The sequence below is a fragment of the Streptomyces nodosus genome (assembly GCF_008704995.1).
GTDB classification, from domain to species: Bacteria; Actinomycetota; Actinomycetes; order Streptomycetales; family Streptomycetaceae; genus Streptomyces; species Streptomyces nodosus.
Genome location: NZ_CP023747.1, coordinates 968,961 through 1,026,631, shown reverse-complemented (window position 1 = coordinate 1,026,631; position 57,671 = coordinate 968,961). Strand labels below are relative to the sequence as shown.

47 protein-coding genes (2 of these 47 cut by a window edge) are annotated in these 57,671 nt (G+C 71.7%); 29 read left to right on the top strand and 18 right to left on the bottom strand.

The window, feature by feature from the left end; genetic code table 11:
* The 5 genes from CP978_RS04565 to CP978_RS04545 all read left to right on the top strand — a co-directional run.
* Positions 1-1,730: the 3' portion of an alpha-1,4-glucan--maltose-1-phosphate maltosyltransferase gene (locus CP978_RS04565; RefSeq protein ID WP_079162004.1), read on the top strand. It extends 310 nt beyond the left edge of the window; the window shows 1,730 of its 2,040 coding nt (coding positions 311-2,040); the start codon falls outside the window, past its left edge; the stop codon is at positions 1,728-1,730.
* Complete coding sequence (treS, locus tag CP978_RS04560; protein WP_043437727.1) at positions 1,727-3,460, top strand: maltose alpha-D-glucosyltransferase; 1,734 nt, start codon at positions 1,727-1,729, stop codon at positions 3,458-3,460. The genes CP978_RS04565 and treS overlap by 4 nt, the downstream gene beginning before the upstream one ends.
* 49 nt (positions 3,461-3,509) lie before the next feature.
* Positions 3,510-4,910 (top strand): maltokinase N-terminal cap-like domain-containing protein, encoded by a 1,401-nt coding sequence (locus tag CP978_RS04555; protein ID WP_043437726.1) that lies wholly within the window; start codon positions 3,510-3,512, stop codon positions 4,908-4,910.
* 26 nt (positions 4,911-4,936) lie between these two features.
* Positions 4,937-7,132, top strand: coding sequence for a 1,4-alpha-glucan branching enzyme (glgB, locus tag CP978_RS04550; protein WP_242647158.1), 2,196 nt, complete (start codon positions 4,937-4,939; stop codon positions 7,130-7,132).
* 303 nt (positions 7,133-7,435) lie between these two features.
* Complete coding sequence (locus CP978_RS04545; protein ID WP_043437719.1) at positions 7,436-8,251, top strand: SigB/SigF/SigG family RNA polymerase sigma factor; 816 nt, start codon at positions 7,436-7,438, stop codon at positions 8,249-8,251.
* A gap of 261 nt (positions 8,252-8,512) precedes the next feature.
* Here CP978_RS04545 and CP978_RS04540 read toward each other — a convergent pair whose 3' ends face one another.
* The gene (locus CP978_RS04540; RefSeq protein WP_052454017.1) at positions 8,513-8,869 is read right to left on the bottom strand and encodes an ANTAR domain-containing protein; all 357 of its coding nucleotides are present in this window, start codon (positions 8,867-8,869) and stop codon (positions 8,513-8,515) included.
* Positions 8,870-9,079: 210 nt separating this feature from the next.
* Between CP978_RS04540 and CP978_RS04535 the strand changes: the two genes are divergently transcribed.
* The 3 genes from CP978_RS04535 to CP978_RS04525 are packed head-to-tail and all read left to right on the top strand — an operon-like array spanning position 9,080 to position 11,360.
* Positions 9,080-9,760 carry an ABC transporter permease gene (locus tag CP978_RS04535; protein ID WP_043437717.1) on the top strand — a complete coding sequence of 227 codons (681 nt, stop codon included), beginning with the start codon at positions 9,080-9,082 and terminating at the stop codon, positions 9,758-9,760.
* Positions 9,757-10,428: an ABC transporter permease gene (locus CP978_RS04530; protein WP_043437716.1), complete on the top strand. Its 672-nt coding sequence runs from the start codon at positions 9,757-9,759 to the stop codon at positions 10,426-10,428. Before CP978_RS04535 ends, CP978_RS04530 begins: the two co-directional genes overlap by 4 nt.
* Complete coding sequence (locus CP978_RS04525; protein WP_043437713.1) at positions 10,425-11,360, top strand: ABC transporter substrate-binding protein; 936 nt, start codon at positions 10,425-10,427, stop codon at positions 11,358-11,360. Before CP978_RS04530 ends, CP978_RS04525 begins: the two co-directional genes overlap by 4 nt.
* A 17-nt stretch (positions 11,361-11,377) precedes the next feature.
* Here CP978_RS04525 and CP978_RS04520 read toward each other — a convergent pair whose 3' ends face one another.
* From CP978_RS04520 to rhaI, 8 genes are all read right to left on the bottom strand, one after another.
* Positions 11,378-12,373: a hypothetical protein gene (locus CP978_RS04520; protein WP_043437710.1), complete on the bottom strand. Its 996-nt coding sequence runs from the start codon at positions 12,371-12,373 to the stop codon at positions 11,378-11,380.
* A 96-nt stretch (positions 12,374-12,469) separates the two neighbouring features.
* Entirely contained in the window at positions 12,470-13,624 is a 1,155-nt protein-coding gene (locus CP978_RS04515; RefSeq protein ID WP_043437708.1) for an ABC transporter ATP-binding protein, read from the bottom strand.
* A gap of 22 nt (positions 13,625-13,646) precedes the next feature.
* Positions 13,647-14,291 (bottom strand): LutC/YkgG family protein, encoded by a 645-nt coding sequence (locus tag CP978_RS04510; RefSeq protein ID WP_043437707.1) that lies wholly within the window; start codon positions 14,289-14,291, stop codon positions 13,647-13,649.
* Entirely contained in the window at positions 14,288-15,787 is a 1,500-nt protein-coding gene (locus CP978_RS04505; RefSeq protein WP_043437706.1) for a lactate utilization protein B, read from the bottom strand. The genes CP978_RS04510 and CP978_RS04505 overlap by 4 nt, the downstream gene beginning before the upstream one ends.
* A 31-nt stretch (positions 15,788-15,818) precedes the next feature.
* Entirely contained in the window at positions 15,819-16,577 is a 759-nt protein-coding gene (locus CP978_RS04500) for a (Fe-S)-binding protein (RefSeq protein WP_043437704.1), read from the bottom strand.
* A 72-nt stretch (positions 16,578-16,649) separates the two neighbouring features.
* Positions 16,650-18,098, bottom strand: coding sequence for a rhamnulokinase (locus tag CP978_RS04495; protein ID WP_184750516.1), 1,449 nt, complete (start codon positions 18,096-18,098; stop codon positions 16,650-16,652).
* The gene (locus tag CP978_RS04490; RefSeq protein ID WP_043437702.1) at positions 18,095-20,143 is read right to left on the bottom strand and encodes a bifunctional rhamnulose-1-phosphate aldolase/short-chain dehydrogenase; all 2,049 of its coding nucleotides are present in this window, start codon (positions 20,141-20,143) and stop codon (positions 18,095-18,097) included. The genes CP978_RS04495 and CP978_RS04490 overlap by 4 nt, the downstream gene beginning before the upstream one ends.
* 31 nt (positions 20,144-20,174) lie before the next feature.
* Complete coding sequence (rhaI, locus tag CP978_RS04485; protein WP_043437699.1) at positions 20,175-21,335, bottom strand: L-rhamnose isomerase; 1,161 nt, start codon at positions 21,333-21,335, stop codon at positions 20,175-20,177.
* 270 nt (positions 21,336-21,605) lie between these two features.
* Between rhaI and CP978_RS04480 the strand changes: the two genes are divergently transcribed.
* The 9 genes from CP978_RS04480 to CP978_RS04440 all read left to right on the top strand — a co-directional run bounded on the left by CP978_RS04480 (position 21,606) and on the right by CP978_RS04440 (position 31,609).
* Complete coding sequence (locus CP978_RS04480; RefSeq protein WP_043437697.1) at positions 21,606-23,123, top strand: sugar ABC transporter ATP-binding protein; 1,518 nt, start codon at positions 21,606-21,608, stop codon at positions 23,121-23,123.
* Positions 23,120-24,160: an ABC transporter permease gene (locus tag CP978_RS04475; RefSeq protein ID WP_043437696.1), complete on the top strand. Its 1,041-nt coding sequence runs from the start codon at positions 23,120-23,122 to the stop codon at positions 24,158-24,160. The genes CP978_RS04480 and CP978_RS04475 overlap by 4 nt, the downstream gene beginning before the upstream one ends.
* Positions 24,153-25,160, top strand: coding sequence for an ABC transporter permease (locus tag CP978_RS04470; RefSeq protein WP_043437694.1), 1,008 nt, complete (start codon positions 24,153-24,155; stop codon positions 25,158-25,160). The genes CP978_RS04475 and CP978_RS04470 overlap by 8 nt, the downstream gene beginning before the upstream one ends.
* A 12-nt stretch (positions 25,161-25,172) precedes the next feature.
* Positions 25,173-26,258 carry a rhamnose ABC transporter substrate-binding protein gene (rhaS, locus tag CP978_RS04465; RefSeq protein ID WP_043437691.1) on the top strand — a complete coding sequence of 362 codons (1,086 nt, stop codon included), beginning with the start codon at positions 25,173-25,175 and terminating at the stop codon, positions 26,256-26,258.
* Positions 26,259-26,435: 177 nt separating this feature from the next.
* A complete protein-coding gene (locus CP978_RS04460) occupies positions 26,436-27,461 on the top strand; it encodes a LacI family DNA-binding transcriptional regulator (RefSeq protein WP_043437688.1) in 1,026 nt (341 codons plus the stop codon).
* Positions 27,462-27,582: 121 nt separating this feature from the next.
* Positions 27,583-28,884 carry an alpha/beta fold hydrolase gene (locus tag CP978_RS04455; RefSeq protein WP_043437686.1) on the top strand — a complete coding sequence of 434 codons (1,302 nt, stop codon included), beginning with the start codon at positions 27,583-27,585 and terminating at the stop codon, positions 28,882-28,884.
* Between the two features lie 139 nt (positions 28,885-29,023).
* The gene (gene sigJ, locus CP978_RS04450; RefSeq protein WP_043437684.1) at positions 29,024-29,917 is read left to right on the top strand and encodes an RNA polymerase sigma factor SigJ; all 894 of its coding nucleotides are present in this window, start codon (positions 29,024-29,026) and stop codon (positions 29,915-29,917) included.
* A 10-nt stretch (positions 29,918-29,927) separates the two neighbouring features.
* Positions 29,928-30,764, top strand: coding sequence for a pentapeptide repeat-containing protein (locus CP978_RS04445; protein ID WP_043448142.1), 837 nt, complete (start codon positions 29,928-29,930; stop codon positions 30,762-30,764).
* A gap of 119 nt (positions 30,765-30,883) precedes the next feature.
* Positions 30,884-31,609 (top strand): DUF2470 domain-containing protein, encoded by a 726-nt coding sequence (locus CP978_RS04440; protein ID WP_043437682.1) that lies wholly within the window; start codon positions 30,884-30,886, stop codon positions 31,607-31,609.
* Here the strand turns inward: CP978_RS04440 and CP978_RS04435 are convergent.
* The 4 genes from CP978_RS04435 to CP978_RS04420 all read right to left on the bottom strand — a co-directional run bounded on the left by CP978_RS04435 (position 31,577) and on the right by CP978_RS04420 (position 35,284).
* Entirely contained in the window at positions 31,577-32,785 is a 1,209-nt protein-coding gene (locus CP978_RS04435) for a lactonase family protein (RefSeq protein ID WP_079162003.1), read from the bottom strand. The genes CP978_RS04440 and CP978_RS04435 overlap by 33 nt on opposite strands.
* 216 nt (positions 32,786-33,001) lie before the next feature.
* Positions 33,002-34,282 carry an FUSC family protein gene (locus CP978_RS04430; protein ID WP_043437681.1) on the bottom strand — a complete coding sequence of 427 codons (1,281 nt, stop codon included), beginning with the start codon at positions 34,280-34,282 and terminating at the stop codon, positions 33,002-33,004.
* Positions 34,283-34,393: 111 nt separating this feature from the next.
* Positions 34,394-34,888, bottom strand: coding sequence for an FBP domain-containing protein (locus CP978_RS04425; protein ID WP_043437678.1), 495 nt, complete (start codon positions 34,886-34,888; stop codon positions 34,394-34,396).
* A gap of 117 nt (positions 34,889-35,005) precedes the next feature.
* Positions 35,006-35,284 (bottom strand): hypothetical protein, encoded by a 279-nt coding sequence (locus CP978_RS04420; RefSeq protein WP_043437676.1) that lies wholly within the window; start codon positions 35,282-35,284, stop codon positions 35,006-35,008.
* 310 nt (positions 35,285-35,594) lie between these two features.
* Between CP978_RS04420 and CP978_RS04415 the strand changes: the two genes are divergently transcribed.
* From CP978_RS04415 to nrfD, 5 genes are all read left to right on the top strand, one after another.
* Positions 35,595-36,884 (top strand): ROK family transcriptional regulator, encoded by a 1,290-nt coding sequence (locus CP978_RS04415; RefSeq protein WP_043437674.1) that lies wholly within the window; start codon positions 35,595-35,597, stop codon positions 36,882-36,884.
* A gap of 621 nt (positions 36,885-37,505) precedes the next feature.
* Positions 37,506-37,739 carry a hypothetical protein gene (locus CP978_RS04410; RefSeq protein ID WP_043448139.1) on the top strand — a complete coding sequence of 78 codons (234 nt, stop codon included), beginning with the start codon at positions 37,506-37,508 and terminating at the stop codon, positions 37,737-37,739.
* A gap of 17 nt (positions 37,740-37,756) precedes the next feature.
* The gene (fdh, locus tag CP978_RS04405) at positions 37,757-41,002 is read left to right on the top strand and encodes a formate dehydrogenase (RefSeq protein WP_043437673.1); all 3,246 of its coding nucleotides are present in this window, start codon (positions 37,757-37,759) and stop codon (positions 41,000-41,002) included.
* Positions 40,999-41,838 (top strand): 4Fe-4S dicluster domain-containing protein, encoded by an 840-nt coding sequence (locus CP978_RS04400; protein WP_052454015.1) that lies wholly within the window; start codon positions 40,999-41,001, stop codon positions 41,836-41,838. Before fdh ends, CP978_RS04400 begins: the two co-directional genes overlap by 4 nt.
* Positions 41,835-42,779, top strand: a complete 945-nt coding sequence (gene nrfD, locus CP978_RS04395; protein WP_207312929.1) for an NrfD/PsrC family molybdoenzyme membrane anchor subunit — start codon at positions 41,835-41,837, stop codon at positions 42,777-42,779. The genes CP978_RS04400 and nrfD overlap by 4 nt, the downstream gene beginning before the upstream one ends.
* A 384-nt stretch (positions 42,780-43,163) precedes the next feature.
* Here the strand turns inward: nrfD and CP978_RS04390 are convergent, their stop codons facing one another.
* A complete protein-coding gene (locus CP978_RS04390) occupies positions 43,164-44,225 on the bottom strand; it encodes a PHP domain-containing protein (RefSeq protein WP_043437669.1) in 1,062 nt (353 codons plus the stop codon).
* Between the two features lie 160 nt (positions 44,226-44,385).
* On the opposite strand from CP978_RS04390, the gene CP978_RS04385 reads away from it, so the two are divergent.
* Complete coding sequence (locus tag CP978_RS04385; RefSeq protein WP_043437667.1) at positions 44,386-44,622, top strand: hypothetical protein; 237 nt, start codon at positions 44,386-44,388, stop codon at positions 44,620-44,622.
* Between the two features lie 64 nt (positions 44,623-44,686).
* On the opposite strand, the gene CP978_RS04380 is transcribed toward CP978_RS04385, so the two are convergent.
* Positions 44,687-45,931: a glycoside hydrolase family 16 protein gene (locus CP978_RS04380; protein WP_043437664.1), complete on the bottom strand. Its 1,245-nt coding sequence runs from the start codon at positions 45,929-45,931 to the stop codon at positions 44,687-44,689.
* 265 nt (positions 45,932-46,196) lie between these two features.
* Between CP978_RS04380 and CP978_RS04375 the strand changes: the two genes are divergently transcribed.
* Positions 46,197-48,227, top strand: coding sequence for a DUF1996 domain-containing protein (locus tag CP978_RS04375; RefSeq protein ID WP_043437661.1), 2,031 nt, complete (start codon positions 46,197-46,199; stop codon positions 48,225-48,227).
* Positions 48,228-48,296: 69 nt separating this feature from the next.
* On the opposite strand, the gene CP978_RS04370 is transcribed toward CP978_RS04375, so the two are convergent.
* Together CP978_RS04370 and CP978_RS04365 are read right to left on the bottom strand one after the other, a co-directional pair.
* Complete coding sequence (locus tag CP978_RS04370; RefSeq protein WP_043437658.1) at positions 48,297-49,307, bottom strand: glutathione S-transferase family protein; 1,011 nt, start codon at positions 49,305-49,307, stop codon at positions 48,297-48,299.
* Between the two features lie 346 nt (positions 49,308-49,653).
* Complete coding sequence (locus CP978_RS04365; protein WP_043437656.1) at positions 49,654-50,100, bottom strand: nitroreductase family deazaflavin-dependent oxidoreductase; 447 nt, start codon at positions 50,098-50,100, stop codon at positions 49,654-49,656.
* Between the two features lie 476 nt (positions 50,101-50,576).
* On the opposite strand from CP978_RS04365, the gene CP978_RS04360 reads away from it, so the two are divergent.
* The 5 genes from CP978_RS04360 (at position 50,577) to CP978_RS04340 (ending at position 55,918) form a co-directional block, all read left to right on the top strand.
* On the top strand, positions 50,577-51,785 hold the full coding sequence (locus tag CP978_RS04360) for a cytochrome P450 (protein WP_043437654.1): 1,209 nt from the start codon (positions 50,577-50,579) through the stop codon (positions 51,783-51,785).
* 12 nt (positions 51,786-51,797) lie between these two features.
* Positions 51,798-52,016, top strand: coding sequence for a ferredoxin (locus tag CP978_RS04355; protein ID WP_043437652.1), 219 nt, complete (start codon positions 51,798-51,800; stop codon positions 52,014-52,016).
* 146 nt (positions 52,017-52,162) lie between these two features.
* A complete protein-coding gene (locus tag CP978_RS04350) occupies positions 52,163-52,693 on the top strand; it encodes a flavoprotein (protein ID WP_043437650.1) in 531 nt (176 codons plus the stop codon).
* Between the two features lie 143 nt (positions 52,694-52,836).
* A complete protein-coding gene (locus CP978_RS04345; protein WP_043437649.1) occupies positions 52,837-53,724 on the top strand; it encodes an alpha/beta hydrolase in 888 nt (295 codons plus the stop codon).
* 478 nt (positions 53,725-54,202) lie between these two features.
* Positions 54,203-55,918, top strand: a complete 1,716-nt coding sequence (locus tag CP978_RS04340; protein ID WP_150478141.1) for an RICIN domain-containing protein — start codon at positions 54,203-54,205, stop codon at positions 55,916-55,918.
* 24 nt (positions 55,919-55,942) lie between these two features.
* Here CP978_RS04340 and CP978_RS04335 read toward each other — a convergent pair whose 3' ends face one another.
* A protein-coding gene (locus CP978_RS04335; RefSeq protein WP_043448134.1) for a SpoIIE family protein phosphatase crosses the window boundary here: on the bottom strand, positions 55,943-57,671 show its 3' portion. 674 nt of this gene lie beyond the right edge of the window; only the last 1,729 of its 2,403 coding nucleotides appear in the window; its start codon lies off the right edge, out of view — the gene reads right to left on this strand; the stop codon is at positions 55,943-55,945.

The window sequence follows — 57,671 nt, the reverse complement described above, 5'->3', positions numbered from 1 at the left end:
GGACCTTCCTGGTGGAGGCGTGGAAGGACCCGGTCACCACCTGGCGTCGGGAGGCGGAGATCAAGATCCCGGCGCGCATCGATGTCGCACTGGTCCTGGAGGAGGGCGCCGATCTGTACGAGCGGGCCGCCGCCGGAGTCCCGGAGGGACCGCTGCGGGACACGGTACGGGCCGCGGTGGAGGCGCTGCGCGACGAGTCCCGTCCGCCGGTGGCTCGGCTGGCGGCGGTGTCGGCGCCGGGGGTGGTGGAGGTGTTGGCGCGGTTTCCGTTGCGTGTGGGGGTGTCGTGGTCGGGGGTGTTGCCGTTGGTGGTGGAGCGGGAGCGGGCGTTGTTCGGGTCCTGGTACGAGTTCTTTCCGCGTTCGGAGGGGACGGTGGGGTGTCCGCACGGGTCGTTGCGTTCGGCGGCGCGGCGGTTGCCGGTGATCGCGGGGATGGGTTTTGACGTGGTGTATCTGCCGCCGGTGCATCCGATCGGGTCGACGTTTCGTAAAGGGCCGGAGGGTGTGTTGTCGGCGGGGGTGGGGGATGTGGGGGTGCCGTGGGCGGTGGGGTCGTCGGAGGGGGGTCATGACGCGGTGCATCCGGAGTTGGGGACGGTGGAGGATTTCGGGTGGTTCGTGGGGCGGGCGCGGTCGTTGGGGCTTGAGGTGGCGCTGGATTTCGCGTTGCAGTGTTCTCCGGATCATCCGTGGGTGGAGAAGCATCCGGAGTGGTTCCGGCGTCGTGCGGACGGGTCGGTGGCGTTCGCGGAGAATCCGCCGAAGAAGTATCAGGACATTTATCCGGTGTTCTTCGATACGGATTTCGAGGGGCTGGTGGCGGAGTGTGTGCGGGTGCTGCGGTTCTGGATGGGTTTGGGGGTGCGGATCTTTAGGGTGGACAATCCGCACACGAAGCCGGTGGTGTTCTGGGAGCGGGTGATCGGGGAGATCAACCGGGTGGATCCGGATGTGGTGTTCCTGGCGGAGGCGTTCACGCGTCCGGCGGTGATGCGGGCGCTGGCGGCGGTGGGGTTCCAGCAGTCCTACACGTATTTCACGTGGCGGAACACGAAGCGGGAGCTGACGGAGTATCTGGGGGAGCTGACGGGTGAGACGGCGGCGTATATGCGGCCGAACCTGTTCGTGAACACGCCGGACATCCTGCACGCGTATCTGCAGCACGGGGGGCGCCCGGCGTTCGAGGTGCGGGCGGTGCTGGCGGCGACGCTGTCTCCGTCGTGGGGCATGTACTCGGGTTTCGAACTGTGCGAGAACGAGCCTCTGCATGAGGGGAGTGAGGAGTATCTGCACTCGGAGAAGTACCAGTTGCGGCCCCGCGACTGGGAGGCGGCCGAGCGTGAGGGGCGCAGCATCACAGGGTTGGTGACGCGGCTGAACGAGGTGCGGCGGGCCAGTCCGGCACTGCGGCGGCTGCGGAATCTGCATTTTCATGACGCGGACAACGATCAGGTCATCGCCTACAGCAAGTGTTCGGGTTCGAACACGGTTGTGGTGGTCGTGAATCTGGATCCGTGCCATACCCAGGAGGCGACGGTGTCGTTGGACATGCCGCGGCTCGGGCTGGGTTGGCACGAGTCGGTGCCGGTGCGTGATGAGCTCACCGGTGTCACCTATCACTGGGGCAGGGCCAACTATGTGCGTCTGTCGCCGGGCGTTGCTCCCGCGCACGTGCTGACCGTTCTGCGACCGTCTGCACCGCGAACCGGAGGGTCACCCACACGATGATCGTCAACGAGCCCGTCCCGGACACCTTCGAGGACACTCCCGTGGCGGAGCGGGATCCGGAGTGGTTCAAGCGTGCCGTGTTCTACGAGGTCCTGGTGCGCTCGTTCCAGGACAGTGACGGGGACGGGGTGGGGGATCTGAAGGGGCTGACCGCGAAGCTGGACTATCTGCAGTGGCTGGGTGTCGACTGCCTGTGGCTGCCTCCCTTCTTCCGGTCGCCGCTGCGGGACGGCGGCTACGACGTGTCCGACTACACGGCGGTGCTGCCGGAGTTCGGGGATCTCGCGGATTTCGTGGAGTTCGTGGACGCCGCCCACCAGCGGGGCATGCGGGTGATCATCGATTTCGTGATGAACCACACCAGTGACCAGCATCCGTGGTTCCAGCAGTCCCGCACCGACCCGACCGGCCCCTACGGCGACTACTACGTGTGGGCGGACGACGACAAACAGTATGGGCAGGCGCGGGTCATCTTCGTGGACACCGAGGCCTCCAACTGGACGTTCGACCCGGTGCGCCAGCAGTACTACTGGCACCGTTTCTTCTCCCACCAGCCGGATCTGAACTACGACAACCCGGCCGTGCAGGAGGAGATCCTGGCCGCGTTGAGGTTCTGGCTCGATCTGGGCATCGACGGTTTCCGGCTGGACGCGGTCCCCTACCTCTACCAGCAGGAAGGCACCTGCTGCGAGAACCTGCCCGCCACCCACACCTTCCTCAAAAGGGTCCGCAAGGAGATCGACGCCCACTACCCCGACACCGTCCTGCTGGCGGAGGCCAACCAGTGGCCCGAGGACGTCGTCGACTACTTCGGCGACTATCCCAGCGGCGGCGACGAATGCCATATGGCGTTCCACTTCCCCGTCATGCCCCGCATCTTCATGGCCGTGCGCCGTGAATCGGCGCATCCCGTCTCGGAGATCCTCGCCAAGACCCCCCAGATCCCCGCCCACTGCCAGTGGGGCATCTTCCTGCGCAACCACGACGAGCTGACCCTGGAGATGGTCACCGACGAGGAACGCGACTACATGTGGGCCGAATACGCCAAAGACCCCCGCATGCGCGCCAACATCGGCATCCGCCGCCGTCTGGCACCGCTGCTGGACAACGACCGCAACCAGATCGAACTGTTCACCGCGCTGCTGCTGTCCCTGCCCGGCTCCCCGATCCTCTACTACGGAGACGAGATCGGCATGGGCGACAACATCTGGCTCGGCGACCGCGACGCCGTGCGCACACCGATGCAGTGGACCCCGGACCGCAACGCGGGTTTCTCCTCCTGCGACCCCGGCCGTCTCTACCTGCCCACGATCATGGACCCGGTCCACGGCTACCAGGTCACCAACGTCGAGGCCTCGATGTCCTCCCCGTCGTCCCTGCTGCACTGGACCCGCCGGATGATCGAGATCCGCAAACAGAACCCCGCGTTCGGGCTCGGCTCCTACACCGAGCTGGTCTCCTCCAACCCGGCCGTCCTGGCGTTCCTGCGTGAGTACAAGGACGACCTGGTGATGTGTGTCCACAACTTCTCCCGTTTCGCCCAGCCCACCGAACTCGACCTGACCCGCTTCCACGGCCGCCACCCCGTCGAACTCATCGGCCAGGTCCGCTTCCCACCCATCGGCGACCTCCCCTACCTCCTCACCCTCGCCGGCCACGGCTTCTACTGGTTCCGACTCCGCAAGGACGCCTCCCCGGCCACCAGGGTGAATGTGTTCGTGGGCAGCTGATTCATGACCCCCGATTTGCCGGCCGCCAGGGAAAGGACGAGACGACGCCATGCCGAAGACCGAGACCGCGACGATCCGCCCGGACCGCGTCGGCCATCCCTCGCTGCTGCCCTCGCTCTCCGGACTGCTGCGGGAGTGGCTGCCGCGCCAGCGCTGGTTCGCCGGGAAGGGCCGTCCCGTCACGGATCTGGCCCTGCTGTCGGTGACCGAACTCCACCCGGACTGTCTGCATGTGCTGATACGCGCCGACCACGCCGAACTGCCCGCGATACGCGGGCCCGGCCCGGCGCCGGTCCATGACTGCTATCAACTCCTCCTCGGCATCGGGGAGCCACCGTCCCCCCGGCTCTTTCCGGCCGCCGTCCTGGGACGCGTCACCGAGGGACCTCTGACGGGGCTTTCGGTGTACGACGCGCTCCAGGAACCCCACTGGGCGGCCCTGCTCCTGGAGCGGCTGCGCACTCCGGGGACCACGGGGGCCCTCCGCTTCGAACGCGACCGGCGGGTGAAGCTCCCCGCGGGACTGCCCCCGCGCCTCCTGGAGGCCGAGCAGTCCAACTCCTCGCTGGTGTACGGGGACAGCTACATCCTGAAGCTCTTCCGCCGGGTACGGCCCGGCATCAACCCCGATCTGGAAGTGCCCTGGGCCCTGGCCCGGCAGGGATGCACCCGGGTACCCGCCCCGGTCGCCTGGTTCCGTACATCGAGCCCCTGGCACGCGACCCTCGGGGTGCTCCAGCCGTTTCTGCGGGGCGGGGTCGACGGTTGGACGCAGGCGCTCGAAGCCCTGGAGGCCGGGCGGGACTTCACCGCGGAGGCCCATGAGATGGGGCGCGCCACGGCCGAGGTGCATCTGGCGCTCGCCGCCGCGTTCCCCGTCGAGTCACGGGGCGCCGCCGAGAGCGAGCGGCTCGCCTCCGGAATGGTCGGGCGGCTGCGGGACGCCCTCCACGCCGTACCGGAACTGCTGCCGTACGCGCCCGAACTGCGGTCCGCCGTCACCGAACTGGCGGCCCTGGACACGCCCCGCCCCGCCCAGCGCATCCATGGCGATCTGCATCTGGGGCAGGTGCTGAGGGCCGAACGGCAGTGGCATGTCATCGACTTCGAGGGCGAGCCGGCCCGCCCGCTCCCGGAGCGCCGCCGCATCCAGTGCCCGGTCAGGGATGTCGCGGGCATGCTCCGCTCCTTCGACTACGCCGCCCATGCCCGCAGCCCCTGGCGCCCGGACTGGGCGCTGCGCTGCCGCGAGGCGTACTGCGCGGGGTACGCGGCCGGGGCGGGCTGGGACCCCCGGGAACACCCCGGGCTGCTGCGCGCGTACGAGACGGACCGCGCGGTCTATGAGGTCCTGTACGAGGCCAGGCACCGCCCCGACTGGCTGCCGGTGCCGATGGCGGCGATCGCACGCCTCGCCGAACGCCCCGGCTCGAGGAGGCCCATCCCGTGACCGTCCACACCACGAACCAACCGCCCCTGTCCTCCTCTTCCTTGGCCACCCCGAGTCCCGCCCCCGCGGAGCCCGGCGACCGGGAACGGCTGCTGGCGGGCACCCATCACGACCCTCATACGGTGCTCGGCGCCCACCCGGTGCCCGACGGGGTGGCCTTCCGTGTGCTGCGCCCGGGCGCGCTGTCGGTCACCCTTGTGATGGGCGAGGCATGGGCGGAGCTGTACGACGACGGTGACGGCTTCTTCTCGGGGCTGCTGCCGCTGCGCGAGGTCCCCGAGTACCGGCTTCTGGTGGCGTACGAGGGCGTGGTGCTGGAGACCGACGACCCGTACCGCTTTCTGCCCGCGCTCGGCGCCTTCGATCTGCATCTGATCGGCGAGGGGCGGCACGAGGAGCTGTGGAGGGCGCTCGGCGCGCGGGCGATGACCCATGCGGGCGTCCGGGGGACCCGCTTCACCGTCTGGGCGCCCAACGCGCGGGGCGTCAGGGTTTGTGGGGACTTCTGTCACTGGGACGGTCGTGCGTATCCGATGCGTTCGCTGGGTTCCAGTGGGGTGTGGGAGTTGTTCGTGCCCGGGGTGGGGCCCGGCACGCTCTACAAGTTCGAGATCACCCGCCCCGACGGCACCACCACTCTGCGGGCGGATCCGATGGCGCGCCGTACCGAGGTTCCGCCGGCGACCGCGTCGATCGTCACGGAGTCGGCCTACGCCTGGCGCGATACGGAATGGATGGGCGGGCGTGGTGATGTTGCGGTGTGTCGGGCGCCGTTGTCGGTGTACGAGGTGCATCTGCCGTCCTGGCGGCCGGGGCTGACCTACCGGCAGCTGGCGGAGCAGCTGCCCGGGTATGTGAGGGATCTGGGGTTCACCCATGTGGAGCTGATGCCGCTGGCGGAGCATCCCTTCGGCGGGTCGTGGGGCTATCAGGTCACCGGGTTCTATGCGCCGACCGCGCGGCTGGGCACTCCCGACGACTTCCGGTTCCTGGTCGACGCGCTGCACCGGGCGGGGATCGGGGTGCTGCTGGACTGGGTGCCGGCCCACTTCCCCCGCGACGACTGGGCACTGGCCCAGTTCGACGGGCGCCCCCTGTACGAGCACCAGGACCCCCACCGCGCCGCCCACCCCGACTGGGGCACCCTGGAATTCGATCTGGGCCGCCGCGAGGTCCGCAACTTCCTGATCGCCAACGCCCTGTACTGGTGCGAGGAGTTCCACCTCGACGGCCTGCGCGTCGACGCCGTCGCCTCCATGCTCTACCTCGACTACTCACGCACCCCGGGCCGGTGGACCCCCAACATTCACGGCGGCAACGAGAACCTCGACGCCGTCGCCTTCCTCCAGGACCTGAACGCCACCCTCCACCGCCGCCACCCCGACGTCATCACCCTCGCCGAGGAATCCACCGCCTGGAACGGCGTCACCCGCCCCACCCACCACGGCGGCCTCGGCTTCGACCTCAAATGGAACATGGGCTGGATGCACGACTCCCTCACCTACCTGGCCCACAACCCCGTGCACCGCCGCCACCACCATCACCGGATGACCTTCTCCCTGACCTACGCCCACACCGAGCACTACATCCTGCCGCTCTCCCACGACGAAGTCGTCCACGGCAAACGGTCCCTGGTCTCCAAGATGCCCGGCGACTGGTGGCAGCAACGCGCCGACCACCGCGCCTACCTCGCCTACATGTGGGCCCACCCCGGCAAACAACTCCTCTTCATGGGACAGGAGTTCGCCCAGGCAACCGAATGGTCCCACACCCACGGCCCCGACTGGTGGCTCCTCGACCCCGCCCACCCGGCCGAACCCGACCACCGCGGCATCCGCGACCTCGTCCGCGACCTCAACACCCACTACCGCCACACCCCCGCCCTGTGGCAGAACGACACCGACCCCACCGGCTTCCACTGGATCACCGCCGACGCCGCCGACGACAACGTCCTCGCCTTCCTCCGCCACGACACCCACGGCACACCCCTGCTCGCCGTCTCCCACTTCTCCCCCGCCGTCCGCCACGACTACCGCCTCGGCGTCCCCCACGACATCCACACCTGGCACGAAACCCTCAACACCGACCACACCCGATACGGCGGCAGCAACATCCACAACCCCGAACCCCTCACACCCGAACCCACCCCCTGCCACGGCCACACCACAAGCATCCGCCTGACCCTGCCACCCCTCGCCACCCTCTGGCTGCGGCCCGCGTAAGGGCGAGACGGCGAACACCCTGCGGAGCGGGACGTCACCGGGTGAATCGGGTGCCGGTGATGTCACCGGTGGGACTCGGGCGACCGCCCACGGTCACCGTGTCCCTCGGTGTCCCGGAATCCTCCGGTGACAGCAGGAAGAAGCTGTTTGGCGGGACGCGATGCGGGAATGGGGGCTACTAGTGCTTCGGACAGGAGGCACGTCCGTGGGAGCTGGCCACCAGCGATCCCGGGTGTGTCCCTGCTGTGTGTGCGCCCTCCCACGGTGACTCTCCAGTCAGCCCCTCGAGGGAGTTGAAAGCACATGCGCATCACGGTCAAGGCGAAGCAGCATCCGCACGACGACGCCCCCGACACCGGGGAGGCGTTCGAGCGGCTTTGCGGTCTGTCCGACTGTCCCGAGCGCCAGGCGCTGCGTGACGAGATCGTCCGGTCCTGGCTCCCGATGGCCGAGCGGATCGCCCGCCGCTACCGCGGGCGGGGCGAGTCCGTCGAGGACCTGTGTCAGGTCGCGGCACTGGGCCTGGTCAAGGCGGTGGACCGCTATGAGCCGGAGCGCGGATACGCCTTCGAAAGCTATGCGATCCCCACCATCACCGGTGAGATCAAGCGGCATTTCCGGGACCATATGTGGGTCCTGCACGTCCCCCGCCGGGTCCAGGACCTGCGCAACCGGGTGCGGGTGGCCGCCAAGGAGATCTCCCAGGAGACCCCGGGGCACGGGCCGACCGTCGCGGACATCGCGGAGCACGCGCACCTCAGCGAGGAGGACGTCCGGGTGGGTCTGGAGGCCATGGACAGCTTCACCGCCCTGTCCCTGGACGCGGAGGTGGCCGGCAGTGAGGACGGATACGCGCTGGGCGACGCCCTGGGCGAGTCCGACTCGGGATACGACCTGATCGTCGACCGGGAGGCCGTCAAGCCGTGCCTGCGGTCCCTGCCCGAGCGTGAGCGCGCCATCCTCTATCTGCGCTATTTCCGGGGTATGACCCAGAGCCGCATCGCCCATCAGCTCGGCATCTCCCAGATGCATGTCTCACGGCTGCTGAGCGGCTGCTGCGCACGGGTGCGCGAGGAGGCACTCGCGACCTCGGCCGCCGAGAGCACGGACCGCGGCTGAGGACACGGACCGCGCCGCCGTACGCTACGAGTCCGTCCTGCGGCCCCCGGGGGCCGGGATGCATCCGGCCGCCCGACCCGCTCGTCGACCGGGCGGCCGTCTGCGGCGGGCTCACTGCCGAACCCTCCCGGGAACGGTTGGGCCAGTGCGCCGACACCTTCCGGACTATCCGCGAGAGGGTATTTGAAACACGCCGCACGGTGCGGCAACGCGGCGAGAACACGCGCCGATTGGCGGGGACCCCGTACCAGGCCCTGGACGTCAGGGGGACGGTGGATCCTCGGGGAGCCGGGTGGGACCGTGCCGGTCGAGCGTGTCCTCCAGAAGCACACGGAGATGACCCGGCAGCTCCCCGTCGCGCCCCCAGATGATGATCATCTCTGCGACATTGCGCAGTTTGATGTTCGCGTGCTGGGAGACCTCCCGGAGCATCTCCCATCCCTCGTCGGGGGAGACATGTGCGAGGGCGACCAGCATGCCGATCGCCTGGTCCACCACCGCGTGCGAGGTCACCGCCTCCTTGAGCTGGCCGACCTCCTCCTCCAGCTCGAAGATCCGCGCCGCTTCTGGAACGACGGCGTCCGGCTCCTCGTTTCCCGGACAGGCTTTCGAGGTCATCGTCCCTCCGGGGCGGCGTGGCGTTCGGCGGTGTCGGTTTCCTTCCCATCGTCGCCATTCGGCCAGATGTGTGCGAGCCGGGAATGCGGTGGCCAGGGGCCCGGGGGAGCACCGCGAGGCCGGACGACGACGCGCCCGGAGACCCGGCAGGACGCCCGGACGGGTGAGCAGAACGCGCGTGCCCGCTCGCCCTCCCGGTGCAATGGACGCGTGACCGCGCCCCCGGACGACTGCCTCGCCCGCAACGAATGGATCTGCGGCGAGTATCTGCGCACCCGCCGGCATCTCCTTCTCGACGCGGTGCTCCAGCATCTGCAGCTGACCGCCGTCTCCGTGCTGATCGGCCTGGCCGTCGCCCTGCCGCTGGCCTTGCTGGCGCGCCGCTGGGGCCTGGCCGCGGGGCCCGTGCTGGCCGTCACCACGATCCTCTACACGATCCCGTCCCTGGCCATGTTCTCGCTGCTGCTTCCCCTGTACGGGCTGTCGGGGGCGCTGGTCGTCGCCGGTCTGGTGCTCTACTCGCTCACCCTGCTGGTGCGGAACATCCTCGCCGGGCTGCGCGGGGTCCCCGAGGAGACCCGGCAGGCCGCCCGTGGCATGGGCTACGGCCCGGTCCGGCTGCTGCTCACCGTCGAGCTGCCGCTCGCCCTGCCCGCCGCCATGGCCGGGCTGCGGATCGCCACCGTCTCGGCGGTCTCCCTGGTCACGGTCGGGGCGATCGTCGGCTTCGGCGGGCTGGGGAACCTGATCTACGCGGGCATGAACACCTGGTTCAAGGCCCAGGTGCTGACCGCGTCCGTGCTGTGTGTGCTGATCGCGGTGGCGGCCGATCTGCTGCTGCTCGGGGTGCAGCGGCTGCTCACCCCCTGGGCCGGGGCGAGACAGGGATGACGGTCCTCGGCGCCGCCTGGCACTGGCTCGCCGACCCCGCCCACTGGCAGGGCACCGACGGCATCGGGTACCGGCTGCTGCAGCATCTCGTCCTGACCGTCGTCTGCCTGGTCGTCAGCTGTGTGATCGCACTGCCGGTCGCCCTGGTCCTCGGCCATCTGGGCAGGGGCGGCGCGCTGGCCGTCAACATCTCCAACGTCGGCCGCGCCGTCCCCACCTTCGCGGTGCTGGTGCTTCTGCTGCTCACCCCGATCGGCACCTGGGGGGAGGGGCCGACCGTCGTCGCCCTCGTGCTGTTCGCGGTGCCTCCGCTGCTCACCAACGCGTATGTCGGCATGCGCGAGGTCGACCGCAGTGTGGTCCGGGCGGCACGGGGGATGGGGATGACGGGCCGCCAGATGCTGTTCCGGGTGGAGCTGCCGCTGGCGCTCCCCCTGGTTCTCAACGGGGTGCGGATCGCCGCCGTACAGCTCGTCGCGACCGCCACGCTCGCCGCACTGGCGGGCGGGGGCGGACTCGGCAGGATCATCACCGCGGGCTTCAATCTGGCCAGCACCCCTCAGGTCGTCGCCGGGGCCGTGCTGGTGGCCGGGTTCGCCCTGCTCGTCGAGGGGGTCTTCGAGGCCGTCGAACGGCTGGCGCCGAGCCGGACCGGGAGCTCACGATGAGGCGGTGCGCGGCGATCGTCGGTCTGTTCCTGGTCGCCGGCTGTATGTCGGGCCCCTCCCTGGAGACCCGGGGCCGGGTCACCGCGCCGCCCGGCGACAGCAGCCGTCTGACCGTCGGCTCGGCCGGCTTCACCGAGAGCGATGTACTCGCCCACCTCTATGCGCTGCTGCTGGACAAGGCCGGCTATACGACGTCCGTCCTCACCGTCGCCAACCGCGAACTCTACGAGCCGGCCCTGGAGTCGGGGCAGATCGACGTCGTCCCGGAGTACGCGGCCACCTTCGCGGACTGGCTCAACTCCAGGGCTCACGGTGCCGAGGCGGCGCCCGTCGGCTCACCGGACCTCGCCGTCACCATGACGGCCTTGCGGAGACTGGCCGCGCCCCGCGGGCTGACCGTGCTCGAACCGGGCCGCGCGGTCGCCCGGAACGCCTTCGCGGTGACCCGCGCCTACGCCCGCCGTCATGGCCTCAGGACGCTGAGCGACCTGGGAAGGTCGGGACTGAAGGTGCGGCTCGCGGCCGGTGACGAGTGCGTCCGACGGCCGTACTGCGCACCGGGTCTGAAGAAGACCTACGGCATCGACATCACCGGCGTCGACCCGAAGGGCGTCGGCACCGTCCAGGCCAAGCGGGCCGTCCGGGACGGGCGGGACCAGATGGTGCTGACCACGACCACGGACGCCACCCTCGACGAGTTCGGCCTGGTCCTGCTCGCCGACGACAGACATCTCCAGAACGCCGACTACGTCGTCCCGGTCGTCAACCGCTCCCGGGCCGGCGGCGCACGTGTCGCGCGGGCGCTCGGCGCCCTCGGCCCCGTCCTCACCACCGAGGACCTGACCTCGCTGAACCGCCAGGTGGACGGCTGGCGCCGCCTTCCCGAGGACGTGGCCCGCAGCTATCTCGAGGACCGGGGACTGCTGAAGTGACGCGGCAATCGGCCGGCTCAGCGGCGGAAGCCCAGGTGCACATGGTCGTGGTGGGTGTTGTCGCTGAAGAACTGGTCGGGCGTCGCACCGCCGGACAGCCGGACGGGTCCGCCGACGTTGTAGGACCCTGCGGCCGCCGCGTCCCGCATGAGGCGTTCGATCAGGGCCCGGGGCGTCGAGGGGTCGACCACGGCCCGGCCGTCGATCCGCCAGACGTCGAACGCCCGGCCCCGCGGATGGTCGCTGGGCCGGTCCGTGCCGAACACATGCAGCGGGTGCCCCGAGCGGACCACGCTCACCTCCAGCCGGTACGTCCGCGCCAGCCGCAGCATCGCGTCGGCCACGCTGTCGTGGACCAGGCCACTGCGCAGATCGGCCTCCGCCGCGGGCGGCAGGGCGATCCGGGTGCCGTCGGCGAGCGCCTTGCGCACGGGCGCCGAGAGCGACACCACCGCGGCGCCGGGACGGGCCGGGCGCAGGTCGGTGACGTTCCATCCGGCCCCGGTCCGCGCCAGCCGTACATCGACCGTCGTACCGTCGGCCGTCACCCGGTCGCCGTGCCGGGTCCACTGCCGGCCCACCACCAGCACGCTCGCCGCGTCACTGAGGATCCCGCCGTACTGGGCGTACACCACCTGGAACACGGCCGCGTCGGCGGACGGCAGCAGCGGCCCCGCCCGGTCCACCAGACCCGCGGGCAGCCGAAGGGCCGTCACCCGGGCCTTCGCCGCGGCCCTGCCGCTCTTCCCGCTCGGCCAGGTGCCGAGGGCCTCGACCAGCCGGGCGGCCCGCAGCTTGACCTCGGGGTGGATCTCCCCGGACAGGGGCCGCCAGGGCGTGGCACGGGGGAGGGAACCACGGGTGGCCGGGGCCGTGGTCGGCGTGACGGGCGCCGTCCCCCGCCCGGGCGCCCCGCCGGTGCAGCCGGCCGCGGCCAGCAGCGCACCGGCCCCGCCCAGCAGCACGACACGCCGCTCGACCGGCCGACTCCCGGAACCGGACGCACCGACCATGCCGTCCAGTGTCCGCCGACCGACAAGACCCCGCACCCTCGGCCGGCCTGAAGAACGGCGGCCGGTGCGGGGGTGTGCACGACGTGCGCGTACCGGTCACGCGTCCGCCACCGAGTCGAAGGGCACCAGGCTCCGAGGGACGCCCCGTGCGTCCGCGTCCACCGAGCGGCGCAGCGCCTCATGGAGCTTGGCGGGGGTGAGGACGCCCAGGAAGCGGGCCCCGTCCAGGACCGCCACCCAGCCCGCGTCGTGCTGGAGCATCACCCCGAAGGCCTGCTTGAGCGGGGCGCCCACCGGGACCCAGGAGTTCATCCGGTGGACGTGGTCGCCGACCGGTCCGCCCGCGTCGAGTTCGCCGACGCCGGTCCAGCCGTGCAGATCGCCCCCGGCGTCGAGGACCACGGCCCAGCGTGCCCCCTGAGCGTGCAGCCGGGCCACCACGCGCGCGGCGGGTTCGTCCAGCCGGGCGACGGGCGGCTGTTCGAGGTCGCTCGGCTCGATCCGGGTCACCGAGAGCCGCTTCAGCCCGCGGTCCGCGCCCACGAACTCGGCGACATACGGCGTGGCGGGCCTGCCCAGCACCGCCCCGGGCGTGTCGAACTGTTCGATGTGCCCCTGGCCGTAGACCGCGATCCGGTCGCCGAGGCGTACCGCCTCCTCGATGTCATGGGTGACGAGGAGCACCGTCTTGCGCACCGACTCCCGCATCCGCAGGAACTCCTCCTGCAACTGTTCCCGCACCACCGGGTCGACGGCCCCGAACGGCTCGTCCATCAGCAGCACCGGCGGATCCGCGGCCAGCGCCCGTGCCACCCCGACGCGTTGCCGCTGGCCGCCCGACAACTGGTCGGGGTAGCGCGGCCCGTAGGTCTTCGGGTCCAGGCCCACCAGGGCGAGCAGCTCGGCGGCCCGCGCCCGTGCCCTCGCCTTCTTCCAGCCGGTCAGGTACGGCACGGTCGCGGTGTTGTCCAGGACGGTCCGGTGCGGGAACAGGCCCACCTGCTGGATCACATAGCCGATCCGGCGCCGCAGCCGTACCGGGTCGACGCCGGCGATGTCCCGGCCGCCCACCAGGATCCGCCCCGAGGTGGGGTCGATCAGCCGGTTGACCATCATGACGGTGGTGGTCTTGCCGCAGCCGGACGGTCCGACGAGGGCGACGAGTTCGCCCTCCGCGACCTCGAAGGAGAGGTTCTCCACGGCCGTGGTGCCGTCCGGATACCGCTTGCCGACCTCCTCGAACCGGATCATCACCCCACGCTAACGGCGTCCGTCACTCCTCGCTCACCAGCACCACCTCCAGGGTGCGGGGACCGTGCACCCCCTCGACCCGGTCCAGTTCGATGTCGCTGGTCGCGGACGGTCCGGAGATCCAGGTCAGGGGGCGTGCCGGGACGAGCCGGGAGAGGGCCTCGGGCACCGAGGACACCACCTGCCCGGGGACCCGCACCACGCAGATGTGATGGTCGGGGACGAGCGTGACACGGCGGCGGCCCTGGTCCGGCGAGCCGTCCAGCACCAGGGTGCCGGTCTCGGCGATCGCGACCGCACAGCCGGTGACCACGCTGTCGACCTCGTCCAGGTCGTAGGGGGTGCTCTCGGCCCGGTCCTGGACACGGGCGGGGCCGGAGGCCGGCATCCACTGCGGCGGGAGTCCCGGGGGCACCAGTACGTTCCGGGACCCGTGCGCGCCGAGCAGCCGGCCGATGGTGCCGGGCAGCTCCCGGACGTCCGTACGGTGCACGATCGCCCGGTAGTCCGCCAGGTTCCGGGCGAGCAGATCCACCGTCTCCCCGGCGGAGAGCCGGCCGTGCCGCAGCAGATAGTCCCGGCCCACGGCCTGCTCGTACGGGGTGTCGTCCCGTACGTCCGCGAGCGCGCGCCGCACCCGGCCCAGGATCAGGTCCCTGCTGCTCATCCCGCGTTCCCTTCGGTTCCGGCCGGGCGGTGGTCTTCGCCATGGGTGCGCTGCCACCAGTCGCGGAAGGGTTCCGTGGGCAGCGCGGGCAGATCCCGGCTCGCGGTCCACGCCCGGCCGGGCCCGGGGAGCGTCCGGGGACGGTAGCGGCGCGCCCGGGACGCCAGCCGCTGGCCGGTGCGCAGCGCGCCCGGGTGGCCGAGGACCCAGCGGGCCGCCCGCATCGCCGCACGCTCGGCGGCATGCCCCTTCGCCGGCTTCAGGATCACCTTGGCGCCGTCCCGTGTCACGGGTCCGCCCTGCACCACCCGCTCCCGCAGATGCACCAGCACCTCGGGAATGTCGATGGCCACCGGACACACCTCGTAGCAGGCCCCGCACAGCGAGGAGGCGTACGGCAGCGAGGCGTCGATCGGGCTCTGGACGCCGCGGAGCTGAGGGGTGAGGACGGCGCCGATCGGGCCGGGGTAGACCGAGCCGTAGGCGTGCCCGCCGGCCCGCTCGTAGACGGGGCAGACGTTCAGACAGGCAGAGCAGCGGATGCAGCGCAGGGCCTGGCGGCCCACCGGGTCGGCGAGGGTGTCGGTGCGGCCGTTGTCCAGCAGGACCAGATGGAAGGTGTCCGGGCCGTCCCCGTCGGTGGTGCCCGTCCACATGCTGGTGTACGGGTTCATGCGCTCGGCGGTCGAGGAGCGTGGGAGGGTCTGCAGGAACACCTCCAGGTCCTGCCAGGTCGGCACGATCTTCTCGATGCCGACGACCGAGATCAGGGTCTCGGGCAAGGTCAGACACATCCGCCCGTTGCCCTCCGACTCGACCACCACCAGGGTGCCGGTCTCGGCGACCATGAAGTTGGCGCCGGAGATCCCGACCTTGGCGCGCAGGAACTTCTCCCGCAGATGGAGCCGGGATGCCTCGGCGAGTTCGGCGGGCTCGTCGGTCAGGCCTTCGGGCGCCGGGCGGCCCCACGCACCCATCTCGGAGCGGAAGATGTCCCGGATCTCCCCGCGGTTGCGATGGATCGCGGGCACCAGGATGTGGGAGGGCCGGTCCTTGCCCAACTGCACGATCAGCTCGGCGAGATCGGTCTCATAGGCGCGGATGCCCGCGGCCTCCAGGGCCTCGTTGAGGCCGATCTCCTGGGTGGCCATCGACTTGACCTTGACGACCTCGGACTCCCCGGTCGCCTTGACCAGACCGGTCACGATCCGGTTGGCCTCCTCGGCGTCGGCGGCCCAGTGGACGACCCCGCCCGCCGCCGTGACCGCGTCCTCCAACTGCACCAGACAGCGCTCCAGATGACGCAGCGCATGGTCCTTGATCTGCCGCCCCGCCTCCCGCAGCGCCGCCCAGTCGGACAGCTCCGCGACCGCCCCGGCGCGCTTGGCGCGGATGGTGTGGGTGGCGTGCCGCAGATTCCCGCGCAGGGTCCGGTCGCCGACCGCCCGGTGCGCGGCCTCCGGGAACGCGGGCATCCCCACGAACGTCCCGCTCATGCGATGCGTCCCTTCACCACGACGACGTCACTCATACCACCAGCGGCTCCTTCTCCGTGCTCGCCAGGATCTCCGCGATGTGGACGGGCCGCATCCCGACGCCCAGCCGGCTCATGGTCCCGCCGATGTGCATCAGACAGGAGTTGTCGGCCGCGCACAGCACCTCGGCGCCCGTCGACTCGGCGTTGCGCACCTTGTCGGTGCCCATCGCCGCCGAGACATCGGGGTTCTTCACGGCGAAGGTGCCACCGAAGCCGCAGCACTCCTCGGCACCCGGCAGCTCCACCAACTCCAGCCCCCCGACCGCCCGCAGCAGCCGGGTGGGCCGGTCGCCGAGGCCCAGCACCCGCAGCCCGTGGCAGGTCGGGTGATAGGTCACCCGATGCGGGTAGTACGCGCCCACGTCCGTCACCCCCAGCACATCCACCAGGAACTCGGTGAGCTCGTACGTCTTCGGGACCACCGGCGCCACGGTGGTCGCGAGAATGTCCCCGCGGCCCTCCGTCCGTGCCCGCTCACCCAGCCGGGGGTACAGGTCCCGCACCATCGCCCCGCACGACCCGGACGGCGTCACGACGGCCTCGTACTCCCGGAACACCTCGGAGAACCTTCTGGCGAGCGGCTCGGCCTGATGCCGGTACCCGGTGTTGTAGTGGGCCTGGCCGCAACAGGTCTGCGCCATCGGGAAGTCGACGTCGACGCCCAGCCTGGTCAGCAGCTTCACCACGGCGCGCCCGGTGTCCGGAAAGAGCGTGTCGTTGACGCAGGTCAGAAAAAGAGCGACACGCATGGTGGCTCCTTGTGGTCGATCATCGGACGAGTGCAGGGTAATCGGCGGGGAGGGCCCCGGGCAGACCTCGGCTCACGGCGTGGCGAGCCGGGCCTCCGCCTCCCGCCAGCGCGCCGGGTCCCCCCGCGGCTCATAGCGGGTCAAGGGCTGGGTACGGGCGAGCAGGGCCCGCATCTCGGCGCGGTCGCCGACCAGCCCCTGGGCCCGGGCCTGGACGAGTACGTTTCCCAGGGCCGCCGCCTCCGCGGGGCCCGCCACCACCGGCAGACCGCAGGCGTCGGCGGTCAGCCGGCACAGCAGGGCGTTGCGGGCGCCCCCTCCCACGATGTGCACCACGTCGACCGGCTGACCGGACAGCCGCCCGGCGTCGCGGACGGCCCGGTGGTGGGCGAGCGCCAGGGAGTCGAGGATGCAGCGGGTGAACTCGGCGGGGGAGGAGGGCACCGGCTGCCCCGAGGAACGGCAGGCCGCGGCGATCCGCGCCGGCATCCGGCCGGGGGCCAGGAACGCCGTGTCACCCGCGTCCACCACCGAGCGCAGCCCCGGCACCTCGGCCGCCGCGGCCAGCAGCGCCGGAAGATCCGGGTCGCCCCATTCCCGCAGGCACTCCTGGAGCAGCCACAGCCCCATGATGTTGCGCAGAAAGCGGACCGTGCCGTCCAGGCCCAGCTCATGGGTGAAGTTGGCGGCGCGGCTCGCCCCGGTCAGCACCGGAGCCGTCAGCTCCAGGCCGACCAGGGACCAGGTGCCGGTGCAGACATACGCGAACCGCTCACCCGCGGCGGGCACGGCGGCCACCGCGGACGCCGTGTCGTGCGAGGCGACCGTCGTCACCGGGACGGGCCCGGACAGCCCGGCCTCCTCCAGCACCTGCGGCCTCAGCAGCCCCGCCGGGTCACCGGGGCGCCGCAGCGGGGCGAACAGGCCCAGGTCGATGCCCAGCCGGCCGGCGACGCCGTACGACCAGTCGCGGGTGCGGGGGTCGATGAGCTGGGTGGTCGAGGCATTGGTCAGTTCGGTTCCCGCCTCCCCCGTGAGCCAGTAGGCGATCAGGTCCGGGATGAGCAACAGCCGCCGCGCCTGGGCCAGTTGGGGAGAACCCCGGGCCGCCGTCAGCTGGTACAGGGTGTTGAACGGGGCGTACTGCAGCCCCGTGGCTCCATACAGCTCCTCGGCCGGGACGGTCGACCACACCCGCTCCGCGATCCCCTCGGTGCGGGTGTCCCGGTAGTGGACCGGGTTGCCGAGCAGCGCCCCGTCCGCGTCCAGCAGGCCGTAGTCCACGGCCCAGCCGTCGATGCCCACCGAGGCGACCTCGCCGGCCGCGCGCAGCCCGTCCAGCACACCCCGGTACAGGGAGAGGACGTCCCAGCGCAGCCCCTCGGGGAGCCGCACCGGACGGTTCGGGAAGCGGTGCGCCTCGGTCAGCTCCAGGGTGCCGGGGCCCACCCGGCCGACCATCACCCGCCCGCCGGACGCACCCAGGTCGACCGCGGCATACGCCTGCACGGCCGGGCTCATCGCAGGAAGGCGGCGGCGACACCGGCGTCGACCGGGAGGTGCACACCGGTGGTGTGCGTCAGCTCCCCGCCGGTGAGCGCGAAGACCGCGTTGGCGACATGCTCGGGGAGCACCTCGCGCTTGAGCAGGGTGCGCCGGGCGTAGAACTCGCCGAGCCTCTCCTCCTCGATCCCGTAGGCCGCCGCGCGCTTCGCCCCCCAGCCGCCCGCGAAGATGCCCGAACCGCGCACCACACCGTCCGGGTTGACGCCGTTGACGCGGATGCCGTGCTCGCCCAGCTCCGCGGCGAGCAGCCGCACCTGATGGGCCTGGTCGGCCTTGGTGGCGGAGTAGGCGATATTGCCGGTCCCGGCGAAGACGGAGTTCTTGGAGACCACATAGACGATGTCGCCGCCCATGCGCTGAGCGGTCATCACCCGGGCCGCCTCGCGCGAGACCAGGAAGGAGCCGCGGGCCATGACGGCGTGCTGGAGGTCCCAGTCCTCGGCCGAGGTCTCCAGCAGCGGCCCGGCGAGGGAGAGGCCCGCGTTGTTGACCACCAGATCGACCCCGCCGAAGGCCAGCACCGCCGCCCTGAACGCGGCGGCGATCTGCTCCTCGGAGGTGACGTCCACGGTGACGGCGACCGCCTTGTCCGGACCGCCCAGCTCCGCGGCGACGGCCGCCGCGCCCGCCGCGTTCATGTCCGCGACCACCACACACGCGCCCTCGGCGGCCAGCCGGTGCGCCACGGCCCTCCCGATCCCGCTGCCCGCACCCGTCACCAGCGCCACCCGCGTGGCCAGCGGCCCGGGCCTCGGCATCCGCCGCAGCTTGGCCTCCTCCAACTCCCAGTACTCGATACGGAACTTCTCCGACTCCTCGATCGGCGCATAGCTGGACACGGACTCCGCCCCGCGCATCACCCGGATCGCGTTGACATAGAACTCGCCGGCCACCCGGGCGGTCTGCTCGTCCCTGCCGAAGGAGAACATCCCGACCCCGGGCACCAGCACGATCGCCGGGTCGGCGCCGCGCATCGCGGGGGAGTCCGGCCGCGCGTGCCGCGTGTAGTAGGCGGCGTACTCCTCCCGGTAGGCGGCGTGCAGTTCCTTCAGCCGGGCGAGCGCCCGGTCCAGGGGGACGGCCGGCGGCAGATCCAGGACCAGCGGTCTGACCTTGGTACGCAGAAAGTGGTCGGGGCAGGAGGTGCCGAGCGCGGCCAGCCGTGGGTGCTCGGCGCGGGCCAGGAAGTCCAGGACGGCCTCGGAGTCGGTGAAGTGGCCGACCTGTGCCCGGTCCTGGGAGGCGAGGGCCCGCACATACGGGGCGAGCGCGGCGGCCCGCTCCCTCCGCTCCGCCTCGGGCAGCGCCCCGTACCCCTCGATCACCGGCCCGAAGGGTTCCGGTTTCCCGTGCTCGGCCAGGAACTCCTCGGCGGTGCGGATGATGTGCAGCGAGTTGCGCTCGCACTCCTCGGCGGTGTCACCCCACGCGGTGATGCCATGACCGCCCAGGACACAGCCGACGGCCCCCGGGTTGGCCTCCTTGACGGCGGCGATGTCCAGACCGAGCTGGAAGCCGGGACGGCGCCAGGGCACCCACACCACCGTGTCGCCGAAGCACCGCGCGGTCAGCCGCTCCCCGTCGGCGGCACAGGCCAGCGCGATGCCCGAGTCGGGGTGGAGGTGGTCGACATGGGCCGCGTCCACCAGGGCGTGCATGGCGGTGTCGATGGAGGGGGCCGCACCGCCCCTGCCGTGCAGACAGTGGTCGAACGCGGCGACCATCTCGTCCTCGCGCTCGACGCCCGGATAGACCTCCTTCAGGGCCCGCAGCCGGTCCAGACGCAGCACCGCCAGCCCCGCCTCCGTGAGGGTGCCGAGGTCGCCGCCCGACCCCTTGACCCACAGCAGCTCGACGTCCCCGCCGGTGACGGGATCGGTGCCGGGGCCCTTCGCGGAGGCGTTGCCGCCCGCGTAGTTGGTGTTCCGGGGATCGGATCCGAGCCGACGGGAACGCGCCAGGAGAGCGGTGACCTCGGGGTCAGGTGCGAGGGGTGCCATGGCTGGGGAGTCCCTTCTGAATCGTTCCACCTCAGGCGCCCCAGCCGGACTGCCGGCCGCCGGTCCGCTCCTCGGTGATCTTCATGGCCCAGCCGGAGCGCCGATAGGCCGCGACCGGGTCGGGATCGAGGCCGAGCTCTTCGCGGACCTCGGCGAGGAGGGGGCGCACATCGGTGTTGTAGGCGTCCATCAGCACCGCGTTGGCGTCGAGTACGTCCCCGGACCGCTGCGCCGCGGCCAGGGCGTCCCGGTCGACGAGCAGCGCCTTGGCCGTCGCCTCCTGCACATTCATCACGGAGCGGATGATCGCCGGGATCTTGGCCTCGATGTTGTGGCACTGGTCGAGCATGAACGCGACACCCGGGCCGAACCCGCCGCCGCGCACCACCTCGAACATGATCCGGAAGAGCTGGAAGGGGTCCGCGGCACCGGCCATGAGGTCGTCGTCGGCGTAGAAGCGGGAGTTGAAGTCGAAGCCGCCCAGCTTTCCCTCCCGCAGCAGGGTGGCCACGATGAACTCGATGTTGGTGCCCGGCGCATGATGTCCGGTGTCCACGACGACCTGCGCCTTCTCACCGAGCCTGAGGCAGTGTGCGTAGGCCGTCCCCCAGTCCGGGACGTCGGTCGTGTAGAAGGACGGTTCGAAGAGCTTGTACTCCAGCAGCATGCGCTGCCCGTCGCCGAGCCGTGCGCAGACCTCGCTCAGGGCCTCGGCCAGCCGGTCCTGGCGGGCCCGGATGTCGTCCTGGCCGGGGTAGTTGGTGCCGTCGGCGAACCACAGCTTCAGATCGCGCGAGCCGGTCGCGTCCATGATGTCGACGCACTCGAGCAGATGACCCACCGCCTTGCGCCGCACCGCCGGGTCCGGATGGCAGACGCTGCCGAGCCGGTAGTCGTCGTCCTGGAAGGTGTTGGAGTTGATCGTGCCCAGCCGCAGCCCGCGCTCCTGCGCGTACGCGGCCAGCGACGCGTAGTCGTCCACCCGGTCCCACGGTATGTGCAGCGCCACGGTCGGCGCCGCACCCGTGAACTCGTGCACCTGGGCGGCGTCGTCCAGTTTCTCGCGCGGACTGCGCGGGACACCCGCCTGGGTGAACACCTTGAACCGGGTGCCCGAGTTCCCGTACGCCCATGACGGCGTCTCGACGGACTGGGTCCTGAGCGCGGCCTTCACCGCGGCGAGGTCGGTCACTCGGGGCTCCTGCGGGGTCAGTGGTACGGCGGATTTCATGAAACGATTCAGAACGCGAAGCTAAAAGCCTCATCGGCGGCTGTCAACCCCTCCGGAGTCGCGAAAGCCCCCTGGATTCCCGCCCGTTCAGGCGCGATCGCCGACCGCCGGAACTTTTTCGATGCGGCCCCATTGACTCGGCCTGACGGGCACGCCTACCGTCCCGGCAACCCGTTTGAAACCTTTCACGCCACCGTGAGCACCACCCGCCGGTGTCGTCGAGGAGCCCCCATGACCCACCCGTCCGACACGGGTCCCGCCCCGGTGCTGGCGCTCAGGGACGTCTCCAAGTCCTTCGGCGCGGTGCGGGCCCTGAGGAATGTGTCCCTGGAACTGTCACCCGGAGAGGTGCACGCCCTCGCCGGGGAGAACGGCGCGGGCAAGTCGACCCTCATCAAGACGCTCGCCGGTGTGCACCGCCCGGACTCCGGCCGGCTGCTGCTCGACGGCGAGCCGACCGTCTTCCACGGCCCGGCCGACGCCCGCGCCGCCGGTATCGCCGTGATCTACCAGGAGCCGACCCTCTTCCCCGATCTGTCGATCGCCGAGAACATCTTCATGGGCCGCCGGCCCCGGCGCTCCCTCGGCCGGGTCGACCACCGGGCCACCCACGCGGCGACCGTCGACCTGATGCGGCGCCTCGGCGTCGAACTGGACCCGGAGCGCCCGGCGCGCGGCCTGTCCATCGCCGACCAGCAGATAGTGGAGATCGCCAAGGCGCTCTCCTTCGACGCCCGTGTCCTGATCATGGACGAGCCGACCGCGGCACTCACCGGCAGCGAGGTGGACCGGCTCTTCGGCGTCGTCCGCACCCTGCGCGACCAGGGCGCCGCGGTGCTGTTCATCTCCCACCGGCTGGAGGAGATCTTCCGGATCTGCCGGCGCGTCACCACGCTGCGCGACGGCGCCCGGATCTCCACCGAACCACTGGACCGGATCACCGAGGACGATCTCGTACGGCGCATGGTGGGACGGGACCTCGACGAGCTCTATCCGGAACGGGACGCCGAACCGGGGCGGGTCGCCCTGAGCGTGCGGCGGCTGACCCGCGAGGGTGTCTTCACCGATGTGTCCTTCGAGGTGCGGCGCGGGGAGATCGTCGGTCTCGCCGGTCTCGTCGGCGCCGGCCGTACGGAGGTGGCGCGGGCCGTGTTCGGCGTCGACCGCTGGGACGCGGGCGAGGTCCGGGTCGACGGCAGGCCCCTCACCAACGGCGCGCCCTCCACCGCGATGGCCGCCGGGCTCGCCCTGGTGCCCGAGGACCGGCGCGCCCAGGGGCTGGTGATGGGCCATTCCATCGAGCGGAACATCGGCCTGACCGGGCTGCGGACGACCGTCCGGGCCGGACTGATGGACCGCCGGGCCGAACGCAGCCGCTCCCTCGACTGGGCGGTCAGGCTCCGGGTCAAGTACGCCCGGATCGCCGACGCCGTGTCCACCCTGTCCGGCGGCAACCAGCAGAAGGTCGTCCTCGCCAAGTGGCTGGCCACCGGCCCCAAGGTGCTGATCGTCGACGAGCCCACCCGCGGCATCGACGTCGGCACCAAGGCCGAGGTGCACCGGCTGCTCGGCGAACTCGCCGCCGACGGTGTGGCGATACTGATGATCTCCTCCGATCTGCCCGAGATCCTCGGCATGGCCGACCGGGTCCTGGTGATGCACGAGGGCCGGCTCACCGCCGAGATCCCGCGCTCCGAGGCCACCGAGGAGACGGTGCTGGCCGCCGCCACCGGGAGGGCCGCCGCATGACGGTGACCGCGCCCCACCCCGCCCCCGCCGCGGACGTGCCCAGGTCCAGCGGCACCCGGCTGGTCGAACGCGTCGTCCGGATGCGTGAACTCGCCATCCTGGCCGTCTTCCTGGTGATGATCGCCGTCACCTGGCTGGGCAACAACGCGTTCCTGTCCGAGCAGGGCATCAAGGACCTGCTTCTGAACGCGACGATCCTGGTGCTGGTCGCCACCGGCCAGTCCCTGGTCGTGATCACCGGGAACGTCGATCTGTCGGTCGGCTCCACCCTCGGCATCAGCGCCTTCGCGGCCGGAACCTTTCTGCACGGCGGCGGTGACGCGTTCCTGGCGGTGGTGCTGGCGATCCTGCTCGGCGTGGGCCTCGGCCTGCTGAACGGGCTGCTGGTCAGCCTCGGCCAGGTTCCCGCGCTCGTCGTCACCCTCGGCACGCTCTACATCATCCGCGGCATCGACTCCATCTGGGTCGGCGCCCGCCAGATCACGGCGTCCGATCTCCCCGCGGGATTCGTCGACTTCGGCTCCGGCGGGATCTCGGCGATCCCCTGGCCGGCCCTCGTCGCCCTGGCCGTCCTGGTGGTGACCGCGTACTACCTCAAGCACTACGCCGGCGGACGCGAGCTGTACGCGCTCGGCTCCCACCCGGAGGCCGCGCGGCTGGCCGGTATCCCCGTACGCAGAAGGATCCTGACCGCGTACGTCTGCTGCGGTGGACTCGCCGGGCTCGCGGGAGCGCTCTATCTGGCCCGCTTCGGCAATGTCGACTCCGGCACCGGCAGCGGCTATGAACTCACCGTCGTCAGCGCGGTCGTGGTCGGCGGGGTGGTCTTCACCGGGGGCTCCGGCAGTGTCTACGGCGCGGCCCTGGGCGCACTCCTGCTGACCTCCGTCAACAGTGTGCTGCCCGCCCTCGGGGTCAGTTCCGTCTGGGTGCTCGCCGTCAACGGAGTGCTGCTGCTGCTCGCCATCGCCGTCGACCGGGTGGTCGGGCTGCGCGTGGCCTCCGCCCTGAAGAGGAGGAACGCCCGCCGTGCCTGACCCGTTGAGCCGCGCGATCCGCTGGGACACCGTCGTCGGCGCGCTGCTGCTCGTCCTTCTGCTGCTGTCGTTCTCCTTCGTGGACGGCTTCGGCAATGCGCTCAATCTGTCGTTCCTGATCGGCAACACCCTGCCGATCGCGATGATCGCGCTGCCCATGACCCTGCTGGTGGTGGCGGGTGAGATCGACCTCTCCGTGGCCTCCACCGCGGGCCTGTCGGGCGCCGTGCTGGGCAGGCTGTGGAACGAGGGCATGGCGATCGAGACGATCATTCCGCTGTGTCTGCTGCTCGGGGTGGTGTGCGGGCTGGTCAACGGCCTGCTGGTGACCCGCCTCGGACTGCCCTCCCTCGCCGTCACCATCGGCACCCTGGCCGCCTACCGGGGCATCGCACAGATCGTCCTCGGCGCGGACGCGGTGACCGACTTCCCCGCCCAGTACCTCGACTTCGCGGCCGGACGCATCGGGAACACCTTTCTCCCCCGGGCGTTCGTGCCCTATCTGGTGCTGCTCGCCATCGCCGTGCTCGTGCTGCACGCCACCCCGTTCGGCCGGTCGCTGTTCGCGGTCGGCGCCGGGGAGGAGGCCGCGCGGTTCGCGGGGATCCGGGTCAAGCGGGCCCGGCTGCTGCTGTTCACCGCCACCGGCTTCATGGCCGCGCTCACCGGGGTCTTCTGGGCCCTGCACTACGCCAGCGCCCGCTACGACAACGCCACCGGGCTCGAACTCTCCGTCGTGGCCGCCGTGTTGCTCGGCGGCGTCGACTTCGACGGCGGCCGGGGAACCCTCGGCGGGGCCGTCGCCGGGGTGTTCCTGCTGGGCGCGCTGGGGAATGTGATGAGCCTGCTCAGCGTCTCCGCACAGTCGCAGATCGTCGTGACCGGTGTCCTGCTGGTCGTCTCCGTGCTCGGCCCCCGGGTCGCGCGCCGGATCTCCGTCGCGAGGGCGGGCCGCCGGGCCGCCTCGACGCCGGCCCCGTCACTCGCCTCCCCCTCGTAAAGGACGTTCCCCGTGCGCAAGTCATCGCTCCGCCGTGCCTGCGCGGCCGTCGCCGCCGTCGCCTCCCTCTCGCTGGCCGCCACCGCCTGCGGCGGCACCACCAAGAACGACGTCGAGGAATCGGGCGGCGGCGCGACCGCCCCGACGGGCCGGGCCGACCCCCACGCACCCCTGAAGAAGGGGCTGACCGTCGGCTTCCTGCCCAAACAGGTCAACAACCCCTACTTCACCTCCGCCGACAAGGGCGGCCAGAAGGCGCTGACCGAACTGGGCTCCGCCTACAAGGAGGTGGGGCCGAACAGCGCCACCGACACCAGCGGCCAGGTGAGTTACGTCAACACGCTCACCCAGCAGCAGGTCGACGCGATGGCCGTCTCCGCGCAGGACCCGGGTGCCCTGTGCACCGCGCTCAAGCAGGCCATGAGCAACGGCATCAAGGTCGTCACCTATGACTCCGACACCAAACCCGAGTGCCGTAACGCCTTCGTCTCCCAGGCCGGTGCCGAGGACCTGGGCCGCACCGAGGTGCAACTGCTCGCCGAACAGATCGGCTACAAGGGCGAGATCGCGATCCTCTCCGCCGCGCAGACCGCGACCAACCAGAACACCTGGATCGGCTATATGAAGGACGAGCTCAAGGACCCCAAGTACAAGAACGTCAAGCTCGTCAAGGTCGCCTACGGCAACGACGACGCCCAGCAGTCCTTCCAGCAGACCCAGGGCCTGCTCCAGCAGTACCCGGACCTCAAGGGGATCATCGCCCCGACCACCGTCGGCATCAAGGCCGCGGCGCAGTATCTCTCCGGCTCCCGGTACAAGGGCAAGGTGAAGCTGACCGGTCTCGGCACCCCGAACGACATGCGCCGGTACATCAAGAACGGCACCGTGGACGCCTTCGAGCTGTGGGACCCGGCCAGGCTCGGCGAACTGGCCGCCCGCACCGCCGTCGCCCTGGCCTCCGGGCAGATCACCGGCAAGGCGGGGGAGACCTTCGAGGCCGGCGCCATGGGGACGTTCACGCTCGGCGAGGACGGCGTGATCAGCCTCGGCAAGCCGACCGTCTTCGACGCCGGGAACATCGACCGGTTCGATTTCTGACCCGGTCGCCGCCTCCCGTGCGGCCCGTCCGCCGTCGGTGAGGTCCGGCGGTACGACGCCCCCGGCGCCCGGTGCCGTCGACCGTGCGCCGCCGCGCGAGTGGGCAGGTCACGCGGGAGGCGGCGGTAATGTGAAGGCCTGCCCGCCGCCCCTCGTTCTGCTGGAGGTCCCCGCCCGATGGCTCAGTCGGTGGGTATCAAGGACGTCGCCCGTGCCGCCGGAGTCTCCGTGGGCACGGTCTCGAACGTCATCAACCGCCCCGACACGGTCGCGTCCGAGACCCGGGCCCGGGTGCTCTCCGCGATCGACCGCCTGGGCTATGTCCGCAGCGAGTCGGCGCGGCAGCTGCGGGCCGGGCGCAGCCGGATCATGGGGCTGCTCGTCCTCGACATGGGCAACCCGTTCTTCGTGGACGTGGCCCGGGGCGCCGAACGGGCCGCCCGCGCGGCCGGGCTCGGCGTCATGGTCTGCAACAGTGCGCAGAGCCCCGCCGAGGAGGCCGAGTACCTCGCGCTCTTCGCCGAGCAGCGGGTGCGCGGGGTGCTGCTCAGCCCCGCCGACGCGACCGGCCGCAACATCGAGGCGTTCCGCCGTCACGGCATCCCGTTCGTGCTGGTGGACCGGGTCGCCGAGGGGACGACCGAGTGCTCGGTCTCGGTCGACGACGTCGCGGGCGGCGCCCTGGCCGTACGGCATCTCGTCGACGCCGGGCACCGCTCCCTCGCGTATGTCAGCGGACCGCCGGGACTCCACCAGGTCCGGGACCGGCGCACCGGCGCCCTGAACGCGCTGGCCGAGGCCGGACTCGGCCCCGAGGCACTGCGTGAGCTGCCGACCGAGCGGCTCGATGTGGCCGCGGGCCGGGACGCCGGGGCCCGTCTGCTCGGGCTCGCCGACCGCCCCACCGCCGTGTTCTGCGTCAACGACCTGCTGGCGCTCGGTGTGCTGCAGGCCATGTACGCGGCCGGGGTGAGCGTCCCCGACGACCTCGCCATCGTGGGCTACGACGACATCGAGTTCGCCGCCGCGGCCGCCGTGCCGCTCACCTCCGTACGGCAGCCCGCCGTCACCCTGGGCGCGCTCGCCGCGGAGCTGCTGCTGGAGGAGACCGGGGCGGAGGCGGGGCAGCGGCGCCATGAGCACCGGAGGGTGGTGCTCCAGCCGGAGCTGGTGGTGCGCCGCTCCAGTCTGGCGCCCCGCTGAGCCGCGCCCGGGCGGACCCGGGCGGACCCGGGATCCCCGGTGGCCGGTCCCGGTCCCCGGTCTCCCGGGAGGGTGTGCTCAACTGGGACGCGGCCTGGAATCCGTCCACTCGGGAGCACCGTTGAGTCTCAGCTACCGCCAGCCCGGCATCGTCCTCACCGACCGTCGTTTTGTCGTACCCCTCGACCATGACGACCCGGACGGGGAGACGATCGAGCTGTATGCGCGGGAGGTCGTCGCGGGTGACCGGGCGGACGCCGAACTGCCCTGGCTGCTCTACCTCCAGGGCGGCCCCGGCTTCGGGGCGAATCGTTTCGTCGGGAAGCAGGCCTGGCTCGGCCGCGCCCTTCAGGACCATCGGGTCCTGCTCCTGGACCAGCGCGGCACCGGGGCCTCCACCCCCGCCAACCGGCAGACGCTCCCGCTGCGCGGCGGCCCCCGTGAGCAGGCCGACTATCTGACGCACTTCCGCGCGGACTCCATCGTCCGCGACTGCGAGGCCATCCGGCCGAGGGTCACCGGAGGGGCCCCGTGGACGGTCCTCGGGCAGAGCTTCGGCGGTTTCTGCACCGTCAACTACCTCTCCACCGCCCCCGAGGGCCTGAGTGCCGCCGTGATCACCGGAGGGCTGCCCTCCCTCGACGCCCACGCGGACGACGTCTACCGGGCCGCCTATCCGCGCATCGAACGCAAGGTCGCCGCCCACTACGCCCGCTATCCGCAGGACGTGGAGCGCGCCCGGCGGATCGCCGAACACCTGCTCCAGCACGAGCCGGTCCTCAGCGGCGGTCACCGGCTCACCGTCGAGGCCTTCCAGTCCCTCGGCATCCTGCTGGGCAGCGGCGACGGCAGCCACCGCCTGCACTACCTGCTCGAGGACGCCTTCGTCCGCACCCCGGGGGGCCTCGCGCTCTCCGACGCCTTCCAGGAGCAGGTCCAGGCGCTGCTCTCGTACGCGGGCCACCCCCTGTACGCGCTGGTCCACGAGGCCATCTACGGCCAGGACGACCGTCCCACCGCCTGGTCGGCGGAGCGGATGCGGGCCGAGTTCCCGCAGTTCGACGCCGCCAAGGCGCTGGCGGGCGACGGACCGGTGCTGTTCACGGGCGAGTCCGTGCACCCCTGGATGTTCGACACCGATCCGGCGCTGCGCCCGCTGCGCGAGACCGCGCAACTGCTCGCCGAGCGCACCGACTGGACGCCGCTGTACGACACCGCCCGGCTGGCCGCCAACGAGGTTCCGGCGGCCGCGGCGATCTACCACGACGACATGTATGTCGACACCGCCCACGCCCTGCGGACGGCTCGCTCGATCCGTGGTCTGCGCACCTGGGTCACGAACGAGTTCGAACACGACGGTGTGCGGGTGGGCGGCCCCCGGGTCCTGGACCGCCTGCTGGCGCTGATCCGGGACGAGGCCTGATTCCGGGCGACCCCCAGCCCTCGGCCACGAGGGCGCCCCGCCGTACGACCGCTTCCGGGTGGTGCCGCATCACCCGGACGCGGCCGCATGGTTGGATCGGTCGCGGACGTATACGGACGGCCGTGCGAAACGGGGACCGATGGACGACGAGAAGCAACTGGCCGAACGCTTCCAGGCGCACCGCGGCCATCTCCGGGCCGTCGCCTATCGGATGCTCGGCTCGCTGAGTGAGGCCGAGGACGCCGTCCAGGAGGCCTGGCTGAGGCTGAGCCGTTCCGATGTGAGCGAGGTGGAGAATCTCGGCGGCTGGCTCACCACCGTCGTCGGCCGTATCTGTCTCGATCTGCTCCGTTCCCGCGGGGCGCGCCGCGAGGAACCCCTGACGGACACCTTTGTGCCCGACCCCGTCGTCACCCCGCTGGACCGGGTCGACCCCGAACAGCAGGCGCTGTTCGGCGACTCGGTCGGGCTGGCCCTGATGGTGGTGCTGGAGACGCTGGGGCCCGCCGAACGACTGGCCTTTGTGCTGCACGACCTGTTCGCCGTGCCCTTCGACGACATCGCACCCGTCGTGGGGTGCACCTCCGTCGCCACCCGCCGGCTCGCCAGCCGGGCCCGCCGCCGGGTGCAGGACGCCGAGCCCGCGGCCGATCCGGACCCGGGGCGCCGGCGCGAGGTGCTGGAGGCGTTCCTCGCGGCCTCGCGCGGCGGAGACTTCGACGCCCTGGTCGCCGTGCTCGATCCGGAGGTGGTGCTGCGGGCCGACGCCGGTGCTCTGGCCACCGGGATGGCGGCGTCCAAGGTGCTGCGCGGCGCGAAGTCCGTGGCGGAGGGGGCGTTCATGTTCCGGGGGACCTCCCGGTATGCCCGGCTCGTCCTGGTCAACGGTGAGATCGGGCTGGTCACGGCGCCCGAGGGGCGGCCGGTGTCGGTCATGGCCGTCACCGTCGCCGACGGCAGGATCACCCGTATATACATCCTGTCCGACCCGGAACGCCTGGAGCGGCTGGACCTTGCCGGGACGGGCCTCTGAGGTGAACGTCATGCACACGTCCCCGCCGCCCGCCGACCCCTCCGGGCTCCGCGCCGACTGCGCCCGCTGCTTCGCCCTGTGCTGTGTCGCGCTGCCCTTCGCTTGCTCGGCGGACTTCGCCGTCGACAAGGACGCCGGTACGCCCTGCCGCAACCTCAGGGACGACCTCCGCTGCGGCATCCATGCCGAGCTGCGGCCCCGTGGGTTCTCCGGCTGCACGGTCTATGACTGCTTCGGCGCGGGACAGAAGGTCTCGCAGATCACCTTCGGCGGACAGGACTGGCGGTCGGTCGGCCGGGAGCACGCCCGGCGGATGTTCGACGTGTTCCCCGTGATGCGTCAACTGCACGAACTGCTCCGGTATCTGGCCGAGGCGCTCGCCCTGCCCGCGGCCCGTCCGGTGCACGCCGACCTCCGCCGCATGCTGGAGACCACCGAGCGGCTCACTCTGGGGACCCCGGAGGAACTCGGGCGGCTGGACGTGGGGGCCCACCGGCAGGAGGTCGACGTCCTGCTGCTGCGCACCAGTGAGCTGGCGCACGCCGGTGCCGGGCGCGGGCGGAAGGACCGCCGGGGCGCGGATCTGATCGGTGCCCGGCTGCGGAAGGCCGACCTCCGCGGGGCGAGTCTGCGCGGCGCCCGCCTGATAGCCGCCGACCTCACGGGCGCCGACCTCAGGGGCGCGGATCTGATCGGCGCCGATCTGCGGGACGCGGACCTCACCGACGCCGATCTGACCGGCGCCCTCTTTCTGACCCAGCCCCAGGTCGACGCGGCACGGGGCGGCGCGGGCACCAGGCTTCCGCACTCGGTCACGCGGCCCGCCCACTGGACGGCGTGCGCCTGACACCGCGCCGCCGGCGGATCCGGCGCGGCGGTGGACGCGTTCGTTCCGGATTCCCTGACCTGGTTGGCGTGCGTCGCGATCTCCGGTAAGTTAGGCAAGCCTTACCTAAGGAGGTTGGAATGGCCGACCGACACGCCTGGATGGCCGCGCCCGCGGCGGCGGAGCGCGCCCGGACCCTGGTGGCCGTCGCCTGGTCCTGTGCGGTGACCACCGACGGTGGCCGGGAGGAGCTCGTCGGCGCGCACTCCGTCGCCCCGGACGGCCGGGTGCTGCTGCGCCCGCCCGAGGACAGTGTGCTGTTCTCCGCCGCGATCTGCGCACCGCGCGGCGAGGCCTCCGCGGTGCTGGAGTTCGCCGATGTCGCGCCCGTCCCCGTACGGTCCCGGATCCGTGCCCGGCTCTGGCTGGCCGGGTCGTTCCTGCCCGACGAGGACCATCTGGTGTTCCGGCCGAGCCGACTCGCCCTGCGCCGGTCGCGCCAGGTCGTCTCGATCGACGCCGAGGAGTACGCGGCCGCCGGGCCCGACCCGCTCGCCGGGGCCGAGGCGCGGCTGCTCACCCATCTCGCCGACGCCCACCCGGAGGCCGTCGAGCGGCTCACCCGCCTTGTCGACCCCCGCAGTCTGCACGGTGCCGTCCGTGTCAAGCCGCTCGCCGTCGACCGTCACGGACTGACGCTGCGCGTCGAGCGGGTCCGCGACCACGGCGATGTGCGCCTGGCGTTCCATGAGCCCGCCGATGATGTCGCCGGGCTGACCGAGCGCATGCAGGTGCTGCTCGCCCACGCCGCCCGGACCTCCTGTGCCCGCCCGCTACAGCGGCAGCGCACAGACGGCGACGGGTGAGGCGAACGGCTCGCCGGCCGACCGCAGTTCGCCGCTGCCGTGGTCGACATGGAAGACGCTGACCGTGGACGACCGCTGGTTCGCCGTGAACAGCAGCCCGCCGTCGGGGGAGAGCGCCAGATGGCGGGGGAAGTCCCCGCCCACCGGCACACTGCCGAGCAGTCGCAGGCGGGCGCCTCGGGCCTCGATCCCGTAGCGGGTCACGGTGTTGTGACCGCGGTTGGCGAGATACGCGTACGCCCCGTCCCTGGTCACCGCGAACTGAGCGGGGTAGTTGGTGCCTCTGCCCCCGCCCGTGGACTGCGGTTCGCCCAGGGTCAGGCGCCCGCTCGCCGGGTCGTAGGCGCAGACGACGGCCGTGTTGTCGAGCTCGTTGGCCAGATAGGCGAAACGGCCGCCCGGGTGGAAGGTGAGATGCCTCGGTCCCGCGCCCGGCCGGGTGCGCGCCCGGGAGACCTCGGTGAGCGTCCCCCGGGACTGGTCGAGCCGGTAGGTGTAGACGGTGTCGGTGCCCAGATCGACCGCGATCACATGCCTGCCGTCGGGCGCGGTGAGGAACTGGTGGGCGTGCGGCCCCTGCTGGCCCGGTCCGGGCGGCGGGCTGGAATGGGTGACGAGGGCGGTGCGCTCACCGAGCGCACCGGAGGCCTTGATGGGATGCACGGCCACACTGCCCGAGGCGAAGTTGGCGCTGAGCAGCCAGCGCCCGCTGGGATGCACCGACACATGGCAGGGGCCCGCCCCGCCCGTGCTGCGACTGCCGAGGATCTCGTGCCCGGGCAGGCGCACGGCCGTCACCGTGCCGTCCTGCCGCTCGTCCACGGCGTAGAGGGTGCGCCCGTTCGGGTGAACCGCCAGATACGACGGATCGGGCACCCCGGTCAGTGTCCCCTTGCCGCTGATCCTGCCGGTCCTCGGGTCGTAGGCCGCCAGGCCGATGCCCCGTCCGCCGCCCCGCATCGAGGTGTAGGTGCCGATGTAGAGCGGCCGGGGACCGGCGGGCCGGCTCGGCGGGGACGACACCGGAGCCTCCCGGGGCGCGGTCGGTGCGCTCCGGGACGTGACGGGCGCCGGGATCGCCGCGACCGCGGTGACGGCCGTGGCGGCGCCGAGGAAACGGCGTCTGCTCCAGCGGTCGCCCAGCGAACCCCGTGCCGGTTTCGCGTCTGTGTCCATGCCCGTACCTCGGAAATCGACGACCTCAGCTATGACAGTCACCATGGCGCGGATCGACCGCCGAGTGCAAGGTGAGCAATACCCGTTGCGTGGGGTGCAACGGGGGTGACTGTCAGTCGCCGACCAGGGCGGGCTTGCCCGGTGCGTCCCGCCGTGGAGCAGCAGTCGAACCGGGGAGGTCCCGCCGCCGTGCGCCCGTCGTCATCGCGACGGTCGTCATCGGAAACGACGCCGGGGAGCCGGACGGTTCCGGCCGCCCGGGAGCAGAGCGCGCAGCCGGGCCGCCCGTCCGTCGCGCACCAGGTCCCGCAGTCTGGCCAGGCGCGGGTTGCGCTCGCGCTCCTCCCGGGTGCCGCGGTCCAGCTCCTCCAGCAGCCGGCGAGCGCGGTGCTCCGTGTCCAGCTCGTCCAGGATGCGGTTGACCTCGGTGAGGACCGCGCCGTGGAAGTGCCACCACCGTGCGTCCCGCCGGGCGTCCTCGAGAAGCAGTCCGGCCAGCTTGTCGCGGGTCGCGCCCGCCGTGGTCAGCTGCTCGGCGAGCCGGGCCTCGGCGGACTCGGCGTTGCTGCTGACCTCGGTGGTGACGAGCACCGCGAAGCTCACCACCGCGTCACCGATCTCGGACAGCAGCCGCTCCAGCGTCGCCCCCGTCTCGGGTTCGAACAGCGGCTCGGGGTCCCGCTCCTTCGCGAGGTCGGCGACGGTGCGTGCGATCACCCGCAGCACGACCGTGACGATCTCCAGCGTGTCCAGTCCGGTGCGCAGCACGATGCGGTGCAGCAGGCCCTCACGGACCCGGGGGTTGAGCTTCAGACTGTCCTCGGCCTGCCGCAGGGCCGCGTCCACCAGGACGATCTCATGGTCGAGCCGGCGCGCCTCATACAGGTTCACGGTCGCCCGGGTGGCGGCACCGCGGCCCGCGGTCTCCTCGGCGACCCGCAGCATCAACTGCCGTATCCGACGGGCCAGCCCCTCGATGGACTCCCCGGCGGCGCTCACCCACACCGGGGGAGCGAAGACGAAGTTGGTGCCCAGGCCCACCGCCGCGCCGATCAGGGTCTCCACCACCCGCGCCCAGGCCGTGCTGCCCACCTGGGTCACCCCGAGCACCAGCATGGCGCTGATCGCCACCTCGGGCACGAACTCGCTGACCCGTACGAGATGACCGACGGCCAGTGAGGCCAGGATGATCAGGGCGAGGCTCCACCAGGTCAGACCCACCAGGATGCTGAAGCCGATGGCGATGACGACGCCGGTCACCACGGCGTTCACCCGGCGCACGCTCGTGGTGAGCGTCGCATAGAGCGTCACCTGGACCACGAGCAGCGCCGTCAGGGGGGCCGTGAGCGGGGCCGGTTCGGGGCTGAGGTGCAGCGCGACCACATAGGCGATGGTCGCGGCCCCCGTCGAACGCACCGCCTGGACGACCTCGGGCTCCTGGCGCCACTTCGCGATCCGGGAGACGCCCCCCGTCCACGCAGCATGAACATCTCGCATCCCAGGGGGCCTTCCCGTTCCACGTGGGCGACGAACGTATGCAGGAACGTATCCGAGGAACGGGTTTCCCGGACAGGGGGGAGCGCATGTCCCCTGACCTGGGTGGGGAGGTCAGACGAACAGGGTGTCGAGGAAGGAGGAGAGATTGCCCACCGTCCGGGCGATCTGCTCCTCGGTGGTGAGGCTCTCCTCGAAGCGGCCCCCGGCCTCGGACACCTTCTTCCCGCGTACATAGAGGGAGCACGCCAGGTCGGTGCACATATAGACGCCCACCGAGTTTCCCTCGCGTCCCGCGGCCCCCGCCTTGCGGGCCGTCATCAGGGAGACGCCGCTGCCGGGGTGGGTGGTCAGGCACAGTGAGCACATGCTCCGGTGCAGAAAGCCGCGCTGCGAGGAGGGAAAGCGCAGGGTGACCCCGATCAGCCGGCCGGCGTGCTCGGTGACCAGATAGCTGCGATCGGGTGCCCCGGGGTCGCGCCAGCCGAGGAAGTCCAGGTCGCCCCAGGGGCGTTCATCGAGGTCACGTGGTATCGACAGGCGTTTGGCCTCGCCCTTCGAGCAGTTGATGAACGAGGCGCGGATGTCCTGCTCGCTGAGTGGTCTCATGAGGATCCTTCTGGGCGCTTATCAACCTAGGTGCCCTAGGTTTCCAGCTAAGGTATCCAGCTCCCAGGGGATACGCCAATGAATTTCCGGCACCCGCACGCACGGATGCGAGGTGCGCTAGTCGCTCTCGGACGGCTTGCCCGCCCGGGCCTGGATCTCCGCCTCGACGTCGCTGCGGGTCCGGTCGTGCTCCTTGGCGTACTCGGTGATCTCCAGTTGGAGGTCGCGGTCGAGGTCGCGCCAGGCGCGGACGGCGGTCTCGTACAGATCGCTCTGCTGCCTGGTCCACGAGGCGAGGGTGGGAGGGCCGTAGCGCTCGCGCAGTTCGGCGGCCTGCGCCTCCGCCTCGTTCGCCGCGCGCTGCATCTCCACGAGTTCCTCAAACGTCGTCGCCACGGCCCCGGATATTAGGCGGGCTCACCGGGGGCCCGGTTCCGCGACCCGCACGGCGGACCCCGAGATCGACCGGTCGGCCCTGAAGGCGGTCGTTCGAGGTGCGGACCCTGGTGCCCGGAGCCGCCGAAACGGGCGAACGGGGCGTACGGTGACCCCGCTCGAAGCCCCCGTGCGGACCACATCGCGCACCCGCCCGGGCCCTTGCGTCCTCATGTCTTAAATTAGGGTCTGATTTAAGAGTGGGAGGAACCGCGCGTTCGGTGGTGGCGCAGCGGTATTGTGCAGGTCAAGCAGGTTCGGAGGGAGCCACATGGCGGGGCGGAACGGGCGCACGGTGCGTGATCTGCGCCGGGCCAATCGAGCCGAGGTGCTGCGACGGCTCTATTTCGACGGCCCGATGAGCCGCTTCGAGCTGGGTCCGGCGACCGGTCTGAGCTCCGGCTCGATCAGCAATGTGGTCGCCGAACTGGTCGCGGAGGGCCTGGTCGAGGAGGCGGGCAGCGTGGACTCCGACGGCGGCCGCCCGCGCACCCTGCTCCGGGTCGCGCCCACCAGCGGACACATGATCGGCGTCGATGTCGGCGAGACCCGGGTGCGCGTCGAACTGTTCGACCTGACCCTCACGGAACTCGCCCGTACCGAACGCCCGCTCGAACATCAGCGGTACGACGTCGAGGTCGTCGTCGGCCATATCCGTGACGGCATCGCGGAGGTCCTGGCCACGGCGGACATCTCACCCGAACGGCTCCTCGGCGTCGGTATCGGCGTGCCCGGCATCGTCGCCCGTACCCCCGACCGGGGCGCCGTGGTGCACGGGCAGACGATCGGCTGGGACGCCGTCCCGGTCGAGTCCCTGCTCCGGGCCACCTGCCGGCTCCCCGAATCCGTGCCGTTCTTCATCGACAACGGGGCCAAGACCCTCGGCCAGGCCGAGATGTGGTTCGGCGCCGGACGTGGCGCCCACAACGCGGTCGTGGTCCTCTTCGGCTCCGGCGTCGGCGCCTGCCTGGTCACCGAGGAGGTCGGCAGCGGCCGGGCCGTGGAGTGGGGCCATCTGACCGTCCGGGTCAGGGGGCGCCGTTGCCGCTGCGGCGCGCTCGGCTGCCTGGAGGCGTACGCGGGCGCGGAGGCCCTCCTCGGCCGCTGGCGCGAGCAGGGTGGACGGCCGCCGAGGGACGCCGACGAGGAGACCGCGCTGACCGCCCTGCTGGCCGCCGCCTATCCGCCCGAGGGCGCCGAGGCCGACCCGGTGGCGCAGGCCGTGGTGGAGGAGACCGCCGAGTATCTGGGCGCGGGGCTGTCCGACCTGATCAACCTGTTCCAGCCCGAGCGGATCCTGATCGGCGGCTGGGCGGGCCTCCAGCTCGGCTCCCGGTTCCTGTCCGTGGTGCGCCGGTACGCGACCTCGTACGCGCTGCGCTATCCGGCCGACCGGGTCTCGATCGACCTCGGCAGGCTCGGCCCGGACGCCGTCACGGTCGGCGCCGCGATCCTGCCGCTCGCCGACTTCTTCGCCCGCGGCGGCCGTCGCGCGGAGCCCGTGAGCGAGGGGCAGCCCCCGGCCTGGCGCACGGCCCTGGAGGAACGCACCCCACGCTGACGGGCGATGTCCCGCGTGACAGGGCGCGGACCCTGACATGGACGAGGGCCGACCTCGCGGGGCCTGGCCCTCGTCCATGGGTCGGGCCCCGGCCCGGCTTCCGGGCCTCGGCTGGTCGTGCGCCCGGCGCGGGGACGACGTGCCCCCGCCGCCCGGCCGATCTCCCCGGGGGCTGGCTCTCACCCCATGTGTGGGGCGCCCGCCCGGCTTCCGGGCCTCGGCTGGTCGTGCGCCCGGCGTGGGGACGACGTGCTGGCTCTCACCCCATGTGTCGGGCGCCCGCTCGGCTTCCGGGCCTCGACTGGTCGTGCGCCCGGCGCCCGGGGATGCCGCGCGCCACCGCCCCGCCGAGCCGCGGTACCCGTGGCCCTCGTACGGCGTGCCCGGAAGCGCGTGCCCCGATGGCGCCGCCGTCGGCAGGCGCTCGGACGCCGTACGACCGGCCCGGCCCGTGGGCCTCGACGCCGCAGCGCCCAGGCGGGGTCGCCCCACGGGCGAGGGCGGGGCCCGGGCGGCGGCCCGGGGTTTCGCGTAAGTCCGTCGCGGTACTCGCGGCCTCGCTCACCGGGGTCCGCGTTGCGCTCGCGGGACCTCTGGCCCTGACGAACAATGGAGGACGCCGTGACCCACCACCGGCACCGGCAGCGCGGCGGGAAGGCCGGCCCGATCCCGCGGGACATGCCGGACCAGCAGGCCCGCACGGGTCAAGACCCATGGGACGCCCGTCGGCACACCGGGGACGAAGCCGCCACGGACGTCCCCGACACGGACGAGGCGGGCACGGGCAGAAAGGGCGCCCCCCGGTCGGGCGCGGTCCACCCCGAACACCCCGTACCGGACGAGCCCCCCGCCTGACCCGTACAGGAGGCCCCATGTCCCTGGCAGACCGGCTGCGCCGCTGGCCCGTCCACCGCCAGCTCACCGGAGACGACCCCACCGGCCGGGGGAACGCGGTGAAGTCCTCCGCCACCGAACGCCTCAGGCCGCGCACGGACACCGCCGAACGGGTGGTGTCCTCCATCTGCCCGTACTGCGCGGTCGGTTGCGGCCAGCAGGTGTATGTGAAGGACGACAAGGTCGTCCAGATCGAGGGCGACCCCGCCTCCCCGATCAGCCGTGGCCGGCTCTGCCCCAAGGGCGCCGCCAGCCTTCAGCTCACCACCGGACCGGCCCGCCGCCACCAGGTCCTCCACCGGCGCCCGTACGCCACCGACTGGGAGCCCCTGGACCTGGAGACCGCGATGGACATGGTCGCCGAACGGGTGATCCGCACCCGCCGGGAGACCTGGCAGTGGGAGCAGGAGGGCGTCCGCACGGTGCGCACCATGGGCATCGCCAGCCTGGGCGGCGCGACCCTGGACAACGAGGAGAACTACCTCATCAAGAAGCTGCTGACCGGCCTCGGCGTGGTCCAGGTGGAGAACCAGGCCCGGGTCTGCCACAGCTCCACGGTCGCCGGCCTCGGCACCTCCTTCGGCCGCGGCGGCGCCACCACCTTCATGCAGGACCTCCAGCACTCCGACTGCATCGTCATCCAGGGCTCCAACTACGCCGAATGCCATCCGGTCGGCTTCCAGTGGGTGATGGAGGCCAAGCTGCGCGGCGCCACCGTCATCCATGTCGACCCCCGTTACACCCGCACCAGCGCGCTCGCCGACCTGCACGTCCCGATCCGCGTGGGCAGCGACATCGTCTTCCTCGGCGGGATCATCAACCATGTCCTCACCGAGGAGAAGGACTTCCGCGAGTACGTCCTCCACTACACCAACGCGGCCACCCTGGTCGGCGAGGACTTCCGCGACACCGAGGACCTCGACGGCGTCTTCTCCGGGCTCCACCAGGACACCCGGCACTACGACCCGTGCAGCTGGCAGTACGAGGGTGTGGAGGTGCGGCAGCCCCTGGGCGACGTCGACCAGCAGTACGAGGAGAGCCTGCACCGCACCGCCGGCTCCGAGGCGTACGGCTCCGGCGGCGCCCGCACCGGCCAGCACGCGCCCGCCGACCCCACGCTGCGCCACCCCCGCTGCGTCTACCAGGTCCTCAAACGCCACTTCGCCCGCTACACCCCCGAAGCGGTCGAGGAGATCTGCGGTGTCCCGAAGGAGACGTTCCTGCGGGTGTGCGCGGAACTGACCGCCAACTCGGGCCGCGACAGGACCAGCTCGTTCGTCTACGCGGTCGGCTGGACCCAGCACTCGACCGGCTCGCAGTTCATCCGCGCCGCGAGCATCCTCCAACTGCTGCTCGGCAACATCGGGCGCCCGGGCGGCGGCATCCAGGCGCTGCGCGGACACGCCTCCATCCAGGGCTCCAGCGACATCCCGACCCTCTTCAACCTGCTGCCCGGTTATCTGCCGATGCCGCACGCCCACGCCCATCTGAGCCTCGACGACTGGGTGGAGGCCACCCGCACCGAGAAGGGCTACTGGGCGGACGCACGGGCGTACTTCGTCAGCCTGCTGAAGGCCTACTACGGCGACGCGGCCACCCCCGAGAACGACTTCTGCTTCGACCACCTGCCACGACTGACCGGGTCCCACGGCCACTACGACACGGTGATGGCCCAACTGGACGGCGTCTGCAAGGGCTACTTCCTGATGGGCGAGAACCCTGCCGTCGGATCCGCCAACACCCGGCTGCAACGCCTCGGCATGGCCCGGCTCGACTGGCTGGTGGTACGGGACTTCTCCCTGATCGAGTCCGCCACCTGGTGGAAGGACGGACCGGAGATCGAGAGCGGCGAACTGCGCACCGAGGACATCGCCACCGAGGTGTTCTTCTTCCCCGCCGCCGCGCACACCGAGAAGTCCGGCTCCTTCACCAACACCAACCGCTGGGTGCAGTGGCGCCACCAGGCCGTCGAACCGGAGGGCGAGGCACGCAGCGACCTGTGGTTCATGTACCACCTGGGCCGCCGCATCAAGGAGGCGCTGGCCGGCTCCGCCGACCCCATGGACCGGCCGTTCCTCGATCTGACCTGGGACTACCCGCTCAGCGGACCGCTGCGGGAACCCGTCGCGGACTCCGTGCTCGCCGAGATCAACGGCCACGGTCCGAACGGCGCCCCGCTCAGCGGACACACGGAGCTGAAGGACGACGGTTCCACCGACTGCGGCTGCTGGATCTACTGCGGCGTCTACGCGGACGGCGTCAACCAGGCGGCCCGCAAGAAGCCGCACACCGAACAGGACTGGGTGGCCGCCGAATGGGCCTGGGCCTGGCCCGACAACCGCCGCATCCTCTACAACCGTGCCTCCGCGGCCCCCGACGGCACCCCGTGGAGCGAGCGCAAGAAGTACCTCTGGTGGGACCCGGAGGCCGGCAGGTGGACCGGCTACGACCGCCCCGACTTCGTACCGGACCGCGCCCCCGACCATGTGCCCGACGGCGACGCGACCGGACCCGACGCGCTGCGCGGCGACGACCCGTTCGTCATGCAGGCGGACGGCAAGGGCTGGCTGTACGCGCCCGCCGGCCTGGAGGACGGGCCGCTGCCCACGCACTACGAACCCCAGGACTCCCCGCTCCCCAACGCCCTCTACCCGGAGGTCCCGCGCAACCCGGTACGGCGGCTGCTGCCCCGCGAGGGCAACCTCTACCACCCCAGCGGCGACGAGAAGGGCGCCGAGGTGTTCCCGTACGTCGTCACCACCTACCGGCTCACCGAGCACTTCACGGCCGGTGGCATGAGCCGCTGGTCGGAGTATCTGTCCGAACTCCAGCCGGAGTTCTTCTGCGAGGTCTCGCCCGCGCTGGCCCGCGAACGGGGCCTGGAGCACGGCGGCTGGGCCACCATCGTCACCGCCCGCAACGCGGTGGAGGCACGGGTGCTGGTCACGGACCGGATCCGGCCCCTGACGGTACAGGGCCGCACCGTCCATCAGATCGGACTGCCCTTCCACTGGGGCCCCAACGGCCTCTCCACCGGTGACGCCGCCAATGAACTGGTGCACATCGCCCTCGACCCCAACGCCCATATCCAGGAGGACAAGGCGCTCACCGCCGACATCCGCCCCGGGCGCCGGCCCCGAGGCCCGGACCTGCCGAGGCTGGTCGCCGAGTACCGCAGGCGCGCGGGGATCACCGACACCACCGGGACGGAGGTCACGACATGAGCGAGGAGCGGGTCGGATTCTTCACCGACACCTCCGTCTGCATCGGCTGCAAGGCGTGCGAGGTGGCCTGCAAGGAGTGGAACGCGATCCCCGAGGACGGGCTGGAGCTGACCGGGATGTCGTACGACAACACCCGGGCGCTCGGCGCCTCCACCTGGCGGCATGTCGCCTTCGTCGAGCAGCCGCGGCCGGACGGACGCACCCGGCTCCCGTTGGCGGACGGGCAGCAGGCGGCCGAGGAGCCCGCCCCGGACGGCGGGGAGGTGCGCTGGCTGATGTCCTCCGACGTGTGCAAGCACTGCACCCATGCCGCCTGCCTGGACGTCTGCCCGACGGGCTCGCTGTTCCGCACCGAGTTCGGCACCGTCGTCGTCCAGCAGGACATCTGCAACGGCTGCGGCTACTGCGTGCCGGCCTGCCCGTACGGCGTCATCGAGCAACGCCCGGCCGACGGACGGGCCTTCAAATGCACCCTGTGCTACGACCGGCTCGGCACCGGACTGGAACCCGCGTGCGCCAAGGCCTGCCCCACCGAGTCCATCCAGTTCGGCCCCCTGGAGGAACTGCGCGAGCGGGCCGCGCTGCGCGTCGACGAACTGCACCGGGCCGGGGTCACCGACGCCCGGCTCTACGGCCACGACCCGGACAACGGGGTGGGCGGCGACGGCGCGTTCTTCCTCCTCCTGGACGAACCCGAGGTGTACGGGCTGCCTCCCGACCCCGTGGTCACCACCCGTGATCTGCCGGCGATGTGGCGGCACGCAGGAGCCGCGGCCGTCTCGCTGCTGGGCGGCATCGCGCTGACCTTCGTACTGGCCGGAAGGGAGCGACGATGACCAGCGCCGGGAGTTCGACGCCGAGGACACGCGGACGACGCGGGGACCGGCCCATGGTCCCGAAGGCCGAGTTCGAGTCGTACTACGGGCGGCCCGTCATCAAGGCGCCCTCCTGGGCCGCGACGGACATCGCCGGGTACTTCTTCCTCGGCGGGCTCGCCGGAGCGGGCTCGGTGTTCGCCGCGGGCGCCCATCTCACGGGCCGTCCGCGCACGGCCACCGCGCTGAAGGTCTCCTCGCTCGCCGCGGTCTCCCTGTCGGCCGCCGCGCTCGTCCACGACCTGGGCCGGCCGGGCCGGTTCGCCAACATGCTCAGGGTGCTCAAGCCGACCTCGCCGATGAGCGTCGGCTCCTGGCTGCTGTCGGCGTACGGACCGGCGGCGGGCGTGGCCGCGGCGAGCGCCGTCACCGGGAAGGCGCCCCGGATCGGCGCCCTCGGCACCGGGGCCGCCGCGCTGGTCGGCCCCGCCGTCGCCAGCTACACGGGGGTGCTGGCCGCGGACACCGCGGTGCCCGCCTGGCACGGGGTCCACCGCGAGCTGCCGTATCTGTTCGTGGCGTCCGCGACCGCCGCGGCGGCGGGCATGGCCCTGGTCACCGGCCCGACCGGGGAGAACCGTCCGGCCCGCTGCGCGGCCGGTCTCGCCGCGCTCGCCGACACCGCGGTCGCGGCCGCCGCCGAGCGGCGCCTCGGCATGGTCGCCGAGACCTGGCGGGAGGGAAGGCCGGGCACACTGCTGCGCACGGCCCGGGTCCTGACGGTGTCCGGCGCCGTGGGCGCGGCCGTACTCGGCCGTCACCGGGGCGCCGCGATCGCCTCCGGTCTCGCCCTGCTGGCAGGCTCGGCCTGCACCCGCTTCGGGGTGTTCGCGGCGGGGATCGCCTCGGCCGAGGACCCGAAGTACACCGTCGTACCCCAGCGCGAGACGAAGCGGACCTGACCGCAGCCCGGCACGACGCCACGGAAGCCTCGCGGGCGCCCGGCGGACTGGCCGGGCGGCCAGGGCGTGTTTCGAGAGCGGCGTCGTTCGCCCGGAGGGCGCGTCCCGCGGCGTCGTGGGGGCACCGCCCGCGCATGGGGGTCCCCCGCTCGAGCGAAGTCGAGCGTGGGGGAGTGGCCGAGCGTGGGGGAGCGTGCGATCGCGAGGCGGAGGGCCGTCCTCGTACCGGGTGTACGTGGGCGATCCCGACAACGCGGCGAGCGTGCCTGGGGGCACCCCCAGCGGTAGCTGGGGGAGCGTCGCGGGGCGGACGGCACCTTCGAAACACGCCCCAGTGCCGACGTACCGTCCCTGCCGAGCCCGGCCGCCCGTCCCCGGGCCTCCTCAGGCACGGGACCGGGTACCACGGTCCTTTCCCGTCACACGCGCCGGTGGCGTCCGCTCGCGGGTCCAGGCCAGCAGTTCGTCCGCGGTCCAGGTGGTGATCACACGGTCCGGGGGCACCCCGCACTCCTCGGCCCGGGCGCAGCCGTTGATCCCCCAGTCCAGCTGGCCCGGAGCGTGCGCATCGGTGTCGATCGAGAACAGCACCCCCGCCCCGACCGCCCGCCGCAGCAGCCGCCGGGGCGGGTCCAGCCGTTCGGGCCGGCTGTTGATCTCCACGGCCGTACCGGACTCGGCGCACGCGGCGAACACCGCGTCCGCGTCGAACTCCGACTCCGGGCGACCACGCCCGGTGAGCAGCCGTCCCGTGCAGTGGCCCAGCACATCGGCCAGCGGATTGCGGACGGCGGCGACCATGCGCCGGGTCATGGACCGTGCGTCCATGCGCAGCTTGGAGTGGACCGACACCACCACGACGTCCAGCCGGTCCAGCAGCTCCGGCTCCTGGTCCAGCGAGCCGTCGTCCAGGATGTCGCACTCGATGCCGGTGAGCAGCCGGAACGGGGCCCATCGGGCGTTCAGCGCGGCGACCGCCTCCAGCTGCTCGCGCAGCCGGTCGGCGGAGAGCCCACGGGCGACGGTGAGCCGGGGCGAGTGGTCGGTGAGCGCCGCCCACTCGTGCCCGAGCCGCGCCGCCGTCCTGCCCATCTCCTCGATCGGGCTGCCGCCGTCCGACCAGTCGGAGTGCAGATGGCAGTCGCCGCGCAGCAGGGCCCTCAGCGCCTCTCCGCCCCGCACCGTCGAGGACTCGGCCTCCCGCTCCAGATTCTCCAGATAGTCCGGGGTGCGCCCGGCCAGCGCCTCCCGCACCACCTCGGCCGTCCTGGGACCGATGCCCTTGAGGGACTGCAGCGTCCCGTCGGCCGCGCGCTCGCCGATCTCCCGAGGAGGCAGCGAGGACAGTACGGCGGCCGCGGTGCGGAAGGCCCGTACGCGATAGGTCGGGGCCCCGGCCCGTTCCAGCAGGAACGCGATCCGGTCCAGCGCTGCGAGGGGCTCCATGGGCACCTCCTGACCCCGGTCCTCACCCCAGGGTTCCCCCATCGCCCCCGGCCCGCACGGCGGGAGCGCACGACCCGGGCCACCGGGGCAGTGGCGAGGGAGGCATTCGTGCAAGCGCTCTCTCCCCGCTCGGTCGTGCGATGCGCCTTACGCTCGTTGCATGACCGAAATCGCGAGTCCCTACATCTCCCGACCGCGGATCACGGTGCTGAAGGTCCAGCCGGGTACACCGCCGTTCCGGATCGTGGAGGTCGACGGCGAGATGATCGGCCGGGCGAGATCGCTCACCGATGTGCTGGAGTTCGCCGCCGAGGTGGGAATCCTCGTCCATGACCTCGACGATCCCGATGTGGTCCGCTGGGTGGGCGGCGACAAGCTCAGCTGGCATCCGCATTAGGCGGATCGGCGGACGACCTGTTGACCGCTCCGTCCGGAGCGGTCAACAGGCGTCGGACGGTCGGTCAGCCGACGGTCCACTTCTGGTTGGCGTTGCCGGAGCACGACCAGATCTGCAGCCGGCTGCCGTTGGCGGAGTTGTTGTCCGTCACGTCCAGGCACTTGTCGGCCTGGGGGTTGACGATGTCATGGGCCGCGGTGACCGTCCATTTCTGGTTGGCGCCACCGTTGCAGTCCCACAGCTGGACCTTGGAACCGTCCGCGGTGCCGCGCTCGACCACATCCAGGCACTTGCCCAGCGCCCGCAGCGTGCCGTCCGAGCCCACGGTCCACTTCTGGGCCTCGGTGCCGTTGCAGTCGTACAGCTGGACGGGGGTGCCGTTGGCGGAGTTCGCCGCCGCCACGTCCACGCACTTGCCCGCCAGCCCGGTGATCGGACGGCCGGAGCCGCCGGAGCCGGAGTCGGAGCCCGTCGTCACCGTCACCGAGTCCACGACGAGCTGCTGCGGGAACGAGGTGGAACCATCGGGGTCGCCCGGCCAGTAGCCGCCGACGGCGAGGTTGAGGATCAGGAAGAACGGCTTGTTGAACGCCCAGCTCCGCCCGCCCAGATCGGCCGGGGTGCGCCGCTGGTAGACGTTGCCGTCCACGGACCAGGTGATCGAGTCGGGCGCCCAGTCGACGGCGTAGGTGTGGAAGGCGTCGGCGAATGCCTGGCCGTTCGGCAGCGAGTACGCGGCGCCGATGCCGTCGGAGCCCGAGTAGCCCGGGCCGTGGATGGTGCCATGGACGGTCGACGGCTCGAAGCCGACGTTCTCCATCACATCGATCTCACCGCTGGCGGGCCAGCCGATCTGCCCGATGTCGTTGCCCAGCATCCAGAACGCGGGCCACATCCCCTGGCCGCGCGGGATCTTCATCCGGGCCTCGACATGGCCGTACTGTGCGGTGAACTTGCCCGAGGTGTTCAGCCGTGCCGAGGTGTACTCACACCTGCCGTACCAGCACTGGTAGTTCGACGGGTTCTCGCGGCGGGCGGTGATCACCAGATGGCCCTGGCCGTCCAGCGCCGCGTTGTTGGCGCCCGCCGTGTAGTACTGCCGTTCGTGGTTGTTGACGTTGTCGCCGGTCTCGATCTGCCACCTGGAGGAGTTGACGGCCGCACCGGCGGGGCCGTCGAAGGTGTCCGAGAAGACGGTCGCCTCCGCGGCCTGGGGTGCGGCCTGGGCCGGACCGGTGAAGGCCGACGCGGCGAGCACCGCGGAGAACGCGGCGATCAGGCATCTGCGCAACAGACGTGGGGAGTTCATGGCGCTCCCTTCCGTACGGCCGCCCGAGCACGGGCGTGCCGACCGAGGTGGGGGGACACCGGCGCGGCGCAGAGCGCCGACCGCGCCGGAAGGTTCCGTGGGGTGTTGTTTCGCTTCTTGATTCAAGAGGTGAAGTAAGGGAACGTCAAGAACCTGGTACAGACCACGACGTCGGGACGGCATTGAACGCGGCCGCACTCATCTCCGTACGGGATGGGGGCCGTTCAGTCATTCACGCCCGGACATGACGTGGAGGAGTACTCCCTTGAAACGCAATTCGCGCAGACGACCGACAGGCGCACGGCGCGCCACCTTCGCAGCGGTCGCGCTGATCGTCGGCGGAGGGGGGCTGATAGCGGCGAACGTCTACGCCTCGGCATCCGAAGTCGGCTGGGGCGGGGCGAACGACGGTGAGCAGACCGTCTCGTCGGAGACGGTCACCATCGACTGCCCCGATCTCGGCACCCGGCTGACCGAGGTGCCTGAGCCGGCGAGGGCGGAGGTCGACAAGGAACTCGCCCTGCTGGACCAGCAGATCACCGAGGCGTACGGCAGACTGGCCGGTACGCGTGAGGCCCAGGCGGAGGACGACGGGTTCGTCCAGAACTCGATCCTCGGCCCGCTCAAGGACAAGCGGACCGCGGTGATCGACCGGATCAAGACCGACCTCGAACGGGCGGGAGGCACCGCACCGGACGGGATCGACGAACTGGCCTCGTGCACCGGGATGCCCGCCGAGCAGGCGCAGCCCGTCGCCGACACGGGTGACGACGGCGCGGCGCAGAACGACGACAGTGCTCAGCCGGGCGACGGAGCCGGGCAGGGCGACGACGGCCAGGCCGCCTCAGGCCCCGTCGCCTCGGACTTCGTGGACATCACCACCGTGCAGCCCAACGTCAAGGAGCCCGCTCGGCAGTCCGGCGCCTCGACCGGCGGGTTCGTCACCGAGTGCGGGGTGAACGCGAACAAGAACCACAACACCGACAATGTGATCGTGGCGCCGGGCGTGTCCAACGGCGCGCACCATCTGCACGACTATGTCGGCAACCAGTCGAACGACGCCTTCGCCACCAACGACTCCTTCGCCGCGGCGCAGACGACCTGCCGCGACCAGGACGACAAGTCCTCGTACTACTGGCCGGTGGTGCGGGTGCAGGACGGCACCCAGGACTTCGACCAGGAGGCCGACGGCGGCGGCAAGGAGGGCAACGTCGGCAGGATCCTGAGCGCCGAGCAGGCCCAGATCAAGTTCATCGGCAGCCCGACCGGCAAGGTCGTCGCGATGCCGCGGTTCCTGCGCATCATCACCGGTGACGCCAAGGCCTTCACCAATGGCACGGCCAACGCCAACGCGCACTGGAGCTGCACCGGTTTCGAGGACAAGGTCCAGCTGACCGACGCGTACCCGCTCTGCCCGCAGGGCAGCAAGGTCGTGCGGACGTTCGCCTTCCAGAGCTGCTGGGACGGCCAGAACACCGACAGCGCCAACCACCGCACCCATGTGGCGTTCGCCGACGAGGCCGGCAACTGCGCCGAAGGTTTCCGGGCGATTCCGCAGCTGACGATGCGTCTGGTGTACGACGCCCCGCGGCCCGTCGTCCGCGACGGCCAGGTCGAGAACCCCTATGCGGTGGACGGCTTCCCCGAGCAGCTGCACAAGCCGATCACCGACCATGACGACTTCATCAACGTCATGACCGAGGGCCTGATGGACAAGGTGGTCGACTGCATCAACAGCGGCCGCCAGTGCGGAGCCGGCGCCGACGATCCCTCGCGGGAGGAGCCGGCTCCCTCGGACGAACCCTCCTCCGGCGGCGACACCCCGAAGGACCCCGGCAAGGGCGCGGGCACCCAGACGCCGCAGCCTCCGGCCGGCACGGCGGACACCGGTCAGAACGGTGCAGGGGACGGGGGAGCGAAGGACGGCGGCGCCAAGGGTGACGGCGCGAAGGACGGTGCTGCCAAGGGTGACGGCGCCAAGGACGGCGGTGCGAAGGACGGCGGTGCCAAGGGTGACGGCGGCGCCGAGGACGACCGCGCCGGGGCCGGCTCCGAGGTGGACACCGCGCCCAAGGCCGCCCGGAGCGATGCGCCCACGGTCGAGCAGAGCGCCGCGGACGACTCCGGTACCGACACCGAGGCGGTCTCCGAGCAGGCCGCGTCCACCCCGTCGGAGACCCGGCCGCAGGCGGTGACGGGCGGACTTGCCGACACCGGAGCCCGGCTGTGGCCCGCTGCCGCGGGAGCGGTGCTGGTGACCGCGGGTCTGCTGCTTCTGCGCCGCCGGCGCGCGTAGGACCACCCGGGACGAGCGAAGGCGGCGGGGACCGACACGGTCTCCGCCGCCTTCGCTCGTCCCGGGTGCTCAGGGCCGCCCGGCGGCCGGCACCTCCTCCTCCGCGCGCACCGGCCCCGGCGGGGTCCCGTCACCGAACGGACGTCCGCCCAGCTGCTCCCGGCCGTGCGGGGTGAGCCAGCCGCCGAGGTCGGGGCCGAGCGGCACGACGGCGGTCGGGTTGATGCCCGTGTGGACCTGGTAGTAGTGCCGCTTGATGTGGTCGAAGTCGACGGTGTCGCCGAAGCCGGGCGTCTGGTAGAGATCCCGGGCGTACGCCCACAGCACCGGGTCCTCCGTCAGCTTGTGGCGGTTGCACTTGAAGTGGCCGTGGTAGACGGCGTCGAACCGCACCAGCGTGGTGAACAGCCGGATGTCGGCCTCGGTGATCGTGTCCCCGACGAGATAGCGCCGCGCCGCCAGCCGCTCCGAGAGCCGTTCCAGCCGGCGGAACACCTCCGTGCAGGCGCCGTCGTACTCCTGCTGGTCCGTGGCGAAGCCCGCCCGGTAGACACCGTTGTTGACATCCACGTACACGGCGCGCATCACGTCGTCCATCTCGTCGCGCAGCCGCTCCGGATACAGGTCGGGTGCCCCGTCCCGGTGCAGCGCCGACCACTCGGTGGCCAGGTCGAGGGTCAGCTGCTGGAAGTCGTTGGTGACCAGCTGTCCGGAGGGCACGTCCACCACCGCGGGCACACTGACCCCGCCGGGGTAGCCCTTCTCCCGGGCGTCGTAGGCCTCGCTGAGGAAGCGGATGCCGAGGACGGGGTCGCGGTCGCCGGGGTCGAGCGTGAAGCGCCAGCTGCGGTCGTCCTGGATCGGATCGACGACGGCCATGGACAGCGCGTCCTCCAGCCCGAGGAGCCGCCGTGAGATCACGGCCCGGCTCGCCCAGGGACAGGCCCGGGAGATCACCAGCCGGTAGCGGCCGGCCTCCACCGGCCAGCCGTCGCGCCCGTCCGCCGTGATGCGGTCGGCGAAGTGACTCGTGGACCGCTTGAACTTCTTCTTCCCGTACGCACGGTTGCCGTCGGTCATACGACTCCTCCTCACACGGGCGGTCGGCCCGCACACCGTTCGGGTTCCCCGTTCTCCACCTGGCGGCCGGCGGCCGGCCGGACTGTCATGGGCGACGCCGGCGCCCCGGCGCGCGCGGCGGTCCGCCGACGGGACGGGGACGAGAAGGGCCCCGCCGTGACGGGGGAACACGGCGGGGCCTGACGGACGAATGCCCGGACGTACACGGATCATGCGTGCCGATCCCGGAAACCGGTGCGCCCGGCGCGGGGACCGGCGGGACATCCGAGCCGTGCGCACGGGATCGTCCGAGCGGGGGCGGGCGCCGGGCCGTACGAGACCGTCGTACGACCCGGCGCCCGCGCGCTCACCTCCCGGACGGCTCCAGCACGAACACCGGGATCTCGCGGTCCGTCTTCTTCTGGTAGTCGGCGTACGGCGGGAACGCCGCGACCGCCCGCTGCCACCACTCGGCCTTCTCCTCGCCCGTGACCTCACGGGCCGTCATCTCCTGGCGCACCGGCCCGTCCTGGAGCTCCACACCGGGATTCCGGGTGATGTTGTGGTACCAGACCGGGTGCTGGGGCGCGCCGCCCTGCGAGGCCACCACGGCGTACCGGCCCTGGTGCTCGACGCGCATGAGCGGAGTCTTACGGATCTTGCCGCTCCTGGAGCCCAGGGTCGTCAGGATGATCACCGGCAGTCCCGTGTCGAGCAGCGTCGTCCCCTGGGTGCCGCCGGAGCTCTCGTACAGGTCGACCTGTTCCCGCACCCACTGCGTCGGGCTGGGCTCGTACTCGCCCTCAAGAGGCATGGCATCCGTCCCCTCATCGCTCACTCTGTCGTCACCTGCATGGCGGGTACCTCCTCGGCCCGGGACCGCCCGGGACCGCGGGGGAGCACCGCTCGAAGATTCAACACCAGCCGCCGACGGTTTCATCCACACCACACGCCTTCCGGCCCCGGCCCGCCTGCCGCCCTCGTACGGAGACCGGCCAGACCTCTCCCGCGCCGGGGAACGGTTTCCGTCAGCGAGGCGCGACCGCCGTCCGCGCCGCCGGCGAGCGGCATATGCGCGGGCGACCGCATCACGACCGAATTACGATGAGCGGAGAGGGGGCGCAGCCTGCGTCCCCGTGATGTGTGTGCGGCATGAGCCGCCCGGCCGGACGACATGCTTCGGCCACATACGGCATCCGGCGGATCTGGCCGGACTTCGGGTGGCTCCGTAGATGCCTCGGGCATCTAATGATGATCGGCAAGAGCGAATCGTCGCGTGCGAGGTCATTCATGACAAAACCTGATACGATCGTCTCGGAACCCGTCGCCTTCCCCCAGGACCGCACCTGTCCGTACCACCCGCCCACCGCCTATGAGCCCTTGCGTGAGGAGCGGCCCCTGAGCCGGGTCACCCTGTACGACGGGCGTGACGTCTGGGTGGTCACCGGGCACTCCGCCGCCCGTGAGCTGCTGGCCGACCCGCGGCTGTCCACCAACCGGGACCGGCCCGGCTTCCCGGTCACCAACGAACGCTTCGCGGCCTTCCGCCGCCGCAGGGTCGCGCTGCTCGGCCAGGACGACCCCGCGCATCACACCCAGCGCCGCATGCTGGTGCCGAGCTTCACCCTCAAACGGGCCAACTCCCTGCGCCCGCGCATCCAGGAGACCACCGACCGGCTGCTGGACGCCATGGAGGCCGCCGGGCCGCCCGCCGAGCTGGTGAGCTCCTTCGCGCTGCCCCTGCCCTCCATGGTCATCTGCATGCTGCTCGGCGTCCCCTACGCCGACCACGAGTTCTTCGAGGAGCAGTCCCGCAAACTGCTGCGCGGCCCCACCGCGGACGACAGCCTGGGTGCCCGGGACCGACTGGACGCCTACCTGGGCGAGCTGATCGACCGCAAGCGCAAGGAGCCGGGCGACGGGCTGCTCGACGAACTGATCGAGGAGCAGCTCCGCCAAGGGGCGCTGGACCGGGAAGAACTGGTCTCGCTGGCCACGATCCTGCTGATCGCCGGGCATGAGACCACCGCCAACATGATCTCCCTCGGCACCTTCACCCTGCTCCGCCACCCCGAACAGCTGTCCGAGCTGCGATCCGACCCGGGGCTGATGTCCACCGCGGTCGAGGAACTGCTGCGCTTCCTGTCCATCGCCGACGGGCTGGTGCGGGTGGCCACCGAGGACATCCCCATCGGGGGCACCACCATCCGGGCCGGCGAGGGCGTCCTCTTCTCCACCTCCGTCATCAACCGTGACACCACCACCTTCCCGGAGCCGGACACCCTCGACTGGCACCGGTCGGCCCGTCACCATGTCGCCTTCGGGTTCGGGATCCACCAGTGCCTCGGCCAGAACCTGGCCAGGACCGAGCTGGAGATCGCCCTGCGCACCCTCTTCGAAAGGCTGCCCGGACTGCGCCTCGCCGTCCCGGCGGACGAGATCCCCTTCAAGCCGGGCGACACGATCCAGGGGATGCTGGAACTCCCCGTGACCTGGTAAGAGGCTGCGACCATGACCAACGACACCTCCCTCGCCATCTCGATCGACAAGGACGTCTGCATCGGATCGGGCCAGTGCGCCCTCACCGCGCCCGACGTCTTCACCCAGGACGACGACGGCTACAGCGAACTGCTGCCCGGCAAGGAGGACGGCGGCGGCGACCCGCTGGTACGGGAGGCGGCACGTGCCTGCCCGGTGGGCGCGATCACCGTCTCCGAGAAGGGAAGCTGAACCCGCCCGGCACGGTGGCACCACAACCTCGCTCATCGAGAACGGCGAGGCGGCGCGCCCGTGCGGCCGTACGGGAACGGCGACCGCCTCACGGGAGGCGTCCTTCCCGTTCTCGATGAGCGTTCTCCACCCCCTACAGTGCACGCGTGACCGAAGACGCCCCCAAACCCTTTCTCTACGCCGTCGTCTGCGCCGCGGGCATCGCCCAGGACGTCGGCAAGCTGATCACGGCCGCCCAGGCGCGCGGCTGGGAGGTGGGCGTGATCGCCACACCGCTCGCGCTCCGCTTCTTCGACACCTCCGAGGTCGAGGCGCGGACCGGCCGCCCGATCCGGTCCGCCTGGCGCTCCCCGGGCGACCCGCGTCCGTTCCCTGACCCCGATGCGGTGGTCGTGGCCCCCGCCACCTTCAACACCCTCAACAAATGGGCCGCCGGCATAGCCGACACCCTGGCCCTCGGCACCCTGTGCGAGGCGTACGGGCTGGGCGTCCCGATCGCCGTGCTGCCCTGTGTGGGCGAGGCGCTGGCGGCCCACCCGGCCTACCGCGCCGGCCTCGAACGGCTCAGCGGCATGGGAGTCCGGTTCGGCGACCCCTACGCGGGCGGGACGGACCAGGGGGACCGGCGGGAGTTCCACTGGGAAGGGGCTCTGGACCTGCTCACACCCCACGGCTGACCCCGGCCGCGGCGCACGGACGGCCCACGGGGTGAACGGCGGGACGGCCCCGGGGCCCGGCGGGGCCCTGCGCGGCGGGTGAGCGGCGGAACGCCCGCCCGGGATCCCGCGTCAGCCGCGACCCGGCGTTCTACTGTCGTCCCATGACCGGAGACCGTTTCGCGCTGGCCGTTCACGAGCACGGCGGTGAGGGGCCGCCCCTGATCCTTCTGCACGGCGCCGGACGCACGCTCGCCGACTGGGCCGCCGTGGCGCCCCTCCTCGTGGTACGGCACCGGGTGCTGTCCGTGGACCTGCGCGGCCACGGCCGCTCGCCGTCGGGGCCCTGGCGGCTGCCCGAGGTCCTCGGTGACATCGAGCAGGTGCTGACGGCACACGGGATCCCGGGCGCCCTGCCCGTCGGTCACTCCCTCGGCGGGATGCTCGCCGTGCTGTACGCGCTGGAGCACCCGGATGTCACTCCCGGCGCGGTCGACCTCGACGGATTCGGCTGGGGACGCCCCGACCAGTATGTGGGCCTCGATCCGGACGTCGTCGCCGGACACCTCGTCAAGATGCGCGAGCTGAGCGTCGCCGGGCAGGGCAGGGAACTGTCCGCGGAGGGGCTCAAGGACCTGCTCGCCGAGCAGCGGGAGATCTCCGACCGACTGGGCATCCCGTACGAGCTGCTGGAGGCCGGTGTGCTGCGCGCCGTGCGCCGGCGCGACGACGGCGCCCTGGAGGTACGGCCCGGACGGCGGGACGCCCTGCAGATGCTCGGGGCCGTGGCGGGACTCGACCTCTTCGCCCTGTTCCGCAGGATGACCACACCGCTGCTGCTGGGCCGCGCCCGGCGGGCGGTGCCCGCGGTCACCGGCCCCGACTGGTTCGAGCCCATGATGGCCGCCTACGCCAAGGGACTCGCCCGCGATCTCGCCGCGCTGGCCGAGGAACGCGAGCAGGTGACCGTCGCCGGGATCGACGCCACCCACGCGATGCTGCTGGAGAACCCGAGGGCGGTCGCGGACGCGGTACTCGCCTTCACCGCCTGACCGGCCCGACCGGTCCTGCGGAATCTGCCCGGAGCATCACCGGCCCCGGCACGCCGTGCACAGAGGTGAATTTCCCGGGGAAGCGGTCCGGACGGTCTTCCGGAATTCCCGGCGCCCCGTGTCCGGTTGACTTCTCTTCAAGTCGTCGGCGCCCTACGGGAAAAGGAAACCGAGAAGCTCTCTTGTTCGGTCTCGGTGGCCTGTGCAAAGGTGTTCCCGTCGGCCCGAAACTTTCGGCACTTCTCGGTGTGGTCAGCGGCGTCGTGCGTCTTCCGCCGAAAAAGAGCCGTCTCGGGTGGATGTTCGAAATACGGGGCAATTTGTGGGCGTTCGCCGCGTCCTGACGGGTGGTCGGGTCTGTTTCTGTTTCCCTGTCTCCATTGATATGTACTGAAAACCTCTGCGTGGGCTTTGGAGAACCGTGGACGTACCTGCTGGGGACCGGCGGAATTCCCCCGACCCTGTTCCGCCGTACGACATGACGGACGAACAGCTCGCCGCCGAGCTGAAGTCGTCCGCCGGGAAGAAACCTGTGCACCGTCCGGTCGGTGAACTGCTCGGCCGGCACTGGGAGGCCGTTCACTCCTATGCCCGGCTGTGCGCCGACGGGGCGCACCCCGCCGGAATGCTCACCACCGCGGCGTTCACCCGGCTCTTCGAGGAGTCCGGGCGCGGGAGCGGACCGACGGCCGCATGGCGACCCGAACTGCTGGTCACCGTGCGGCAGCTGGCCGGGGAGTGGGACACCGACCACCGTCGGGCGCTGCTGCATCCCGCGTTGCGGTCCGGCCCGGGAGAGGAAGAGAGCGCCGCGGCCCGGCTGCTGCCGGCCCGGAACCGGCGGCTGATGTCCCTCGCCTTCCGGCGGATGGCCGAGCCTGACCGCTGCCTGCTGTGGCATGTCGAGGTCGAACGCGAGGAAGTCGCCGTTCCCGCGGCCCTGTTGGGGATCGACCTCGCCGAAGCGGCGGTGCGGCTGGAACGGGTGCGGGAACGGCTGCGCGAGGTCTGTCTGGACGTCCACCGCGAATCGGCCCCCGACGAGGAGTGCCGCCACTACTCCGGTCTGCTCGATGTCTCGCTGCGCCGGGCGGACCGTGCCCTCGATCCCGATCTCCGTCTCCACCTGGACGGCTGCCCGCACTGCCGGGACGCCGCCGGGCAGCTGGAGGGATTCCGCGACCGGCTTTCGCTCCTGCTTGCCGAGGGGGTGCTCGGCTGGGGAGCGCAGGAGTACCTGGACACCAAGGACGCGCGGAGCATCGGGGCCGGGGAGCCGCCGGAGCCGGAGCCTCTCGGAGCGGAGCCGCCGGCCGGCGACGCCGGTCCCGGCTCGGAAGGGAGCAAGGAGGCCAGTCCCTCCCGTCGCAGGACGGTGCTCGCCGTGGCCGCGGTGGGGGTGTTCGTCCTGGTACCGCTCGCCCTGTGGTCCGGCGTCCGCTCGGAGGGGCCGGCCGTGGTGGGGGCGCCCGCGCCCTCCGGGAAGTCCGCCCCGGCATCGTCGACTTCCCCCGGCGCGTCCCCGAAGCACGGTGCCGCCGTGCCCATGGCCGGCTTCGAGGGCCGGCTGCGCAACGAGGGCAACGGTCTGTGCGTCGGCCTCGACCGGGACAAGGCGGTCGTGGGCGCCGAAGCGGTACTGGTCCCCTGCGCCGCCGCCACGACCCAGCGATGGATGTACGCCACCGAGGGACCGCTGCGCAGCGCCGCCGCCCCCGATCTGTGTCTCGACTCCCGCCTCGGCTACGCGGTCCAGCTGGTCGCCTGCGCGGAACGGTCCGGGCCCGGGGCGGAGACCGACCGCTACGACGTCACCGACCGGGGCGTGATCGTCCCGCGCGGGAACCGGCAGCTGGCCCTCACCCCCGCCTCGCCGGAGCGCGACGCCGGGCTGGTGCTCCGGAACCGTACGGAGGACCCCGCCCAGCGCTGGATCGCCGACACCGCCGACACCGCGGACGCACCGAAGGCGGCCGACGGGCCGGCCGCGACGCCCCCGGGCACCGAACCGCCCCGGGCGGCCGGGAGCGCCTCGCCGCCGGTCCCCGGGCCGACGGGCACCGGCTCCGAGACGGGCCCGCGCTCTGCCCGGCCCGGCGAGCGCGGTGCCCCGGACGACCGGAGCGACCTGGGCGACGGCGACGGCACGGACGGAGAGGACGACTGGTACGACGCCCGGGACGGCGGGCGCTGATCCCCTCGGCGGCCGGCCGCGGTCTCACTCCTCCAGCAGGCTCAGCTCCGCCCAGATCGTCTTGCCGTCGGTGGTGTGGCGGCTGCCCCAGCGCTGGGTGAGCTGGGCCACCAGCAGCAGGCCGCGGCCACCCTCGTCATAGGTTCTGGCCCGGCGCAGGTGCGGGGCGGTGTGACTGCTGTCGGAGACCTCGAGGATCAGCGTGGCGGAGTCGTGGACCAACCGCAGCCGGATCGGGTGCTCGCCGTACCGGATGGCGTTGGTGACCAGCTCACTGACGACCAGTTCGGCGGTGAAGGCGGTCTCGCTCAGCCCCCGGACCTCCAGCTGCTCGACGACCTGTCTGCGGATCTCCGCCACCAGCGCGGGCGCGGCGGGGATCTCCCAGGTCACGATCTGCGAGGCGGGCAGCCCATGGGTGCGGGCGAGCAGCAGCGCCACATCGTCGGCGGCCCCGCCCCGGGGGAGCAGGGTGTGCAGAATGCGGGCGCAGGCGTCGTCGAGCGAGAACGGCGCCGGCTCGGAGCCGGGGGCGGCCGGGGCCCCGGCGAGGGCCGTGCACAGCAGTCTCCGGCTGCTGTCGGCGTCCCGCTCGGGGCTGTCGATCAGACCGTCGGTGTACAGGCCGAGCACCGTGCCCTCGGGCAGGTCGATCTCGGCCGACTCGAACGGCAGCCCGCCCAGACCCAGCGGCGGTCCGCTCGGCAGCTTGATCTCCCGCGGCGGCTCGCCCGGCGCCATCATCACCGGCGCCGGATGGCCCGCCCGCGCGAGCGTGCAGCGGCGTGAGACCGGGTCGTAGACGGCGTAGAGACAGGTGGCCCCCATCTCGCCGGTCGTGCCCTCCTGCCCGGCGTCCCGGGAGAGCCGCACCACGAGGTCGTCGAGATGGGTGAGCAGCTCGTCCGGCGCCAGATCGATGTCGGCGAGGGTCCGTACGGCGGTGCGCAGCCGGCCCATCGTCGCGGAGGCCGGGACGCCCTGGCCCACCACGTCGCCGACCACCATGGCGACCCGCATCCCGGACAGCGGGATCACATCGAACCAGTCGCCGCCCACCCCCGCCCGGGCCGCGGGCAGATAGCGGGAGGCGGCCTCCAGCGCGGCGGTCCGCGGCAGGGTGCGCGGCAGCAGGCTGCGCTGGAGGGCGAGCGCGGTCCTGCGTTCCCGGGAGAACCGGCGGGCGTTGTCGATGCAGACGGCGGCCCGTGCCGTGATCTCCTCGGCCAGCAGGACGTCGTCGGGGGTGAAGGGCTCCGGACGCCGGTACCGGGTGAGCACGGCCACCCCGAGTGTTCCGCCGCGGGCCATGATCGGCACGGCCATGGTGGAGTGCACACCGAGCCCGTCGGCCCGTGCGGCACGGGCACGGCCCCGGCCGGGCGGCTCGGTGAGCGGGCCGGGGACGTCCGTCCTGACCGTCGTCCGGCCGGACACCAGACAGGCCGCCTGGGGCGAGTGGGCCGGGTAGAGGCCGGACTGCCCCGGCTCCACCAGCGCCTGCGGGCAGCCGGGAGTCACCGACCGATGGGCGGCCCGGCGCAGCGTCAGCGGCGCGGTGAGCGTGTCCGGACGGGGCGCGGCCCCGTCGGCCGGCGGATCCAGCAGGTCCACGCTCACGAAGTCGGCGAGCGCCGGCACGCACACATCGGCCAGCTCCTGCGCGGTGCGTCTGACGTCCAGGGTGGTGCCGATGCGTACGCTCGCCTCGTTGACCAGCTGCAGCCGTTCCTGGGCCAGATCCTGTTCGGCC

Bases quoted from the DNA above. Each gene is read 5' to 3' on its own strand.
- CP978_RS04520 (WP_043437710.1), bottom strand. From the start codon at position 12,373: ATGGTCGGTGCGTCCGGTTCCGGGAGTCGGCCGGTCGAGCGGCGTGTC.
- CP978_RS04435 (WP_079162003.1), bottom strand. From the start codon at position 32,785: ATGGACACAGACGCGAAACCGGCACGGGGTTCGCTGGGCGACCGCTGG.
- CP978_RS04385 (WP_043437667.1), top strand. From the start codon at position 44,386: ATGACCGAAATCGCGAGTCCCTACATCTCCCGACCGCGGATCACGGTG.
- CP978_RS04340 (WP_150478141.1), top strand. From the start codon at position 54,203: ATGACGGACGAACAGCTCGCCGCCGAGCTGAAGTCGTCCGCCGGGAAG.
- fdh (WP_043437673.1), top strand. From the start codon at position 37,757: ATGTCCCTGGCAGACCGGCTGCGCCGCTGGCCCGTCCACCGCCAGCTC.
- CP978_RS04360 (WP_043437654.1), top strand. From the start codon at position 50,577: ATGACAAAACCTGATACGATCGTCTCGGAACCCGTCGCCTTCCCCCAG.
- CP978_RS04425 (WP_043437678.1), bottom strand. From the start codon at position 34,888: ATGAGACCACTCAGCGAGCAGGACATCCGCGCCTCGTTCATCAACTGC.
- CP978_RS04365 (WP_043437656.1), bottom strand. From the start codon at position 50,100: ATGCCTCTTGAGGGCGAGTACGAGCCCAGCCCGACGCAGTGGGTGCGG.
- sigJ (WP_043437684.1), top strand. From the start codon at position 29,024: ATGGACGACGAGAAGCAACTGGCCGAACGCTTCCAGGCGCACCGCGGC.
- CP978_RS04380 (WP_043437664.1), bottom strand. From the start codon at position 45,931: ATGAACTCCCCACGTCTGTTGCGCAGATGCCTGATCGCCGCGTTCTCC.
- CP978_RS04505 (WP_043437706.1), bottom strand. From the start codon at position 15,787: ATGAGCGGGACGTTCGTGGGGATGCCCGCGTTCCCGGAGGCCGCGCAC.
- CP978_RS04430 (WP_043437681.1), bottom strand. From the start codon at position 34,282: ATGCGAGATGTTCATGCTGCGTGGACGGGGGGCGTCTCCCGGATCGCG.
- CP978_RS04545 (WP_043437719.1), top strand. From the start codon at position 7,436: ATGCGCATCACGGTCAAGGCGAAGCAGCATCCGCACGACGACGCCCCC.
- CP978_RS04345 (WP_043437649.1), top strand. From the start codon at position 52,837: ATGACCGGAGACCGTTTCGCGCTGGCCGTTCACGAGCACGGCGGTGAG.
- CP978_RS04490 (WP_043437702.1), bottom strand. From the start codon at position 20,143: ATGGCACCCCTCGCACCTGACCCCGAGGTCACCGCTCTCCTGGCGCGT.
- CP978_RS04400 (WP_052454015.1), top strand. From the start codon at position 40,999: ATGAGCGAGGAGCGGGTCGGATTCTTCACCGACACCTCCGTCTGCATC.
- CP978_RS04540 (WP_052454017.1), bottom strand. From the start codon at position 8,869: ATGACCTCGAAAGCCTGTCCGGGAAACGAGGAGCCGGACGCCGTCGTT.
- CP978_RS04515 (WP_043437708.1), bottom strand. From the start codon at position 13,624: ATGATCCGGTTCGAGGAGGTCGGCAAGCGGTATCCGGACGGCACCACG.
- CP978_RS04555 (WP_043437726.1), top strand. From the start codon at position 3,510: ATGCCGAAGACCGAGACCGCGACGATCCGCCCGGACCGCGTCGGCCAT.
- CP978_RS04530 (WP_043437716.1), top strand. From the start codon at position 9,757: ATGACGGTCCTCGGCGCCGCCTGGCACTGGCTCGCCGACCCCGCCCAC.
- CP978_RS04415 (WP_043437674.1), top strand. From the start codon at position 35,595: ATGGCGGGGCGGAACGGGCGCACGGTGCGTGATCTGCGCCGGGCCAAT.
- CP978_RS04460 (WP_043437688.1), top strand. From the start codon at position 26,436: ATGGCTCAGTCGGTGGGTATCAAGGACGTCGCCCGTGCCGCCGGAGTC.
- nrfD (WP_207312929.1), top strand. From the start codon at position 41,835: ATGACCAGCGCCGGGAGTTCGACGCCGAGGACACGCGGACGACGCGGG.
- CP978_RS04475 (WP_043437696.1), top strand. From the start codon at position 23,120: ATGACGGTGACCGCGCCCCACCCCGCCCCCGCCGCGGACGTGCCCAGG.
- CP978_RS04390 (WP_043437669.1), bottom strand. From the start codon at position 44,225: ATGGAGCCCCTCGCAGCGCTGGACCGGATCGCGTTCCTGCTGGAACGG.
- CP978_RS04480 (WP_043437697.1), top strand. From the start codon at position 21,606: ATGACCCACCCGTCCGACACGGGTCCCGCCCCGGTGCTGGCGCTCAGG.
- CP978_RS04355 (WP_043437652.1), top strand. From the start codon at position 51,798: ATGACCAACGACACCTCCCTCGCCATCTCGATCGACAAGGACGTCTGC.
- CP978_RS04500 (WP_043437704.1), bottom strand. From the start codon at position 16,577: ATGCGTGTCGCTCTTTTTCTGACCTGCGTCAACGACACGCTCTTTCCG.
- CP978_RS04495 (WP_184750516.1), bottom strand. From the start codon at position 18,098: ATGAGCCCGGCCGTGCAGGCGTATGCCGCGGTCGACCTGGGTGCGTCC.
- treS (WP_043437727.1), top strand. From the start codon at position 1,727: ATGATCGTCAACGAGCCCGTCCCGGACACCTTCGAGGACACTCCCGTG.
- CP978_RS04370 (WP_043437658.1), bottom strand. From the start codon at position 49,307: ATGACCGACGGCAACCGTGCGTACGGGAAGAAGAAGTTCAAGCGGTCC.
- CP978_RS04510 (WP_043437707.1), bottom strand. From the start codon at position 14,291: ATGAGCAGCAGGGACCTGATCCTGGGCCGGGTGCGGCGCGCGCTCGCG.
- CP978_RS04525 (WP_043437713.1), top strand. From the start codon at position 10,425: ATGAGGCGGTGCGCGGCGATCGTCGGTCTGTTCCTGGTCGCCGGCTGT.
- CP978_RS04440 (WP_043437682.1), top strand. From the start codon at position 30,884: ATGGCCGACCGACACGCCTGGATGGCCGCGCCCGCGGCGGCGGAGCGC.
- CP978_RS04445 (WP_043448142.1), top strand. From the start codon at position 29,928: ATGCACACGTCCCCGCCGCCCGCCGACCCCTCCGGGCTCCGCGCCGAC.